The sequence below is a fragment of the Leptodesmis sp. genome (genome assembly GCF_052746595.1).
On record NZ_JBRAGO010000007.1, the window covers coordinates 1 to 57,671 of the forward strand.

Consider the following 57,671-nt stretch of genomic DNA (forward strand, 5'->3'; position numbering starts at 1 on the left):
ACTGCGACGGATTTAGGTAGATTGAGCCCTTTAAGACGAATGAGTCGAGTTTCTTTTTGAGAAGCTCCGGTAATGATCAAACCCGTCTGTGTAGTACCAAGTAATACACGAAAAGCTCCTTTCTACACGATTATGAACACTTCAAATAACCCCCTTGAGTTTCTACAAGCTGTTCTTGAGAGTTTTGTGGATGGCATTTTAGTATTAACAGAGCAAAAAGAGCAGAAGTATGCGAATCAGATGGCAGTTCAGCTTTGTCAACAGTTAACTGGAAAAAAACCGCACCATTCCCCAGGAAATCTGGCAAGTTTGTGAAGCCCTGATGGGTAGCCGCACGTTATACCCAGATCAATCGGTGGTGGTAGAGTCCGAAGTAGAGTGTGAGACTACTAAACTGCGAATCCGGGCGCAATGGCTAAGCTTCGAGGCTTTTCAGTGTCCCTGTCTGCTGGTGCGTCTGCAAGATCAAAATCAAGCGGTTCAGGGATTGGCGATCGCAGAAGCCCAATCCTGGGGACTGACGCAGCGGGAAACCCAGGTTTGGATCCGGCGGCGCGATGGGTGCAACCGGAAACAGATTGCCGAAGAACTCTATATCGCCCTGGATACGGTCAAAAAGCATCTCAAGAATATCCAGGCTAAGCGGCAGAATTACCTGCATGAGCATGAATGGCACTCCAATTCACAAAACCGGGAAGCACAGCAATTTTACTCTGCAGCGTTTTGAACGAAGGGTTTCAGTGATATGATGCCGCCTAGTTAGGCTCTTTGTTGTTCTCTGGATGCAAGGCATCAGCACACGGGATGGAACTGGCAACGACTCTCACGGGTCACACTGTACGGGCAGACATCCGGCAGATTGGAATTAACCCCAACCACTGGTATGCCGTAGGCTGGGTTAGGGATGTAAAGCCGAATCAGGTCATCTACGTTACCCTCTGGCAACAGGAGATCGCCCTTTATCGTGACACCAGTGGCCAACTTCATGCCCTCTGCGATCGCTGTCCCCATCGGGGTGTGGAACTGCATCGCGGCAAAGTGACTGGCAACCATCTGATGTGCCGCTATCATGGCTGGGAATTTAATGGCCAGGGTGAATGCGTTCGGATTCCCTACTGGCCCCCCCAGCAAAAGTTGCCCTGTGTTCAAGTTCGCACCTATCCTGTGCAGGAAAAATATGGGCTGATCTGGGTATTTCCGGGCGACCCATCATTGGCAGACGATCGCCAGCTTCCTGAGATTCCCGAATTTTCTGAACCGGGCTGGTTAATGGTGCCTGTCTCTGTCTGTTTCCAGGCCCATTTTACAATTTGCAATGAAAATACAATGGATGTCTTTCATGGCATTTTGCATCAGGGGTTACAGGGCTGGTTTAACCCGGTATTGATCAGCTTGCAAGAAACCGAAACCTCAGTCCGGGCGGAGTATCGAGTCTCCTATCAAGGTCGTCTGGCAAGCTGGTTGGGATTAAGCGATCGCTCTCACCAGCCCACGACCCGCTCCATCCGCATTGAATATCGCTATCCCCATTACCGCACTCACATGCCGGGAATTTCGGCACTTTATCTGATGCGGCTACCGATCGGCCTGACTGACAGTCGCTCCTATACCCTGTTTTTCTTCAAAGTCAGATTGCCTCCCTTCCTGCTGCGATGGCTCCAGCCAGGCTTGCAATGGCTCTTAAATCGATTTGTCCTGCTGCGGTTTATCAATCAAGACAAAGAAATGGTGGAGAGTGAACAACGCACTCACCTGACCCATCCAGGGCAACGCTATGTGGAAGTTAACCCAGCTATTATCGCTCTGCAGCGGTTAATGACGCGGCAATATAAACAGGTTGAGCAAGGCGGCAGTTCCCCAGCAACCAGGGAGCACAAAAGCCCCCCAAAGCCCGTTTCTGCTACTGAGAGAACCCCCTCTGATTAATCCTTCCCCTTTTAACCAATTACTTAAGAGCCAATTAATACAGGAAAACCACGGATGCACAATTAAAGCTGATAGATTGGTGAGATCCGATCGTCTGACTTCCTGCAGAATTTGGCCTTGCTGGCAGTCAATTCTGCCTAGTAAGGATTGACATGGCAATCTATACTGTTGAGCTAGAAGCGATAGGCTTTCTAGGAAGGTGAGAGGAGTTTAATTGTGCAAGTTGTTAAGGAATACGTTCAGCGCTGGTATCAAAGCGGGCTGGATCCCGATGAATACATCTGCCACCGCAAACATGGCAATGTGGTAGAAATTGAGGAAGCAGAAACGGGCAAACGTCGGGTGGTGCTAACGTTTTGCACCAACGATGTGCTGGGGTTGAGCCAGGAGGAGTCGGTGAAGCAGGCGGCGATCGACTCGATTCTGCAGTACGGTACCTCTAATAGTTCCACCTCAGTGCTCAGTGGCCGGATTGATTTGCATCGGCAACTGGAGGATGAAATCTCTCAATTCAAACATCTGCCCCACACGCAACTGTTCCTCAATGCCTGGATGGCGATGCAGGCGCTGATGGACGCCTTTTGTCATCTGGCCATTCCGGTACCGGGATTTCAGCATACTCGCGAAACCCTGATTATGACGGATGTGCTGAACCACGGCTGTATTGTGTCTGCCTTGACCAATGCCGGAACCCGCTCAGGCAAGATGTTTGGTCACAGTCCTCGCGTGCGGGTGAAAGCCTATCGGCACTGCAACATGGAAGATTTTGCCCGCAAGCTAAAGCGCTATGCCAAGCCGGACGATCGCATCATGGTGGTGTCTGATGCCGTATTTTCGATGGACGGCGACCTAGCTCCCCTGCCCGACATGATCGAAATTCTATCCAACTATCCAGACAGTGTGTTGCTAATGGATGAAGCCCATGCCACAGGCGCGATCGGGGCAACGGGGCGCGGTATTTATGAGTATTATGGTTTGACTCCCCAGGATGCGATCAATCGGGGAATTGCTCCCCTGATCATGACCACTTTCTCCAAATTTGGAGCCTCTGTGGGAGCGGCAATCAGCAGTCACGTCGCAGAACTGAAACCCCTGCTCAACGTTTCTCCCACCTCAATCGGCACCTGCTCGCTGGCTCCCCCCTTGACTGCCGCTGCTTTGCAAAGTATTCGCCTGGTGCAACAGAGGCCAGAAATCGTCACCCGTCTGCAAGAAAACACTCGTTACCTGCGATCGCGGTTGGCGGCCCATGACTTTACCGCGATTGGTGAAACCAATGTGGTGCCTGTCATCCTGCCTTCAGGACTGAATCCCAAAGCTTTTGCCAGGGAACTTTTGGATTACGGCATCTGGGTTTCTCCCATCTGGTTTATCGCCAAACCCCGCATCCGTATTACCGTCAATGCACTGCATACCTACGAAGAGATGGATCGGTTAGTGGCTACTATGGTGAAAGTGCGGGAATTGTCCTATAAACCGACGATCAGCGCATAAGAACAGGAACAGGAAATAGGAAGTGGGGAATAGGAAATGGAGCACAAATCATCTTTTTCATCCCACTTCCTATTCTCAGTTATTATCAAGACTTCTATGATTCAGCCATCCTCGATGCAGTGCTCAATAGTAGCCATAACGGCCTTAGGATTATTCGTCGTGTTTGAAGCCTCTGGCGGGCACTCTCTATTTGCTCAAATGACAAATTCACCCACTAGCATACATCCAACCTTACAATCTCCTTCTAAGTTTCAACAAAATCGCCTATTTCGCATCATACAGGATGGCAGGTTTGGGTTTATAGATCACACGGGGACGATCATCATTCTTCCTCAGTTTGAATTAGTTTGGAATTTTGTGGATGGACGTGCCCAGTTCAAAGAGAATGATAGGTATGGGTACATTGATGAAACTGGAAAAAAGGTAATTTCATCTCAATTCAGACTTGCCTTCGCGTTTTCTGATGGTTTGGCATTAGTTGTATTGGGAAATCAATATGGATATATCGATCGTACGGGTAAGTTAATTATTGCACCTCGGTTTGAAGATGCTCTTGCTTTCAAGGAGGGATTGGCTGCTGTTAAGATGAATAATAAATATGGGTACATCAACAAAAGTGGTCGATTCGCCATTCCTCCCCAATATGATTACGCCCTCTCCTTCTCAGAAGGGTTAGCACCAGTTCAGATCAACAAGCGATGGGGTTACATTGACAAAACTGGTCAATTCGTCATTCAACCCCAATTAACAGGCGATCGGCTGGCAGGTAATTGGGACTTCCGAAAAGGATTGGCCGGATTTCAGGTCAATCAACAGTGGGGATACATTGACAAGACAGGTAAAGTTGCGATCGCCCCCGAATTTGAGGAAATTCGAGAATTTTCTGAAGGACTGGCAGCCGTTAAAAAAGCGGAAAATGGGGCTACATTGACAAAACAGGTAAGCTGATCATTCCTGCCAGATTTGCAACCAGCGATCGCTTTTCTGAAGGACTGGCCGTAGTCAAGCTCGACGACAAATTTGGTTTTATTAATCAAACTGGTCAATTCATGATTGCGGCCCAACTCGATTACGCCCTCAACTTCACCAACGGGTTAGCTCTGGTTTACACCGGAGGCAACGCTGGGTACATCGGTAAAAGCGGGCGATATATCTGGCAACCCACCCGATAACCTGATAACACTACAAACTGAAGAAAAAGAGTAGCTTTAACTCCCAATCCTGTTCGTATCGTACAAGTTGAATTTGGCGAATGAATTCCCGAAAGTAGAAGCGACGTTCTGGCTCCGAAAGGTCGAACCAAAATTGGGGAATAGAAACGGTTTGGGCAGTCGCCTTTAAATCTACGGGTGGCAACTGAGCCAATTTGTCTTCCAGGTCTGCCATTTCTGTGCGCAGTTTGTAAGCTCGCAAATCAGCCGTGTCCTGATCCAGCACCTCGCTAGCCACCAGATCTGGAAGTTGATCCAGGGCTGCCTGTTTCGTTGCGATCGCTCCCACCATGCCCTGTTTTATCTGCGTCATATCGGGTAACTCCACCCCAGAGACCGCACGGGGCAGGTCTTCACAAATGCGTTCGATCGTAGCTTGCAGCACCTCATCGTAGGGAATGGCATTGCACTTTGGTTGCCTGGCACAATTTCTCGGACGCAGATACAGATATTCCTGTTGCCGATTGTGAGTCGTCACTCGAGTCACTGTCATTGAAGACTGACACTCCCCACAGACCACCAATCCTGCCAGAGAGCGAGGGGCGCTGGCCGCACGCGGGGCAATCCGACGGTTACGTTTCAGCAGGCGATCGACCTGAGCGGCTTCATCCCGTGAAATGATCGCTGGATGGGTATTCCGAATAATCTTGCCGTCCTGGTATTCCAGATCCCCGCGATAGACCGGATTTGTCAACCAGCGCAGTCCTGTAGAAGCAGACACCTTCTTGTTGTACCGCTTTGCCAGATAACGAACCGCTCCTCGAATCGAGCCATATAACAAAAACTGTTCAAAAAAATCTTTAACCACTGGAGCCGTACTGCGATCGACCACATATCCGGTCTTATTGCGACGGTATCCATAGGGTGCTTTCCCTGGTGGTGGCAACGCTTTCACCCGATTACGAGCATGACCCTGGCGAATCCGGCGACTGCGCTGACTTTGCTGCATCTCCTGCAATCGCTGTAACATTTCAGCCCGTGAGTCCTCTGCTACTAATGCTGATGGATCAAAGCCCGAACGTTCCAACTCCTCCAGCGTCATCAGAGGAATTCCCCGCGACTCCAGTTCCCTCAGGCGATCGCTCACCTCCTGCACCGAATCCCCCAGGTCTTCCAATTGTCGTACCAGCACAAAATCCGGTGCTGCTGCATCGCAGTCCTGCAACAATTGCTGCCACTGAGGTCGCTTTTCCAGAGGACGATTCTCCGGCAATCGCTTTTCCATTGCAGTCGCTTGTTTAGCAGACTTCCGCTTAGCCGGAGTCGGAGAGGCAGCCATCGCCAGATCCTGATACACCTGAGCCACCTTCACAGGCCAGTTCACTGGGGCAGCAACTGCTTCTAGCAATGGATCCTGATAGAGATAAGCTACAACCCTCATGCGGACTGACCATCTGGTGCAGTACACCAGATTGAAACTGGTTCAATCCGTGCCTTTTGGACTAATCCCTCGGCCTGTCCCTCAGCACAGCCGTAATGGTCTACCAATAAGGCAACCGCTGCCTTGACAGCTTCGGCCTCTGAAGTACCGAAAGCGATCGCTTCTTCATCAACATGACCTGTCACAGAATCTATAGGAACAACACAACTAAACATAAACACTATCGTAAAGAGGGGAAAGGTTGAGAGTTTGACGTGAAGAATTAAAAGTTGCAAGTGAAAAGTGATGATTAACAATTCACCATTTCAGATCAATCTTTTATACAGACTTGACGAAGGATCAGGGAATGTTAGAAATCAATTCTACTGCCAATTCTTCACTCCTCATTCTCAACTCTTCATTCTTAGCTCTTCACTTTCAATCCCCCTTCTCTTATCTTGCAGCAAGCGTTGAATGGTGAGGGCTGCCCCCGATCGCTTTGTCTGTTGGTTTAATTGATCCAGAATATCGGCCCAACGCATACCATCCAGACTTGGCAGTACTAGTTGCGCCTCTTGCATCCGTTCCGCTGGCCCCAGACCAATAGATTTCATGCCAGCCCGGATTGCCCCTTCAATCCCAGATGTTGCATCCTCGATCACCAAACACTGTTCTGGGGCAATCCCCAACTGGTGAGCCGCGTGTAGAAAGACATCAGGGGCGGGTTTAGACTGCGTGACACTGTTACCGTCGGCGATCGCATCCATCAGATGAGCAATTCCCAGGCGTTCCAGAACTTCGGGAGCATTTTTGCTGGAAGAGCCCAGGGCAATTTTAATTCCCGCTGCCTTTAAATCTGCCAATAGCTCTGCAACGCCCGGCAGTAAGTGGGCGGGGGTGATAGTGCGAATCAGCTCCAGGTAATAGCCATTTTTCCGATCCATCATCGCCCGAAACTTGGCCTCCGTCACAGTTCGCCCATTCAGCAAGCATAACAGGGACTCTCGACGAGAGATGCCCCGTAAAGAGTCATTCAAGGTGCGATCGAAGGGCAACCCTTCCTCATCTGCCAACCGCTGCCATGCCTGATAGTGAAATTCGGAAGTATCCGTAATTACGCCATCCAGATCAAAAATAACGGCCTGAACCGTGGGAGCTTTCCGGCGTTTGTCTGTCTTCTCTGCTGGTTGCAAATCAAAGTCGTAGGTTCGGCCCTGCCATTGCAACTGAAACTTCAGCCGTGTCCAACCTATGGGCAGATGAGGAGAGGAGATCGGGCCATTGGCTGTCAGGCGAATTCCCGCAAAGCCAAATACCACTGCCTGCCAGACTCCTCCTGCTGAAGCCGCATGGATGCCTTCCGCCGCATTACTGCGCACATCTGCCAGATCCACCAGTGCTGATCGCATAAAGTGCTCGTAAGCTTCATCCACCTTGCCTAGCTGACAGGCCAAAATCGCATGAATCGCAGGGCCGAGGAAAGAGCCATAGGCGTGATCCGTGCGCGGGTTGTAATAATCCCAGTTAAGTTGCAAGGCTTCCAGGTGAGATACCCCTGGAGCCGCAGGTGAATCCAGATTGAAAAACTCGATCGTCCTATCCAGGATAGGAGTATCCACAAACGCTCCCTGCCGCAGCAAATAGAACAGCATTAACGCATCTGCTTGCTTCAAAACCTGCCGCTGGTTTGCTCCTTCAATTCCTAGCAGCACCTGCATTGATCGCAGTCGGGGTTCATATTCCTCCAGATTGATATCCGGCAGGGCAAAAAATCCTTCAAACTACTCGATCAGTCCGCTTTTCGGATCTTGAGGCACCCAGAGTTTACCGATTACCTCCATCCAGTGTGTAAATCGGGAGTCAGTCAGTACCAACCGTTCTTGCAGATCCGCAGCTTTTTCTGTATCTACAGCCCCCAGCCAATCCCACACCCTGAGCGCCGTTTGTAGATGCCACTGCATCATCCGATTAGTAAACGCATTATTGTCTACCCGCTCGTGGTATTCATCTGATCCGATCACATGCCGGATTTCATAGCGATCGGCCAAGGGATTCCACTCCACTCGGCTCCCACAGAAGACCGCCGTATCCAGAATCATTTCCGCCCCGTAACAACGCATCCACTCATCATCCCCGGTTGCCTGCCAGTACTGATAAGCGACATAAGCCACATCAACACTGATATGTAACTCAATCTCGCCGCACCAGATCCGCACCAGTTCCTTCGGATCGTGAGCGTGGGGAACCCAACTGGGAGTTACCTCATCCCCCGTATCGGCACTTTCCCAGACGTACATTGCCCCTTCATACCCCTGGGTCTGGGCCTTCCGACGGGCACCCGCCAGGGTATGATAACGATACATCAACAAATTTCGGGCCAGAGCAGGCTGGGTATAAATCAGGAAAGGCAAGATAAAGATTTCCGTATCCCAGAAGATATGTCCGCGATAGGCAAAGCCAGACAGCGCCTTGGCTGGAATACTAACCCGATCGTCCTACCGGGGAGCCGCCGACAGCAACTGGAACAGGTTATACCAGAGTGCCAGTTGCGCTGTACAATCTCCCTCTACCACAATGTCACTGCTTTGCCAGAGCATAGCCCATTGAGCTTCATGGGCAGCCAGTAAAATCATATAATCAGGTAGAGACGCTAAATGTTGCTGTGCCCGTTGCAGGGGATTTCTGATTTCACGGGAGGTAAATACCGTTACCAGCTTTTCGATCGTCACCGTTTGTCCAAAGGTCATCTCAAAGTTGGCAATTAGAGCCGTATAGCCGTGGAATCCCATTGCCATTGTGCACGGGAGTTGCTGCTGCGATCGCCACTTTTGCCGCCATTCCCAAATCTAACTTCGATGTGCGACTCCGAATTGCCAACCAGATATCCTGGTCTGCCCCTGCTTCAACCTGCTCCCAGTGCATCAACCTCTGATTATCCGGGTAACCATTCAAACCAGCATGAACCTCTACCGGGCCAGTAAAATTTTCCGACTCAATCTGGCACCGCAGCGCCACTGTATGCTGATCTGCCAGGCTGACAAACCGCTCAAACCGGAGGGTTAATATCTGACCACCGGGACTCCGCCAACGCACGGAACAACTTAACAAACCCCGGTGTAGATTCAGCCATCGCTGGTAATGCAGCACATCCCCCTTATCCAGACGAAAGCGTTCCCACTTCAGCATCCCTGTAGACTCATAGCGACCAAACCGAAGCGTCAGCGATAACCAGTCTGGACAATTGGCTAACTCCGTCATCACAACAGGAGCGCTATCGTATACCCCATTAATCAATGTTGCTGGGCAACTTCCTGGATACCCTTCTTCAAACGTGCCACGAGTTCCCAAATATCCGTTACTAAGCGTAAAAACAGTCTCTTTATGGTGAAGTTGGGTTGGATTAAATTCACCTTCTGTTGTTTCTACAACAATCCAATCAGCCATGTTCATGCAGCCGTCCAGGGTTAGGAAAAAAACACATTACCTATCATTCCTTACCTGGGATAGATGCATCATTAGGGAAAATCGGTTTTTTGGAAATCTACTCTCTTGTATACGCAAGTTAATAATCATTTATATTTTTCGCAGACCTGCTGCAAATTCAAAATACTTTATATTATTTATATTAAAAATTGCGAAAAAATTAATGATTGCAAAAAATTCGTTGTTCATCCTGGATTCTAAGAGGGTGTTTAAAAAGTATCCGACGGTTAAAGCCGCAACTACACTCACCCAGTCTGCCGACGCAGACTCAATACAATCAAGGTTTTCAGTAACCTGCGTCGGCAGGTTTTCTGCGTATACCCACAACTTCAGCCGCCAAGGTAATAATACATCTTGAATTTTGCCTCTCTTTTCTTTTTCCCTTCTCTCCTCCGTCGTTCTCTATCTCTTCGTCTTCTCCCTTCTCTCCCTTCAAGCATTTTCCAACATGATTCGATACACTAGTCGGTATTGCTTAAGGCCCTAATGTCATACAAAGGACTTTCTGATGCTCAAAAACATTCTGGCTATTGGTTCCCTGGTTTTTGCGTTGGCAGTTGGCAACCTGCCAGCCCAGGCCCAAAATTCCGCACCTGCTCCATCAACTCCGGGAACTTCCCAAAAACCAGCCGCTCCAGGAGCTTCTCAACCATCTGTCAGCGACGAGGAACTACAAAAATTTGTCGGCATTGCCAGGAAATTGGATTCTATCTCGAAAGAGCGGAATACGCTGGTGGTTCAGGCTATTGAAAAGGAAGGCATGAAAGTTGACCGATTCAGGGAAATTTACGTTTCTAAGCAAGACCCGCAAGCAAAGCCTACTCAAATTTCTAACGACGAACAGCAGAAATACGATCGCGCCCTGGCCCAATTAGTGCAAATTCAGAAAGACACCCAGGCTAAAATGGGCAACGCGGTTCAATCCGAAGGATTAGAGGTACCTCGCTTCATCCAAATTCTGGAAGCCGTCCAGAAAACCCCTACTCTCCAGAAAAAAATTGAGCAAATGATGAAGCCAGCGGGCACGCAGAAATAAGGACAGGACAGCCTTAACCCGGTTCTTATGCCTTCTGTCTTGCTTAAAAAGAGTTGCTATAGTGGCAGAGCAGGTATCAAACGATGCTGGGATGAGGTGTTTTTCATCATCCTTGTTTGCTGATTTTTTTACATCATGACGGCCTTAAGCTCCTACGTCTCTAACATTTTTCCTCGTTGGCAAACCCACTTTCTGAGTTCCTTTGGCGATCGCTCCCGCTCCCTTGGACGGGGACTATTACTGGCTGGTTTGAGTAGTTTGGGGGCGATCGCGATTGCACCCACCAGTTATGCGGCCGAGCGCATTTATGTGGCCTATAACATTCTGGAGCGATCAATTTCAGTCAAGGCGTTGGAAGATTACGCCCAACGAGGAGTGATGGATGAGGATCTGGCCGTTTATGCTCAGTATGCTGATCCAAAAGTCCTGGAGAACTTGCGCACAGCACTGCAGGCCAAAGCAGACGTTAATCCTGTTACCGTTGCCCAGTTTCTCTATTCTCCGCAGGGAGAAGTGGCTTTAAAGCGGTTAGGCCAGGTGATTCGGCCGGAATCCCGCATCTCTGGGTATCAGGCGATTCGTGCCGCTTTAATTCTGGCAGCCAGGGATCCAGAAGGATTAACCTTACTGAATTTTTTGCGCCGATTTCCAGCCAGAGGAATTCGGATCGATGTAGAACGCAGCCTAAAAGTAGTGAGGGAGGCGGAACAGCTAATTAATAAAACGAAACAGGCCACACAAGTAATTATTCAGGTGGCATCAGAAGAACAGGTGACTACCCCTCCCCCAAGTTCCAACCTGATGGATCTAAGGAGAAGTGGCCCCTTCAGGTTTCAGAAACAGACGATTACCCTGAACGACCCCGATCGCGGCATTGCCACTCCCTCAACGCCAGCCCTACCCGCCTCTGCCAGAGATCTACTAAAAGGCCGGATTTACAAAGTTGATATCTATACTCCCCTCCTGGAAAAGGCTGCTGCGCCTCGTTCTCTTCCCGTCGTCGTTATCTCTCACGGGTTGGGGTCAGACCGCGATTCTTTTGCTTACCTGGCAAGCCATCTGGCTTCTCATGGCTTTGTGGTGTTGGTTCCGGAACATCCCGGCAGCGACAGTAAGTACATGGAAGCCCTGTTACAGGGAAATGCTAGTGAAGTATCAGAACCGGGTGAGTTTGCCAATCGCCCTCTGGATATTACCTACTTGTTGAATTATCTGGAAGAGCAATCTCGCACCAACCCGACCTATCAAAGTTTCAATCTCCAGCAAGTGGGGGTGATTGGCCAATCCTTTGGCGGCTACACAGCTCTGGCTTTGGCGGGTGCAGCGATTAATTTTCCAGAGTTACAGGCCAGTTGTACGAATTTGGAAAATACGTTCAATATTTCCCTGTTGCTACAATGTCGGGCATTGCAGTTACAGCATTCCGGCCAAACCCGGTCAGATTTTCGCGATCCTCGCATTCAAGCGGCGATCGCCCTTAATCCCATTACCAGTGCTGTCCTGGGAAAAACCAGCCTGAGTGCGATTCAAATCCCTACCATGATTGTGGCTGGCAGTTCTGATACTGTTACCCCCGCCCTGTTTGAACAAGTCCAACCCTTTACCTGGCTCACCACCCTGGATAAGTATCTGGTGCAAATCGATCCGGGAACCCACTTCTCAGTGATTGGCGATGTACCCGCCCCGAACAACAGCAGTAACAACAGCAAACCTGCCAGTAGCCCGAACTCCAGCACCACCAGTCTCAACATTCCTCCAGAAGTCATTGGGCCTGACCCCGCTGCTGCCCAGCGCTATACCAAAGCCCTTACCCTGGCCTTCTTCAAAACCTATATTGCTCAACACCCCTCATTCCGTGCCTATCTCTCTGCCAGCTATGCCCAATCCATTTCTCAGGCAGACCTGCGAGTCGATCTGGTACGAACCCTGCCTGCTGACCAACTGAGTCAGGGATCCATTCGGACAGTAGCCGCAGGCGGAGAGGTAAAGAGGTGATGGGGTAATGGAGGTCTGGGGAGGATGGACAGTCACCCTGACGACTGAAGTCGTGGGTATACGCAGAAAACCTGCCGACGCAGGTTACTGAAAATCTTGATTGTATTGAGTCTGCGTCAGCAGACTGGGGGAGTGTAGTCGCGGTTTTAACCGCCGGATACTTACCCATTCTTATCTGCCCTATCCTCCTCATCTCCCTCATTGTCTCTCTCCTCTCCCTTCACTTCTTCATCCGTTTCACCCATTTCACTCTCTCCTTTCCCCTGTTCACTGTCTACTGTTACTGCGATCGCGGGAACGGTCGCCTTCTCCACTTCTGGCAACTTTTCAGGGGTTAACCGGGTTTGAGTGGCACCCGACAGAAGTTTCAACAATTCCGGTCGGGGATCATGCAGCAGGTAGATTAAGCGATCGCCCACCTGCCAGGTTTCTTCGGCTGAGACGATTTGTAAGCGATCGCCCCGCTCTACCAACAGGGGGACTAACGAACCCTCCTCAATCAGTTTTTGCAGGTAAGTTTGTTGCATTTCCAGTCGTTCTTCTGTGAAATCGAGTTCGCCTAACTTCACAGAACCATCGGTAATGTACTGGCTCCAGGTTTTGATCGGAATTTGGGCCACAAACGCTTGCTTAATTTTAGGATTGGGACTGGTATTATTCACTTCAGGGTCGCGTGGGAAAATCGCCAGCACTTGGGGAGGGCCAAATTCCTCCTCGGCTCGTTGCGCCACCACTAAATTCACTTCCCCATTACTGGTCATCGCCAGAAACGTACCCTTGGCGGCCAGTCCAGCTCGCTCCAACACATCCGTATCTAAGGCACTACTGATAAAAATTGGGATCTTCTCCGCTGCCGCCTGCTCTTTTGCTTCGAGAGCCGTGTCCAGTAACACCACCGCTTCCCCTTTTTCAAGCAATAGCCGAGCAATCAGCAAACTAAGGGGATTACAGCCAACAATTACGGCACCCTTGGCCGCTTGAGACGTGATGTTTAACAAATTGGCGACCCCCTGAGCCGTCAGTGCCTGCACAAAAACCGTCAGGATAATCGTCAGAAAGACCAGCGCCTTAATCGAGTCACCGCCATTGACGCCGCGCTGAGTTAGGGAAATTGCAAACAAAGAAGCCACAGATGCTGACACAATTCCGCGCGGAGCCACCCAGGACAGAAATAGTTTCTGCCGCAAACTCAGGCCACTATTCCAGGTACAAATCCAAATGTTGATTGGACGCACCACAAACATCAGAGTCAAAACGGTCAGTACCCCGCCCCATCCCAACGCCATCACCCCTGGAATCGATAGATCGGCTGCCAGTAAAATAAACAAGACAGAAACCGCCAAGGTCGAGAGTTGGCCTTTAAAGCGTTTGAGCAATCGTTCTTCGGGCAGTGAGGAAGCTCTCAGGACAATGCCAGCAGCGACGGCAGCCATCAAACCCGACTCACTCTGCAAGGACTGCGCTAACCCAAACCAGCCCCATTGCCCAGCCAGCACTACCAGACTTTTGAGGTCATCAGAGATAAATTGGGCACGCTTCAAAATTTGACCAATCAGCCATCCCCCCACAATCCCAATAACACTCCCAATTCCCAAACGACTGACTAACCCGCCGGCAATCTCGATCGGCTCGGCATCCCCGTTAATCAAAATATTCAGAACGACGACAGCCAGAATGGCCCCAACGGGATCGATCAGCACCCCTTCCCCTTCCAGCAAAGTCGTCACCCGGCGATCGACCTTTACCTGTTTCAACAAAGGATTAATCACCGTTGGCCCCGTCACAACCACCAGGGAAGCATACAGAAAAGAAATTGACCAGGGAAACTCACTCAGCCAGTGAGCTGCCATTCCCCCACCCAGGAGCGTGATCAGTGTACCCACCGTCACTAAATTTCGCAGGCTCCCAGACACCTGCCCCAGATCCCGCAACTGGAGATTAAATCCGCCTTCAAACAGGATGATGGCGACTAGCAGCGGTACCAACACATCCAAGCCGACTCCCAACCGATCTGGGTGCAAGATACTCAGACCACTGGGGCCAAGCACAATCCCAAACAGCAGCAGCAGCGCGATCGCGGGTATATTGACATACTCGGCCAGTACCTGCGCCCCCACCCCAGCCACAACCGTCAGGATAATTTGCAGTGTCAGGCCAAGGGACGCATCCATGAGAGCGCTACTTCAATAACAAGTAGTAAAGCTGTCCAGGCGCATTGATTAAACCTGCTCGATCGCCCGCCAGAGTTCCCGTTCCCATAAAAACATCGACTCGTCCTGCGCCTTTAATCGCACCACCTGTATCCTGATCTAGCACGTAACGGGTAGCCAGTTGTGGCTCTAACTTTCCGGAAGCCGTCTGTACTGGAATTTGAGTTTGAATGACAGCCAGTGCCCCCGGTGGAAATAGGGATTTATCGGTTGCGATCGATCGTTCAGGCAAGACAGGCACTCCCAAACTGCCCGTGGCGGGACTCCCTCCGGTGGGCTTAAAAAAGACAAATCGCTGGTTTTTCGGTAAGTACACATCCAACTCATCAGGATGATCTTTGAAATATTGCACCACCGCAGGCAGGGTTAACTCTTCTGGTTTAATTTTGCCTGCTTTCACTAATTCCCGTCCAATCCCGACGTAGGGGTAATCCGTATTGCCCGCATAGCCAATCGTCTTCATGCTGCCATCGGTCAAATGCAGGCGGGCCGATCCCTGCACCTGAATCAAAAATGCTTCCAGGCGATCGCGCAACCACACCAATTCCAATCCCTTCAGTGGCCCTTTCGAGAACTGCAGGCCATCTGATCCTTCCAGTTGCTGTCGGGTGGGATGAGGTTTGCGCCATGCGGCAAAATCAGGTGGCATCCGAAAAATGGGATAGGAAAATTCCTTGGTGCGTACCCGACTGGCTTCGTGAATTGGCTCAAAATAGCCTGTAAAGTCGACCGTTCCCTGACCATCCTTCCCCGTGGATTGGTAGAACACAAATTCCCGTTCGATCGCCGCCTGTAACGCCTCTGCGGATTTACTTTGGACGACTAACTGGCGGAACCGTTCCAGACTGCGCCGCACACGATCGCGGGTAATGCCAGGAATGGCATAGCGACGATAATCCTCTGCTGCTCTTGCCGTTCTCAGGTAGCGCAAACTATGGTCGATCGCCGCCAATAGCACTTTGCGATCGCCCCGTTGACCAGAAGTACCCAGGATCTGGGTGTCGGAGGGCAGGGAGATGGGCGATCGCGCAGGCACCAGGGGCGGAACAGGAGCAGGTGCAGGCTTGGCAGGAGCCACCTGGGATACTCGTTCAGTCGTCCTCTCCAGCGCCCCCTTACTATTGCCCGTTGGTACATTGATCAGACCCGCTGCCAGCAGGGCAAGCGAGGAGGCGATCGTCACAATTCGACCCATCTCAACCGTTAAAACCGTTCAACACTGGAGCTAAAGACGGGTTCTACCCGAATGCCAATCACCTTTGAGGGGCGTAGCACCATATATTCTCCCTGGACGTTCTTAATTGGCACCGTAATGAAGTCGTGAGAGGTTGATTTAGGCATCAACTCACCGCTGTACCACTTCTGAAACTCTTGAATGGTGGGGAAGCGAACTTCTTCCCGATGCCCCCCTTCAATCAGCAGGTGAACTGCATACTCGGTCGGAGTGCGGGCATACTTGCTGCGCCGCTGTTCTCCAGTTGCTCTATCAGCCGCTTGAGTCATAGAACCTGTCTTCTTGCGTGTACGTTGTCATTATCTAGCACGAATGCCAGATAAAATCACTTTGCCCAGGGCCGGGGCAAAAGTATCAGTTAAACTATCTCAACTAAACAAATTAAACCGCTTCAGCTGAGTTTGTAGCAAAGGGAGTAAAGTCTTACGAAGTTGAGCTTTGTCCTTAAATAACACCCGATTTTGACCAGGCAGATCAAACGGAAACTGTCCGGGTAAGTCATCCCGCTCCATTTGAGTCAGCAAAATTTGCTCTTTGCGTTTGCACTGCAAGGCATACCCAACTTCCACACAGACAGTGGGACTGGGCAACACCTGAGTCGGTGAGCCAGAAATCTGGGCGATCGCCGTCGTATCCGCAATGAACAGTAAACTCTGCCGAATCGATCGCATCAGTGCACTATCCAGGCGGGTTGGGCCATCCGTCAAACGATGGGATTGTTTCAGAAAAATGGGAATGCGCGATTTAGCATTGATTTTTTCTAATGCTGCGGTCAACTCATCTTGCAAAATCTCACCAGATTCCGGAAATTCAGTTTGATAGCAGAAGAAAATCACTGGCTCTAAACCAGCCATAATTTCCTGTTTGGTGAAATAGATTTCGTGACTGCGAAGGTCAATATTAGCAATCACATAGCCACCACTTCCCTCAATATAAAATTCAACACTTTCCCCTTCTAAATAGCGCTGAAACCAAGCCGATTTAAGCACGTCTTCACTATCATCTAAAAAATCTGCGCGCAACCCGGATTTCAGCAAACTATTTCGGCTCAGACGCAAATCATGGGGACGTTTTTCTAATTCCTTAATTGGCTCGTACTCCTCCAGATACCAGGCTCTAAGCGCAATGATAGCCATTCTGCACTCTAGTTTTTAGGTTTAAAACTACAACAGCACCCAACGATTCTACTCTCTGAGTGACCCCCTCTCTTGCTTTTATTCTATCTGGAGGCGAACTGATCAGCTACCCGGATTAACTCCAGTACTTCAGTTGCAACACTCCCTACTTCATAGCTGAGGAAGTATCAAATTTTGCTTTGGGTGCTGCTGTAGTTTAGACGAGACAGATTTAGATGAAACAGCGCTTTTACCTCTTAACTAACTTTGAACATTGGCTGTTAATCTGCCAGGGAAGCTTGGTAGCTTCAATTAACACCATACCTATCACTGGAGTGGGAATCAAGCCTGTGTAATTAAAGTTCAATTTTGTTCGCTAAAATACAATATTTTCTTAACAAATCAAGATTAGAAGTTGGGAAGTGGGGATTTAGGGATTGGGTAATAGTCCCAAATCTAAGTTTTGCGATCCCATTCATCTGCTATCTAGTGGTCGTTTTTCTGGAAACTATAGTTAGCATTTGATACTAATTTCCTGGATAGTTAACATTTGATACTAATTTACTAATTTCCTGGTTTGAAAGGTTTGCGGATTTCAAAGGAAATGGGGCGTTCAGAATGAACTTTGGGAGTTACTGACAGAGTTACTTTGGGAGTCTGACCAGCAGGAATTTCGGGTGGGGAATCGGGTTCCTGGTAGTCCAGGTGGCAGGGGAGATCGGAGAGTTTGTCGTAGTTGGAGGCGATCGCCAGCAATGCCCCACCTAAGATGAAAATTGGCGTGGGCAGGGTAATCTCGCGTAGCCACTGAAACAATTCCGCCACCCCAAACAGCAAAATAAAACTGGTTAACCAAACTCGCATCACTAACCGAGAACCTTTACTCTATGGCAACTACCTGGCAGGATAGCTGATCTTTTCCGACTTGGGACAAAAACCTTTCGCTTCCAGCTTCCGACCTCGCTAAACTATGGGGAAAGTTTCATCAAACGTTGACCCAATGGATTCGGCAGAACAGCTTTCCTTTCTGAATCAGGATCAGGAACACTCAACCGCCACCCTACAGCGGCTTCAGGAATTGCGGCAATTGGTGCAAAAAGCCAGCCATGCCTACTATGTCCTGGACAAGCCAATTATGGAGGATGCTGTCTACGACCAGCTTTATCACGAACTGGTAGACCTGGAAGCCCGCTACCCGGAACTAATTACCCCTGACAGTCCTACTCAACGAGTCGGCGAACGTCCCGCCAGCCAATTTACCTCTGTTCGGCACAACATTCCCCTTTACAGCCTGGAGAACGCCTTTAGCAACGAAGACCTGATCAGGTGGGAAGAACGCTGGAAACGACAGCTAAAGAGTTCTGAGTTCTCATTTTTGAGTTCTCAGTTAGAAGACCCGCCTCAAGCGGGGAGTTTGGAGCTTTCAGGTTTCAGGTCCCAGGTAGAAGCATCTTCAACCCAAAACGCAGAACACAGAACACAAAACTCTCCTTTTTCCTACGTCTGTGAACTCAAAATTGATGGTTCTGCCCTGGCTCTGACCTATGAAAATGGTTTTCTGGTTCGAGGGGCGACTCGTGGAGATGGGGTGGAAGGAGAAGACATTACCCAGAACGTGAAAACTATTCGCTCCATTCCTCTGCGACTGAATGTGGAAAATCCACCAGCGATCGTGGAAGTGCGCGGCGAAGCCTTTCTGCCCCTGTCATCCTTTGAGCAAATTAATCAGGAACGGGAGCAGTCTGGGGAACCCCTGTTTGCGAATCCCCGCAATGCCGCAGCAGGAACCCTCCGACAACTGGATTCCAGGATTGTCGCCAAGCGGAAGTTGGATTTTTTTGCCTATGCCCTACACTTGGAGGAGCAGGCAGGTGGAGAAGATAGGGAAGGTCGGGGAGATGGGGCGGAAATTCAAAATTCAAAATTCAAAATTCAAAATTCCTCTGCCCAAATCCCAAATCCCACCACCCAATGGGAAGTACTCCAAACCTTGAAACAATTGGGCTTCCGTGTCAATCCAGAAGGGGCGCTGTGCCAGAATTTGCAGGAGGTGATTGCCTACTGCGATCGCTGGTCTACTGAACGGACTCGACTGCACTACATGACAGATGGCGTAGTGGTGAAGCTGAATTCCTTAAAGCTACAGGAACTGTTGGGCTTTACCCAGAAATTTCCCCGCTGGGCGATCGCGCTCAAGTATCCGGCAGAGGAAGCCCCCACAGTGGTGGAGCGAATCAGTGTGAATGTAGGGCGTACAGGAGCAGTAACACCGCTGGCGGAAATGCGTCCGGTACGGCTGGCAGGCACAACAGTATCACGAGCAACTTTGCACAATCGCGATCGGATTGCCGAACTGGATATCCGAGTGGGGGATACGGTGATTATTCGCAAAGCGGGAGAAATCATTCCCGAGGTAGTACGTGTGCTGTACGAGTTGCGTCCGGATGGCACTGAGCCGTATCAGATGCCCACCCACTGTCCGGAGTGTCATCAACCCCTGGTCAAGCCAGAGGATGAAGCCGTGACTCGCTGTATTAATGCCTCTTGTCCTGCGATCGTGCGGGCAGAGTTGGTGCATTGGGCTGCCCGGGATGCCATGGACATTAATGGATTGGGTGAAAAATTAGTGCAGCAACTTGTCGATACCGGATTAGTGAAATCGATCGCAGATCTGTACGACATTACAGTGGAACAATTAATGACTCTAGAACGCATGGGCAAAAAGTCTGCTGAAAAGTTGGTGAAAGCGATCGCCGACTCCAAACAGCAACCCTGGTCACGAGTTCTGTATGGTTTGGGAATTCGGCATGTTGGCAGCGTCAATGCTCAAGTCCTTACCGAAGCCTTTCCCAGTGTGGATGCCCTGATGCAGGCAACGGTGGAAAATATTGCTGCTGTGTATGGTATCGGCCATACCATCGCCGAGTCTATCTACCAATGGTTTCAAAATCCTGCCAATTACGAATTAATCGATCGCTTGAAAGCCGCTGGCCTCACCTTCCACTCTACCCCCACAGCCCACAGCTCGCGCCCCACCCCCCTCACTGGCAAAATCTTCGTCTTGACAGGCACCCTTCCTACCCTCAAGCGCGACGATGCCAAAGCCTTAATCCAAAAAGCAGGGGGCAAAGTAACTGACTCTGTGAGCAAAAAAACCAATTACGTTGTAGCGGGAGCAGAAGCAGGTTCCAAATTGGAAAAGGCGCAGACGCTAGGAATTCCGATTTTGTCAGAAGCAGAATTACTGAACCTTTTAGCTTCTCCGTAAAAGCCCCGCACTCTGCCGAAGGCGAGTGACGGGATGAAAGCGGGGCGGTTGCGAGTCCCCCTCAAAGTTATGCCCAGCAATTGCGTGGCGGCGGAGAGGGGAGACGAGGAACCGCCAATTTGGTAAAATTGAATTTCGTGCCGCGACAATAGAGACGGCATTACTACGGCATTCCCTGCCAAGCGACAGTGCAGACACCCACAGCCGGAACACGATTACTGGAAAACGCAGAATTGGGAATTTCAAAGGCAAACCTCCTTCGGGAGAACAATATCAACAGTGGGGCTGGGCGTCTTCCTCACTATAAAAAGCTCGAACCCGGTAACCAGTGGTAGAACACTTCCGGTGGAGAAGCCCGCACCGTATGCGTAGCGTCGGTGTCGGGAGTACGTCACCTATTCTTGGAGGGTGTTTTATAAAAGTATCTGGCGGTTAAAACTGCGACTACACTCATCAAGTCTGCCGACGCAGACTCAATACAATCAAGGTGTTCAGTAACCTGCGTCGGCAGGTCTTCTTGGTATAGCCAAGACTTCAGTCACCAGGATAACTGGCTTTTAAAACATCCTCTTAGGCCATTTGAAGCGGAAGGTGGTGCCTTGTTCGACCTGGGATTTTACCCAGATGGAGCCACCTTCTTTTTCAATGATCTTTTTCACGATCGACAATCCCACTCCGGTACTCCGGTATTTTCTTGCTCATCGCGGGATTGCCAGGTCTGGAAGATGGTAAAGATTTTTTCGTGATAGCGGGGATCGATAGCCAGAGTCAGGCGATCGGCATAATTCTGTAATTCGGCCTTAGCCACTTCCGTCTGGGTGTGGGCTTCCCGTTCTCGCACCAGTAAGTCTTCTGTCTAACGATTGGATGCTTCTAGCTAGGCAGTACGCTCAGCCACCAGATGTTCTAGCTGCGTCTGATACTGTTTCAGTTCTGCTTCAATTCGCAACCGTTCGGCAATTTGGGCCTGCAGTTCTTCATTAGCCTGTTGTAACTGCGCCGGACTGGGCAACGACAACGCTTTAGGTAAGATCAGAATCAGTTGCACTGCCGTAAACATGGATATACCCGCCGCCACTGCCTTGAGCGTACTGGATGTCCAGTAGGTGGGATACCAGAGTGTCCACACTTCCATCAGGTGAGTGGTGCCACAGGCCACAATAAAGGATCCAAACATGAGAAAGATCCAGTTAAAGGGCAGATCGGGCCGCCGCCGGACAAAGTAGAACAGGGTCAGCGGGATGGAGTAATAAGCTAAAGCAATAAATAAATCAGAGAGCAAATGTAACCAAACCAGACCCGTTTTCCAGAGGTAGCAATGTCCGTGGGGAATAAATGGGCCTGAACCGAGCAGGTAATTCCAAACATCCAACATGTGTTTAGGTGGGGTGAATCAGCTAATGTAAAGAAAATAAACCTTGTCCAAGTCCAGAACCGTAGTTTCTCTGATCGGAAAACGACCGCTCTCTAGCTGGACTTGGTTTAGACATAAGGCATGATGCATTCAGAAAACCAAAAAGGCTTTTATCTGTCTACTCCCCCTGGAGGTAGACTGAGGAGGTCTATCACGCGGAATACAAGAGGACATTCATGACTGAGGTTGCGATCGGTATTATTGGCGGCAGTGGTCTTTACAAGATGGAAGCCCTCAAGGATGTGGAAGAAATTCAGGTAGAGACTCCCTTCGGCCAACCTTCAGATGTGGTAATTGTCGGCACTTTGGACGGAGTACGGGTAGCTTTTTTAGCCCGTCATGGTCGTTATCACCACTTGCTGCCCTCCGAGCTACCGTTTAGAGCCAATATTTATGCGATGAAAAGTATTGGCGTGAAATACCTCATTTCAGCTTCAGCCGTCGGCTCCTTGAAAGCCGAAGCCAAGCCATTAGATATGGTCGTACCGGATCAATTTATCGATCGTACCAAAAATCGCATTTCTACCTTTTTTGGCGAAGGAGTTGTGGCTCATATTGCCTTTGGGGATCCGGTCTGTCCTCAGCTAGCCAAAATTCTGGCGGATGCAGTGGAGAGCCTGCAACTCACGGATGTCACGCTACATCGGGGCGGTACTTACGTCTGTATGGAAGGCCCAGCCTTTTCCACCAAGGCAGAATCTCACCTGTACCGCAGTTGGGGCGCAACAGTGATTGGCATGACGAATCTACCGGAAGCGAAACTGGCACGGGAAGCAGAGATCGCCTACGCCACTCTGGCCCTGGTGACCGATTACGATTGCTGGCATCCCGATCATGACAGTGTCACTGTTGATATGGTGATTGCCAACTTGCAACGCAATGCCGTGAATGCTCAAAAGGTAATTCAGGAAACGGTGCGTCGGTTGGCTGCCGCCCCCCCTGAGTCAGATGCTCACTCAGCACTGAAATATGCCATTTTGACTCCCCTGGATAAGATTTCGGCTGAGGCGAAAGAGCGACTGAGTTTATTGCTGCAGAAATATATGTGAGCTGAGGCGGATGGAGAATAGTGAATGGGGGATGAAAAAGAAGTAATACGATGATGGAATAACAGCGTGACGAGATGATGAATGGCAGAGACGTTTCGGTGAAACGTCTCTGTAGGTAGATAGATGCACGGAGGATAAGAGATAGTAGAGATAGCAAGGGAAGGACACCTTTGACCTATGCCGGATTGTCCGAAATGTCATCAAGCTGTTGAGACTCAGGCACTGGAGTGCCCTTATTGCCGCACTCCATTGAAGGCGCACGGGCATCCGGGGATGACGTTATATCAGGCAACCGGAAAAGAACCTCTCTGCTTAACCTGTCTCTACCATGAGGATGACACCTGTACATTTCCCAAGCGTCCGTTTGCCATGGATTGCACCCTGTATTGCGATCGCACCCGTCCCTCTACCCTTACCAAACCTGGGTACAGTCCCGGTTTTCAAATTCAAGTCTGGCTTAAGCGCAACCTCACCTGGATCATTCTGGCAGCATTAGTGTTGATCAGTTTGATCATTGCTTTGCTGCAGTAGGAATTGTCCTTGGTCATTATTGGGCTGAAACTGGAGCTTCTAAACCCATCGCTGCCATCAATGCTTCAAAGTCAAAGCTTTCAGCCATGATCTGGTAAAGAAATTGCAGCTTGCGGGGTTCGTGAATACGCACCTGTCCGATCGCACGATCGACAATTTCCACAGTCGTCAACGTATCGAGATCGACTGAGAGGATGGGAATTTCCAGATCTTCAGCACGACTGATGACATCCGGATGGGGACGCACCTGTCCGCTTAGAATCAGGCATTGAGTCGATGTTTCCAGGGCGGCAAGCTGAATGTCGGTGCGATCGCCCCCCGTCACAACGGCCATGTTGTGTCCCTTCCGGAAGTATTTGAGGGCAGAGTTCACGTTCATCGCTCCAATGGAGAGATTCTCGACCATTAGATCCAGGCGATCAGCTCGACACAGTACTTCTGCATTCAACTGCTCCACCAGATCCTCAACAGTGGCGCTGCGGAGGAGCGCGCTCCGGGGCATGAGGCCCAGAATCGGTACGTCATGCTGCTCCAGATAGGGCTTAACGGTTGTTTTCACTTCCTCCAGCCGATCCTGGGGAATGTCATTAATGAAGGCTCCAATCAGGCGATCGCCCAATCGACGCTTGGCCGAGAGCAATGCACCCACAATCAGGAGGGAGTGGAAGCGGGCAACTAACAACACCTTGGCATCCACAATCTCCGCTATTTGCATTAGCGACAGGTTAAACAGACTGCCCTCCTCCAAATTGGATGGCCCTTCTAATAACACCAGATCTGGGCCTTGCAATTGTAAATACTGGGACAAGAGTTGGCAGTAATCCGTCTGATCTTCTCCACGAATCCGTTTCTGAATCGTGATATCCGTCATGGGTAAAATGGTGGGCTGCAAACGGTTAGACGGGAGTTTCAGCGTTTCAGTAACAAATTGAACATCTTCTTCAACGATTTCACCGGGAGGACGGCTCCAAATGGTTCCCAGTGGCTTGCCATAAGCAATATCCAACCCTTTGGCCTTGAGATGATGGGCCAATCCCAAAAGGGTTGCTGATTTGCCACTGTACGCTTCAGTTGATCCAACAAGCAAATATTTAGCAGACTCAGGCACGCCTCTACTCCCGATGTTGATTCTGAACGCAAATGTGAGAAACACATTTCAACTCATTGTAAGTCAGGTTGAGAGTAGGGAGTGGAGAATAGAGGAGTGCAGGGTAGATGGCTTTTGCTGACAGCAAAAGCCATCTACCCTGCCAACTAATTCCAACTAATTCACTGAAGACAGTTCCCGATCGCTGCCATTCAACTGAGCAACTTGCACATCTTCCAAATCCTTGAACAGAACAGTGCTGAGGTAGCGTTCGCCGAAGCTGGGTTGGATAAAGACAACCAGCTTGCCAGCATTTTCAGGGCGCTTGGCAACCTGGATAGCGGCGGCAAGCGCAGCTCCGGAGGAGATGCCAGATAGCAGCCCTTCTTCACGGGCCATGCGACGACTGAAGGAGACAGCCTCTTCACTGCTAATTTGCACCACTTCATCTACTAGGTCGAGCTTCAGCACTTTGGGAACGAAGCCAGCGCCAATTCCCTGGATTTTGTGAGGGCCAGGTTGCCCACCGGAGAGAACCGGGCTTTCTACAGGTTCCACAGCGATCGCTTTGAATTCAGGTTTGCGCTGTTTCAGGACTTCGGCCACCCCCGTAATGGTGCCACCTGTACCCACTCCAGCAATCAGGATATCAATCTGACCATCGGTATCGGCCCATAGTTCTTCAGCCGTAGTTTCCCGGTGAATCTTGGGGTTGGCAGGGTTAGCAAACTGTTGCGGCATAAAAGCATTCGGCAGACTGGCAGCAATTTCTTCTGCCCGTTGCACCGCCCCTTTCATTCCCTGAGCACCGGGAGTCAGTTCCAGTTGGGCACCGTAAGCCTTCAACATGGCTCGCCGTTCTAAACTCATGGTTTCCGGCATGGTGAGAATCAGTTGATAGCCTTTGGCTGCAGCGACCATCGCCAGCGCAATCCCCGTATTTCCGGAGGTTGGCTCCACTAAGATAGTTTTCCCTGGTTGGATCAATCCAGCTTCCTCTGCAGCATTAATCATGCTCGCCCCAATCCGGTCTTTCACTGATGCGGCAGGGTTCATTCCTTCTAGCTTGGCCACAACCTGAGCCACGCATCCTTCAGCCTGGGGAATGCGGTTAAGGCGCACTAAGGGAGTTTTTCCAATCAAATCCGTTACGTCATTGGCAATTCGCATAAAATGGCTCCATATAAGGGAGATGAGTGGCCTCTCAATCTGCAGGCCATGACAAAACCTGAATCAAAAGAAGCGTTTAAGTTCAGTTTAATACGGTAAGTCGATAGAAATTAAGGGCTTCATAAGGATTTAAGAAAGGGGATCAGGGCTTAGGGATTGACTCTACTGCCTTTGCGTAGGATGTGTGGGTGCAGCGCGATGCATCAATTTATGCAGATCTGAAGGTGCTAGAGGTATGGCGCTATGATGACCGAGCGCTAGCGATCTACGCCTTACAGGACGGTGTATATGAGGTCAGCGATCGCCATATTGCCCTATGTCTGACTGCTAAGCCCTTATTCGTCTTGGTTAGATAAGGGATTGATCAACTCGCTCAATCCCTCTCCCAACAACGATAATCCAGTCACCATCAAAGTCATGGCTAGACCAGGAAACAGCGTCGTCCACCAGATGCCCCCTGTGGAAAGGCCATCTAATGCCTGCTTCAAGTCATAGCCCCATTCCGGTGTTTCTTCTGGCAACCCCAATCCTAAAAAGCCCAGCCCTGCCAACACCAGAATTGCATCGGCAGCATTTAGGGTAAAGAGTACAGGTACACTTTGCACCACATTCAGAAACAAGTAACGGGTTAGCACACGCCAGGTAGAAGCTCCCATTGCCTGAGCTGCTTCCACAAATAATTCCGTCTTCACACTCACCGTCTGGTTGCGCACCACCCGGTAGTACTGAGGAATATAAGCAATGCTGATGGCGATCGCAGCATTCAATACCCCTCTTCCCACCACAAAGGCCAGCGTTACCGATAGCAATAATCCCGGCAACGTATAGATCGTATCCATCACGAATAGCAGGGCGCGATCGAGCCATCCCCCCAGATAGCCGCTCACCATCCCTAATGGCACTCCGACCAGCAATCCCAGCGTCACCGCCAGGAGCAACACCTGCCACGCGGCCTGACTGCCAAAGATTGTGCGGGAAAATACGTCATACCCCAACTGGGTGGTGCCAAACCAATGTTGCCAGGAGGGAGGGTGTTGCGGGGGATTGTCCAAAAACTCAGTAGGATTCTGCAACCAGCCGATCGCCTGCAACAGCGGTGCGAACACGGCCAGCAGGATAAAAAATACGGTGATCACCAGGCCAATTTGTGTCAGCCGTAGGGAAAGACTGGCACGTTTAGCTGGATTAAAGAAACGGGCGATCGGGAGGCGGAGGGTCATGGAGTGGGGAGGGATGTGGGAGGTGGGGAGAGAATGGGGGTAGATGAGGAAGTAGAGGAAGATGGGGGAGGGGAGACAGGAGTACAAGTATCGGTCATTGGGGGCTGGGTGTCTACGATGACGGCTTTGTAGCCTGCGGAGGTGAGAAGTTGGACGACAACGAGTTTGGCACGATCGCTGGCCCGTTGCAGCACTCCCTGTTCACAGGCAGTAGTAACAATTTTCTGAAGGGCTTCCTGCTGAGCCAGGGATTGGAGTTGGGGGCCAGCATCGGGGCCAAGTCCTAAGAAACCCCGGCTGTAGTCGTAGACCTGGGATTTATTGACATCTATTTTGCTGTTGAGAATTCGGGCGGGTGGGAGTTTGACAACAATACCGTCTTCTGTTGCCTGCATCTGATCGGATGTAAGTTGGCTGAGGTCAACCCCAGCCTGGACTTCTCCTTGAGCGATATAGAGCAGTTTTGTGGTGCCAATCGTAAAGCCGCTAAAGGTGGCATCCTGCTCAGTGGGAACAACAGCCTGCATGGTGAATTCTGCCGTTGTCAGTTCACTGGCATCGCGAATCTTTTGCAGCGTCAGGGATTGCGCTTCGGCTTTTGTTTGCGGTTGCGGTGGATTGAGCAAAGCATTCAAGGCAGCAAACAGGCGAGCGCTGATTTGATGATTCAATCCAATCAGCAGAGCAGCCGCGATCGTCGCTCCCGTTAACATCCACATTAAGCCACTGAAAAAGGCTTTACCGCGTCGATCGTAACGGTCTTGTTGCATATCCCTACTCTTGTATTACCCAAACCATTAAAATCAAATCTTGCCAAGCCTGAACACCAAAATGATAAGTTCTCGTTATGCGACTGAGTGCGATCGCCCACTATGTCATCAGATCGCCTGTTACGTAGTTTGTTTTGCAGTACGGAACCTGGCACACCTGACTAATGACTAGTTTTTTAATAAAGTGATTGCAAATCCAGCCTTTGGGGTGGATGGTGCCACCGTTCAACGAATACACTCGTTAAGTGAACTCTTTTCATTCCTATAAGGCGGCCTGCATGACTCATCCCACTCTCGTTTCGGCACTGGTAGACGGCATTAAATTTGGCACCGATGGCTGGCGGGGTGTGATTGCAGCAGACTTTACCTTCGATCGCGTCAGGCTAGTGGCGGCGATCGCAGCTCAGGTACTGGCAGACAACTACAGTCAGGTTACCAATGGCAGTCGCACGGTCATTGTAGGGTACGATCGTCGCTTTTTGTCCGAAGACTTTGCCCGGGCAGCGGCGGAAGCGGTGCAATCTGTGGGTTTTGATGTGCTGTTGTCGGAAGGGTTTGCGCCCACTCCAGCCTTCAGTTGGGCCGCCAAACAACAAAATGCTCTGGGTGCGCTGGTGATCACGGCCAGCCACAATCCTGGAAAATACTCCGGCTTGAAGGTGAAAGGAGCCTTTGGTGGTTCAGTGGCTCCGGCAATTACGCAGCAAATTGAAGCCCGGTTGTCGGCAGGCATTGTGCCCTCTGCAACGCCCGGAACCTGGCAAACTTTTGATCCCTGGCAGAGTTACTGTGAAGGGTTGCGAACCAAGGTGAATATCGGTCAGATTCGAGATGCGATTCTTCAGGGAAAACTGACCGTGTTTGCCGATGTGATGCATGGGGCGGCTGCCGGAGGATTGGCGAAATTACTGGATGCTCCAATCCGGGAAATTAACAGCGATCGCGATCCGCTCTTTGGAGGTGGTGCGCCTGAACCTTTACCCAAGTACCTGTCAGAACTGTTTCACCAGATTCACAGTTATCGTCAAACCCACCCCACTGGACTGGCCGTTGGATTGGTGTTTGATGGGGATAGCGATCGCATTGCGGCAGTCGATGGTCAGGGAAATTTTCTCAGTTCGCAAATTTTGATCCCCATTCTGACTCAGCATCTGGCGGCCAATCGTGGCTACACCGGGGAATTCATCAAAACCATTAGCGGCTCTGACCTGATGCCCAAGGTTGCCGCCCTGTATAACTTACCTGTGTATGAAACTCCAATCGGCTACAAGTACATCGCCGATCGCATGGTAGAAACTCAAGTCTTGCTGGGTGGCGAAGAATCCGGTGGCATCGGCTATGGCCATCACATTCCCGAACGGGATGCCCTGCTCTCGGCGCTGTATGTGCTAGAGGCGATTGTCCAATCCAACACCGATCTGAGCGATCTCTACAAAGACTTGCAGCAACGCACGAACTTTGTCTCCAGTTACGATCGTATCGACCTGCCCCTGTCCAGTATGGAAGCCCGCGCCCGCTTACTCAACCAGCTAGAAACCCAACCCCTGACCGAAGTTGCAGGCCAGAAAGTAGTCGATTGCCTGACTGTAGATGGCTATAAGCTGCGTCTGGAAGATGGCCGCTGGCTTCTGATTCGATTTAGCGGGACGGAACCCGTGCTGCGCCTCTACTGTGAAGCCAAAAATCTCGATCAGGTACATGAGACATTGGCATGGGCGAGAGATTGGGCGAGTAAGGCTTAATTGCACCTGCTTGGCAATCTCTCAGCCAGCGGCGGATCGCTCGTCCGGTTACCTCCTGACTGGTTTCTCGCAGGGCAGAAGGAGCCTGGTTATCCATTGGGTGAGAACCGTAGCGAGAATACAGGGTGGCCAGCTGCCAGCCTGTGCTGGAGCTATAAGCCAGAATCAGCCAGTGAAACTGTTGGATATCTTGTCGGCGCTGGGTTTCGTATTGCCGTTCTAGTACGGTGAAAAAACTCTGGTGCAGTTGGCTGTTGGGAGAATAGGGAGAACCACTGTAGGTGATTGGCAAAGGAGTGAGGTCAGCTTGACTGGCAGCGATCGCATATCGCTTGGCCTGACTTCCTCCCTGCTGATGACTGATCCGGTTGATATATTCCGGTAAGTCCCGCAATAAAGCACTGATCAGTGGCTCTATCTCTGTGGGACAAGTCGTTAAAGGACGGATGGGTGGCTTGATCTTGGAGTCTGCTCGAGACTCAGATGGACGCGTCGTGGGAGCAGCCTGACTAATAATGGCAACTGGTGTTCCCAGATGCATCAATGTCAGGGCGATCGCCACCCGCCCCTTCCCCATTCCATCCCAGCAACTCACAAGTCCTCCTCAAAAACGCCGCTCAGCATACTATTCCTTGCCTACCCTTCCACTTAACTTACCCATCTGCCGATCTAGCCACCTACTCACTTGTCTACCACCTCCAACACCGTCGAAGCCGATCGCCCAAACTCCTCCGGAGCATATTGCAACCTGGCTTCGGCACCGGGATAGAGGAAAGTACCGGGAGTTACAGAACGCACCAGATAATGCAGAGAATATACACCAGGATTTAATTTGTCTCCAAAGGCAACAATCCGATCCTTGTAGATGGTTTGGTAGCCGAGTTGCCAGCTATCTCCTCTGGCCTGAAAGTAGGGGCTGGAGGTCTGGAAGCTGCTATCGACGGCTTCTAAGCCCGCAGGTAAGGAATCGGTAATGATTACATGATCTACGGGACGATCGGTAATGATTTCCAGACCAATGTCATAAACCTGACCCACAGGAAGTTTCAGGGCATCTACGGCGTAGAGGCCAGTGGCATAAAGAACTTTTTCTTCATTGGCGGGACGAATTGTGCGAGTCACTCGCAGACCATTCAGCCGTCCGGGTTGGTTGCCCTGTAGTCGATAGCGGTAGGCTACGAGGTAATGCAGCAGACCGTTCCCAGATTTCTTCAAGATCAGATTGTGCGTGCCGCGAGGTAAGTTTGCCATGGGCACGCTGACCGTTTCACTGGCTTTCTGGTAGCCTTGAAACTGAGCCGTCGCCAGGGACTTATCTCCCAGTTGCGCACTGGCCGTGAAGCTAGGAGGAGTGGGTTGCAGCTTACTGTACTCTACCAGAGCTGTCAATGCAGCGGCATTGTCATAGGTGCTGGGCCAGGTGCCGTTCCGCCGCTGCTCCAGCAGTCCCTGAACCAGTTTGTCAATGGTTTCAGGACGGGCTTTTTGCGCGATCGCCAGCCGTACGGCTGCCGCCTGAGTTGCCGTTGCCGAACTCAACCAGCGCCAGTTTTGTGGCAAATTCACCCTCGCCGTGCGACCTGTTTCCGACACGGTTTCTTGTAATTTGGTGGCCATCCCTTTCGCTTCTGCCTGCCAAGCGGGAAATTGAGATAAGTAGCGAGCCAGATTCATCTGGTCGATCGGGTCAAGCTGCTGCCGTTGAGCATAAATATCCGGCAAAAACTCCGTCCGCTTATCCCCCAGGGCTGCCAGTGCGATTAAGGTATGCAACCGTACCTGATTTTTGCACAGCGCTTCTTTGCAGAAGTCATACTGAGCCGGATTGGCAAGCAATTTGCTGAGGTAATTCTTTAAGGGCGGGAGAAAGGAGTCGGGGGTCGGGAATCGGGAGTCGGCTGATGAACGAACCCCGATTCCTGATTCCTGATCCCTGATCTCTGCCATTGCCTCTGCCGCATAAGGAGTCAAGAACGGATCCGACTTTTTCGCTTCTGGGTAAGCAGCGAATCCGCCATCCGGTTTCTGCAGTTTTTGCAGGCGATCGAGGGCCTGGGTGGCTTGTTGAGCTGGGTTGAAGCTGGAGAAGGCTTGACCGTAGGTTTGGGATAGGATTTGGAGATTAGCCACAATGCTGAGTTGGCTGGCGGCGGGTTCCAGGAAGGGCAGATCCTGTTCATCTAGCACCTGTTGGGCAGGGGCGGCAAGTTGAGGAATCAGGCTGCTGGCCAGGGAAAGATCCAAGCCCCCGGTATCGTTAGCGACGTTGGGATCCACGTTTAAGGGGATTGTCGCCTGGTCGGAAGTAGTGCCAGATTCGACAACCTGTTCTGTAACCGTGAGCGGCTTCACTTCCAGCGGCACTTCCAGCGCATCTGTAACTCCATTCAACTCCGTTTTGAACTGCACTTTGGCGGCTCCCGGATTGTTGACTTTGACCGGAAAGCGATAAGCGCTGGTGCCTGCTCCCATGTAGGCTTGTTGATTGCCGGAGGAGTTGTCGAACTGAAGCGAGCCAGTGACAGAGCCGGAAATGGAGAGATTACCGTTCGGCACAGTGTTGTTGGTAACGGCAACCCCAACCTGGAAGCGATCGCCCGGTCGAGCAAACTGAGGCAACAGGGGATTGGTGACCAGAGGCTGACTGGTGACAAAGGTGGTATCGCCATTACCGAAGTTGAAATTGCCATCGGTGGCGACAGCCATGACTCGCCAGGTGGTCAGGTCATCCGGAAGCTTAAAGCGGACTGTCGCAGTGCCTTTGTTGTCCGTGGCAACAGCACCGTTGTAGTAGGCGATCGGCTTGAAGTTGGTACGGATACGGGTGCTGGCGGCTCCACTGGACAGGCCTCCACCATAGCCCCAGCCTTTTTGCAAAGGAGAGCCGATCGGCTGTAACACGACATCCGGACGGTTATCACTCAAGCGGGTAGAAATCGGTTGTTCCGCAAACACCAGGTTCACCAGATCGGGGGGACGGTAGCCGGTCAGTTGCAACACCGCTTCATTCACCACCATGATCGTGAACTGGCCTTTCACGGGATTATCCTGCTGGTCTTTCAGGATCAGATTAACGGTTTGTTCACTTCCGGGTGTTGCTGGAGTAGACTCCGGAGAGCCAGTAGCAGGAGTGAGTTCCACTTTCAGGTAGTGTTCATTCACGTCGGTCGAAAAGGGAGCCAGCCCAATCCGTACCAAACCATCCAGACTGCCTGGGGTTTCCTGCTCCAGAGGTTTGCCCTGGCGGACGAGAATTGCTTCCACTGCGGCATTTGGCATCATCTCGGCAGTCACCTGAAACTGAACCTGGGGCGCACTACCTGTAACTTTCGTAACCGTCTGATACAGCGTGTCATGACGCACGACCGCAAAGTAGAGTTCTGCTTCCGGGAACGGTGATTGCAGCAGCACAGTGGCGATTTCACCGGGACGATAGTGGGATTTGTCCAACTTCAGTTCCAGGCGGTTATTGCGATAGCGGTTGCCCCAGAAGGTGGGAGTATCTCCGGTGGCCCAAATTTGCAGATCGGTAGCCGTGGTTTCCTTACCAGCCAATGTGGCTCGAATCCGGTAGGCACCAGAGGTGGGCGGCGTTAATGGTACTGATTTCGCCTCCGTCCCAGATTCCGTCTCCTGAGTGGCCACAGTTTTGTATTCCACCTGATGCTGCAGCATGCGGCTTCCTTCCACCACACGGGTGATCTGGCTATAGTTCATCTGCTGCAATTCCAGGCGAATTGATTGATCTGGGATAGGGTGGCCACTGGGATCGGTAACAATCACCTGAACGGGAAATTCCTTACCGGCATCCGCCACAAAGTTCGTTTTCAAACCAATCAGGCGATCGCTGGGCAACGCCAGGAACGTCTTGGAATCCGATACGGCCAGATTCGACACATCCGACACCTGAGCATCCACCTGATAGGCCATCGTGTAGGGCAGGTTTTGATCCACTTTGATACTTTGCGTGGCCTGCCCCTCTGCACTCAACATCTGAGTAGCTTCAAGGACATCACTGCCTACCTCCGGTGCTTCCTCCGGCCAGAACCAGCGACGACCAAAAGTATATCCCTCCCAGCCCTGCGGCGTGAACTCAACCCGTTGTCGAGTCACCCCATAATTCACCTTGCCCCCTTGCACCGGCGAGCCAAACAGATAACGACTTTGCACCGTGCTTTTTACCGTTTGATCCGGTAACGCCACTGGCAGCGTCTCCACAACACCCTGCCCTGCTTTTCCATCTCTATCTGTTAATTCCTGATTTCTAATTCCTAATCCCTCAGCCGTTCCCTTCAACGTCAGTTCCACTTTAAAGTTCGGCGGCTTAAATTCAGCCACCCGCACTTCTCCCGTAAGTTCTTTGCCATCCGCCCCTTTGGCCCGCACCGTGTAATAGCCCAGGGGTTGGTTTTTGGCGAAGGGAACCTCCAGCGAAAAGGTGCCAAAAGCGTTGGTTGTCTGACTGCCCAGATCCTTTTTCTGACCATTCGGCCCTTCTAAGGTGAGGCTATACTTGGCGTTTTTGTCCTGCTTCAGGGTTCCGGCCTGCAGGTAATAGGCGGCTCCGGTCAGGTAAGCGGTTTCTCCCGGTTGGTAAAGTTGGCGATCGCTAAAAATTGTCCCCCGTGAGATGGGTTTGCCACTTTCCCAACCAGCATCAATCCCGTACTCATAGGTACCGCTATATTCCAGGGTGCGGGTAAAGGCCCAATCTTTCCCTTCCTGAGCAATTACCAGCAGGGGTGGGGGATTCTCTGATCCGGGTGCCCGACAGCCTTGAAATTGCGATCCCGTCAGGGTGAGCAATCCCGCTTGATTAGTCTTCCCAGTAGCGCAGGGGGTTGGGGCGGGTCGATCTTTGGCATCCAATCGCGATTTGTAAACTTGAATTGAGGCATTGGCGACAGGGGAGCCATCGGCCAGGTGATGCACTCGCACCAGCCCCGATTCGGGAAACCATTGAGCAAATACTCCCAGATTGGTCAACTGCACCAGTCCGTAGTAGGTGGGTTCTCGCCACTGTTGCTTGCCATTTTCCTGATAGGAATTGGTTCGGGCCTGTACGCCATACGCCAGCATTCCGGTTGGACCCTTCAATAATTGGGCTAAAGGAATGGCCGTTTCCACGGTCTGATTCTGCTGCTTCGCCACCTGAGTCGTTTTCCATTGAGATGGGTTGGGCAGCAAGTCATTGCCATTGCCCTGGGGATAGGCAGAACTGGTATAGACCAGATCGGTGGGTTGGACGCTGGCGAACGCAGATTTGTAACTCGGTAGATTGACCGTAGAGATATTCAATTGCAGTACCGAAGTGCGATCGCCCCCAATGCTAGATGGAAAGATATGCAGATCAGAGGGTGCCCAGAGATCAGGAGCCACATCTCCGGTTTGACACTCCACCGTGGTCGGTTTACCCAGAGTTTGACCAAACTTGTCTTTTAAGTCGGCTCCTATGGTAATCGTGTATTTCGTGGCGGGTTCCAAAGCCCAGGGATTCAGGTTGACGACACGATCGCCTTCATAGGCCTGTACCAGTGGCACATCTTTATTCTTTGGCTCCGGACTGATGGAAATGTTAGCGGTAGCAGAATCAACCTGAATCGGATTGTTGAACTCCAGTTGGGGTGAGCCATTTACGAACCGTCCCACATTTCCTCCCGCATCTGGCTGTCCCACCCATTTCAAATTCTGGTAGGCCAGAGGAGAGTAGGTTTCTACCCGACTGGCGAATGCTTCCTCACTGGGCAAATTTCCCTGCAAAGGTCGTAATCCCGGTGTGAATTCCAGATTGTATTTCGTTGCTTTGTCCAGTCCTCGCTGCGGTTCCAGGGTATAAATCCAACTGCGTTGCGAGGGATCAAACCGTTCTTCCGGGCTGGGGGTTTGTGGCTCTAGGGACTCCGGCTGTTTCTCCAGAGCCACTGCCAGACCGATCGTAGTCTGTTTGCCCACTGGCGTTAAGCGAGCATGATCCCGCAGGGAAGCTTGATCCAGTTCGACGTTGGAATAAACTTTTAAGACGGGCTTCGTCTCAATGGGATCTGTAGCCGTTTGGGGACTATCAGCAGAATAAGAGGTGGGCAGGTTGGTGAGTTTGAGGCGATCGGTCTGAAAGGTCCAGGCCAGATCCTGATCCAATTGATGATTTTTCAGGTCAGCCAGTCCCTTTTTCAAGGTGACTTGGACTCGCGTGGCCAGGGGAGTTGCTGCATCCGCCTGAAATCCCACCATGCGGGGGGTTAAAAACCGGAACTGCCCTTTCAACGGCGGTACAATTTCAAACTTTTGCAACACTTGCTGGCGATTCGGATCCTCCAGACTCTCCACTGGAATCAGGGGTTCTTTGAAGCGGATCCGAACTTGCGCCTGGGGTTTGGTATCCCCGATCGGACTGATTTCCTCGATCCAATCGGGCAGTTTGGGTGCGGGTAAAGCCGCCACTTCTGCAAACTGTTCTGGCCCTGGCGTAATTCTGGCGATGCTACAACCGGAAAAACTCACGGCAATCAGAATTCCCAACAGAAACAAAATGGGCAGAATGCAGCGATCGCCCCTTCTCATACCTTCTTTCCCTACAGCAACAGGAACAGGATGGATAGACCACCTGATACTCTATTGCTACCCCCTGTTCCCGTGAAATCCCTTAAGGTTCAATAATTCTTTACCTCTCTGGCCTAACGTCGCCAGTGTTCTTCCAGTAAAGCCTTCGCACGGGGACGGTAGAGCAGATAGAACAGGGCTTCGATATAGCGCATCATATCGGCCCGGTTTTCTTTGGAGGTGTAATTCCAGAAGCCGTAGATTTTTGCTAGGGAGAGCAGGCGGGTAGTGTGAATTTTCCAGGTATAGGTGCTGTAGACGCGATCGATACTGCGTTGGGAAATTTCCTGCCAGTAGCGGGGATTTTCGTTGCATTTGGTTACGAAATCCAGAATGATTTGGGCCATTTCTTCGTGATCGGTAGGATTGATGTAAAAGCCGTTCACCTTGTCCTGAATGATTTCCAGGGGACCACCAAATCGGGTTGCAAAGGTAGGCAGGCCGCTGATCATGGCTTCCAGAATCGTCAGACCGAAGGCTTCAAACAGGGCGGGTTGCACGAAGATGCCCTGGCGATCAGCAATCACGCGATATACTTCGCCCGAATCGCCTTTTGCCAACCGGACACCCAGCCAGCGCACTTTCCCATGCAAGTTGTACTCATGAATGATCTGATACAGCTTTTCGATTTCGCTAATTTCTTCATGATCTGTGGATTCCTCCGTTCGGAGTTTCCCAGCAATCAGGATCAAATTGCACTGTTCCTGAAGTTCCCTACTTTTGCCAAAGCATTCTGCCAGGCCTGTCAGGTTTTTAATGCGATCGAGCCGCGCCATGGAAAACAGAGGCCGCTTGTTGGGATCATCTAGAGTGCCATAGACCTGAGCCGGATCGTCGAGAGTGAATAGCAGGTTTTCCAGGCGATCGCGCTCTGTCAACAGTCGGTCTTCCTTGCGGGAATAGGGGAAGTACACACTTTCATTCACTCCTGGCGGCACCACATTGAATTTGGGACTGAATAAATCAATGCCACTCACCACATGGTAAAGATCGGGCATGGTGAACGATTTGTAGGATTCATACTGACCCACGCTGTCGGGAGTGCCGACAATTTCCTGATAGGTACTGCTAATCACGAAGTTGGCAGCATTCATGGCAATCAGATCTGCCGTGAACTGTAACGAGAAGTGATACTTGTTTTCCAGATCCTGCCAGTAAAGGTTACTGAACAGGTATTTCGACTTCTCCAAAGCATGGGCGATGTTGCACTGGGTTACTTCTAACCGTCGTGCCAGCAAAAAGGCCACCAGATTCCCGTCAGAATAATTCCCCACAATCAAATCCGGTTTGCCCTGGAATTCAGCTCGCAGTTCTCGTTCGGCATCGATCGCAAAGGTTTCCAGATAGGGCCAGATTTCAAACCGGGAAATCCAGTTCTGGGTCATGTGGGGATTAAATTCGCGGAAAGGTACACGCAAAATCCAGGCGTCTTCCGTTCCGTAGATTTTTTCCAACCGTTGATTACAGGTGGTGCCGTCGTTGTTGGGAATCAGGCGGGTCAACACAATCACTTTCGGATGCACATTCAGCACATCCAGCCCCGCCAGTTCAATGTCTTCCTGGAGTTGCTGCTCCAACCCCTTCACCTGATCCAGAATATATACCACTTGGCCTCCGGTATCGGGACGACCCAGTACGCCTTCCTGCCCAAACCAACCATGGGGTGAGATCAGGGCAATCCGGAAAATCATCGGAATCCGCGATACGAAGGCTTCTAACACCTGATGATCCGGTGAGTCAATTAATTGGTCGAGCATTTCTAGGGTTTCCTGCACTCGCCGCGCCGTATTCCCCCACCCTGGTTCAAACCCCAGTTCCTGCAGATCGAATCGGAATTGTTCGTAGGGCTGATCAGGGGGCAAAGCACCGACCAGACCGATCGCCTGTTTAACTCGATCGGAGAGGCGTTGCTGGGTTTGAATGCGATCGTTAATCAGCAACTGATACTGACTGTAACGGTGCAGCCGCAGGAAGTTAAACAAGGCATCCTGCCACTGTCGTGGATCTTGGAATAACTTGCTGGACAGATAGCGGTTCAGGTAAGCCACCCCTCGACCGATATTTTTGGGATCGCGAATGGCGGGCGAGTAGTCGTAAAAAGGCTGAAAGTCAATTTCCAGAACATCGCCATCCTGCGGGTGGAATCGGCCCACGAGGCGATCGCGCAAATCCAGCAATTCCTGAATACTCATCGGCTCATAAGTCAAATCCTCCAGCAGACGATAGGCTTCCTGGCTGGCAATCCGGGGACGAATGATCAGACACAGACTTTCATTATCAATGATAATTTCCTGGATATAGTAAATTAGCTTACTGAGATGGGAGAAATGGTAGAACCGCTCGGACTTCTCATAATTCTGGCAATAGTCCGCAAACAGGGACAGAATTTCGTTGCGGAGCAAGTACCGCTTTTCTTGAGTCCGAAGAATGCTGGCAAACTGACGCAGGTTGGTCTTTTCGTCGCTATGAAGTACAGCCTGGATCAAGTCGGACATTCGCAATTTCCCCTACTGTTGACACGTTGAATCCAAAATTATGATCAGGTGAAGATTGAGCAAATTGCCCTCATTCAGGTTGGTTAGTGGAGGTACATAAGTTGTTCCTCTCTGGCAAAAGACACTTGACCAAGACCCAAAGATCTAAAGATCTAATGAGAAGAATTGGGTAGCAGACGATAAAGAATTCGCACCCTGGGGCCAAGCACAATGTCATCCCCCCCTTGTAGAATGGCGCTCTGGCACTTGTGTCCATTCACAAGCAACCCATTCCGACTCGGTGTTTGATCTAATCCTCCATCTGTAATTTGATAGGTGGGATAACCATCAGAACGGTTAACTTTCGTCAATACCGCATGGTTCCGGGAGACGTATTGGGAATGCAAACAAATGTCACTGTTAGAATCTCGACCGAGGGTATATTGGTCGCGCTCTAACATTATTTCTCGCTTGCCCCAGTCATCTTCCAGGATCAAGGTAGGAGTGATCTGATTGGAACTGTGGGAACTGCTGTCTGCATCAATCGCGGTGGACAAGGAGGCAAACACAATTTCCGAGTCTGTTTCTCCCTCCACGAAGGTCTGCTCTCCAAAGCCAGCCCCATACCAGGCTGCATGGGTGGTGGGTTGATGGTCCCCCAGACCCATCTTTTCAGCCGCTAAACTGCGGGCATGCCAGGACACCTGATCGTCTGGCCAGATGGAGAGGGCCTGATCGTAGCTGGCGATCGCTTCATCATAGCGCCGCAGTTCGGCCAGTGCATTCCCCCGATTCCGCCACGCCAGGTTATTCTCCCGGTTGATCAGCAATGCCCGATCGTAAGCGTCTAAGGCTTCCTCCGGCAGACTCAAACCATAGAGCAAGGCATTGCCCAGATTCTGCAGGACAGCCTCATGCCGGGAATCAAGCCGCAGGGCCTGGTCGTAGCAAGCCATTGCCTGGGAGTAATCTCCTAGCCCATATTGAAAGGCATTGCCTCGCTCATGCCAGATTTCGCAGGCTGCACTGTCACTCGGACTGAGCCGCAGTGCCCGATCAAAGCTAGCGATCGCTGCTATGTAATCTCCCCGGCTCTCTAAAGCCAATCCTCGCTCATACCAGACCTCATAGCAATCATCCTGAATGTCCAGAACCCGGTTGAAAGCTGCGATCGCTCGTTCGAAATCATTGGCACTGGCGGCTGCCAACCCTCGCCGAAACCACATTAGAGCTTCGCTATTGAGTGCTATTTGGCTTGTATCGAGCATACCGAACTATCCTGTAGCTCCCCTGCGCACAGCACAGCCGCACGAAACCAACCGTACTGCTTCGTAAATTTTATCGGCTAATACGAAGAGAGTATGAAATTTGCCCTGATCCTCACACTTTCTTTAAAGTGAGGATGGCAAGCAAAAGAATCTCTACACAGGCAGAAGACAAACATCCCCTATGTTCCAGAAACCGCTAAATTTACTTTTTCTATCCACATCAGTTGGGCCACTGGGTTCGGGATTGGGAGGAGGGGTGGAACTGACCTTAAGAAACATGGTTCAGGGGATGCAGCAACGAGGCCATGAGGTAACGGTGGTTGCTCCGGCTGGTTCAATTTTGCCAGATGCTTCCTTAGTTGAGGTTTTCGGAGATCTGCATCCTACTGCTCAAAACGAAGGTCGGGATGCGTGGATTGCAATGCCTCCTAACTCGGTGTTGGCTGAAATGTGGAACTATGCCTCTCAAGTGCAGGACAATTACGATTTGATTTTAAATTTTGCCTATGACTGGTTGCCCTTCTACTTAACTGCTGCTTTGGCCACTCCTGTTGCACATCTGGTTAGCATGGGTTCCCTTACCCATGCCATGGATCGGATTATTAATCAGGTAGCAGAGCAATTTCCTCATACCATTGCGGTTCATAGTCGCGCTCAGGCTGAAACGTTTCCTGGTAGCGATCGCTTCTGGGTAGTAGGCAATGGCTTTGACATGGAACAGTACAACTTTTGTGCCGAGCCAGAAAATACTCTGGGCTGGGTGGGACGGTTGGCTCCCGAAAAAGGATTGGAAGATGCCGTCGTGGCCGCTCAAATGACCAACACTCCCCTCAAAGTTTGGGGGGTGTTACAGGATGCGGCCTACTGGCATGACATTTGCGATCAGTATCCGGATGCTCCAGTAAGTTATGAAGGATTTTTACCCACCGCAGAATTGCAGCAGGTTCTAGGCCAGTGTCGAGCGTTGCTGATGACTCCCAAATGGGTAGAGGCATTTGGTAATGTGGCGATCGAAGCTTTAGCCTGTGGCGTACCCGTAGTTGCCTATGCGCGAGGTGGTCCTGCAGAAATTGTGCAGCACGGAAAAACCGGCTGGTTAGTGGAACCAGATCACGTTCAGGGGTTAGTCGATGCGATCTCTCAATTAGACCAGATCGATCGCCTGACCTGCCGCCGTTATGTAGAAGCGGAATATTCTCTGCAGGCGATGAGCGATCAGGTAGAGCGCTGGTTTGCGGCGATTTTGAACCAAAGGATGATGGGATGATAGGAGGGGGTGATGATGGGACGTACTCATCATCCTGTCATCTCATCATCTTGTTATCCCATTAGACTATGGCTACTGACGCAGATTTACGGCGCTTTCTTAACCGGATTGATCAACAAAACTACAAGGCATACAAAGACCTAGAACGGCATTATCAGTTCCCAACTTTTACGTTGCTGGTCGATCGCGTTCAGGGGGATCCCTTTGCTTCTCCCAGCCAATTTCGGGTACAGGTTCCCCAAAAGCAAGCCAAATTTCCCCAAGCGCTCTACCATAATCACAGTCGGGAAGTGGCATTGCGCGATTACCTGACTCGCCAGTTCGATCGCGTTGCCCAATCGACTCGCCAGCGACGGGGTAGTGGTAGTAGCGGCCTAATTGCGATCGCCCAACCCCGGCAAACGATTCTGGAGCGTACGTCGGTATTGATCAATGACGACTGGGTAGAAGCCCGGTTTGTCGTTGGTTTACCCGCATTTGGACGACGGGTGGCAGGACGGCAGGCAGCGGAAATGCTATGTGAGGACTTGTCGGAAATTGTGGAGCAGGCATTGCACTATGCTTCTCTGAAGGCGAATGAGGTGCAGCGACATGGAGAAACGGCTGAGGATGCGGACTGGTTGCGATCGCAGTTACAGCAGCGGGGACTGGTGGCCTTTATTGCCGATGGGGCTGTGTTACCGAGAGCCAGTGGGGTAGACGATCGCCCCCTCAAAACAGGACTTTCGTTTCAAGCTCCGGAGTCTTTACGAGTGGAATTCACCTGTCCAAATCGGGGTAAGGTGACGGGGATGGGCATTCCTGCCGGAGTGACGCTAATTGTCGGCGGCGGCTATCACGGGAAATCGACTTTGCTGCGGGCGATCGAGTTAGGAGTCTACAATCACATTCCGGGAGATGGCCGGGAACTGGTGGTGACGGATTCCACAGCCGTGAAAATTCGGGCGGAAGATGGTCGCAGTGTGGCGGGTGTGGATATTTCGCCGTTTATTAATCAGTTACCTCTAGGGCAATCGACCACCCACTTCATTACAGAAAATGCCAGTGGCAGTACCTCTCAAGCGGCAAACATTATGGAAGCCCTAGAGGCAGGTTCCCGCTTGCTGTTAGTCGATGAAGATACGGCAGCCACCAACTTTATGATCCGCGATCGCCGGATGCAAGCCCTGATTGCCAAAGAGAAGGAACCGATCACCCCTTTCATTGATAAAGTGGGCCAGTTGTTTACGGATCATGGAATTTCTACGATTCTGGTCATGGGGGGCAGTGGTGACTATTTTGATGTGGCGAATACGGTGATTGCTATGCAGGATTTCCAACCCCAGGAAGTCACTGATCGGGCACGGGAGATCGCGGCTGAATATGCCACTCATCGCACTCCCGAAGGAGGTTCCAAATTTGGCCCTCTGCCCTGCCGCACCCTGCCCCGCCCCCAACCTCGCCATTCAGGCCGGGATTTCGTGAAGTGGAAAATTCGGGAACTGCATACGATCGTGATTGACCGGGAAGACATTGATCTTTCAGCCGTTGAACAACTGGACGATCCAGCGCAACTGAGAGCGATCGCGGCCACCTTAGTCTATCTGGAACCGCATTATCTGACAGGTAAATACACCATTTCAGAAATTCTGGATCAGGTCATGGCAGAAATTGCCAGCAATGGCTTTGATTCCCTGACCTATTGCCCTCCCGGTGATTTTGCCCTGTTCCGTCGCTTCGAGTTAGCCGCCGCCTTGAATCGCTGGCGATCGTTAGTACCGACCGGTACAAGCTCACAACGATCGCCTACATGCTGACTGGATAGATTGCCAACCCCACCTCGACTGGTATACGGCAATCTGCTCTAAAGACAGACACAAAATGGCACTGAGGTATCGGAGAAAAAACTTTGGATAGAATGCCTGCAAGTATTTCCATTACGAATATTAAGGCGATATCTCATCGATCACTTTATTGTTGACTTTGATTGTGCAGCATTAAAGTATCCAGCGGTTAAACTCGCAACTACACTCACCCAGCCTGCCGATGCAGACTCAATACAATCAAGATTTAAAGAACAATCATTGGGACAGAAAGTTGTTGGCATGAATTCGAGTAAAAAGCCATCTTGCTGCTAAAACTCCCATGACCCTTTTTCCAATTGGTGCTAAAACCTTTATCCTCGAAGTGATACCCATTTAGAGTGCAAATACAAACATGACTGAACCTCGCATCGCTCCCTATGGTTCCTGGAAATCTCCCATCACCTCTGACCTGATTGTGGCTGGCACGATCGGGCTGGGAGGAGTGCGCCTAGATGGGGACGCGGTGTACTGGAGCGAACTGCGACCGACGGAGGGAGGGCGCAATGTGGTGGTGCGTCGCACGGCAGATGGACAGATCAGTGATGTCACCCCACCACCGTTTAATGTGCGATCGCGGGTGCATGAGTATGGCGGCGGAGCCTTTCTGGTGCATCAGGGAACGCTTTATTTCTCCAACTTTGCCGATCAGCGCTTGTATCGTCAGGATGTAGGTCAGGAACCTGTGGCAATTACTCCGGAGCAGGCATGGCGGTACGCTGATGGCGTGGTTGATGCTCAACGTCACCGGATAATTTGCGTGCGCGAGGATCATACGGGCGAGGGAGAACCTGTGAATACTCTGGTAAGTCTGGGTTTGGACGGTCAGGATGCCACTCAGACCGTGCTGGTATCTGGCAATGATTTTTATGCGGCCCCCCGTCTCAGTCCAGATGGTTCTAGATTGGCCTGGATTTGCTGGAATCATCCCAATATGCCCTGGGACAGCACCGAGTTATGGGTGGGGGAAGTGAGTGCCGACGGCTCGATCGCCCAGGCTCAACGGATTGCCGGAGGAGGAGCAGAGTCGATTGTGCAGCCGCTCTGGTCACCGGATGGAACACTGTATTTTGTCAGTGATCGTTCTAACTGGTGGAATCTGTACCGCTGGATTCCTACTACTCAGGGGGGAGAAGTTGAAGCACTGTGTCCAATGGCAGCAGAATTTGCTTTTCCTCAGTGGGTATTTGGCTACTCCAGCTATGATTTTGAGTCCGCAGAACAGCTCATTTGCACCTATACCCAGAATGGTATTTCCTACCTAGCGAGTCTGAACCCGACTACGAAACAATTGACTGCCATCGAAACCCCTTACACCGAGATTAGTGGGGTTCACTGTACTCAGGGCAAAGTGGTGTTCAATGCGGGATCAGCCACGCAACCGGGAGCGATCGTCCAACTGGATTTAGTCACGCATCAACTGCAGGTTCTGCGTCGTTCTAGTGAGTTAGAGATTGACCCAGGCTATCTATCTGTGCCGGAGGCGATCGCCTTTCCCACAGAAAACAATCTGACGGCTTATGGCTTTTACTATCCGCCCAAAAACAAAGACTTTCAGGCAACTGCAGGGGAACGTCCGCCTCTGCTGGTGAAAAGTCATGGTGGCCCAACGGGTGCAACCTCTGCCGCCTTTAACTTAAAAATTCAATACTGGACAAGTCGGGGATTTGCCGTACTGGATGTAAATTATGGTGGCAGTACAGGCTATGGGCGCGAATACCGGGAACGACTGAAGGGGCAATGGGGCATTGTGGATGTGGATGATTGTGCCAATGGTGCCAGATATCTGGCAGAACAGGGGAAGGTAGATGGCGATCGGCTGGTGATTGACGGTGGCAGTGCTGGCGGTTATACAACCCTGTGTGCGCTGACCTTCCGGGATGTTTTCAAGGCCGGAGCTAGCTACTACGGGGTGAGCGATCTGGAAGCGTTGGCTACCGACACCCACAAATTTGAGTCCCGCTATCTGGATAGTCTGATTGGGCCATACCCAGAACGCAAGGATTTATATATTGAGCGATCGCCCATTCACGCCACACAATCCCTCAACTGTCCCGTCATCTTCTTTCAGGGAGATGAGGATAAGATTGTGCCCCCGAATCAGGCGGAAATGATGGTAGATGCATTGCGAAAAAAAGGCTTACCCGTGGCTTATGTGTTGTATGAAGGAGAACAGCATGGTTTCCGCAAAGCCGAGAATATTAAACGCACCTTAGATGGAGAATTTTATTTCTATGCCAAAGTGTTTGGCTTTGCGATGGCAGATGAGGTCGAACCTGTGGCGATCGAGAATCTGACTATTCCCAGGTTGCAACAGGTTTAAGGATGGCGGGGATATCGTATTCTGCCGGAAATTCCAGTTGGGTTTCTCGCAGGTTCAGGTAGCTGGATTCCGTAAAGGCCAGTAACATTCGCTGTAAGGCTAACCATACTTCCGAATCATACTCCCAGTCTCGAAAGCGGTTCGTCTGTGCCGCGATCGCTTTTAACGCCCAAAAGTAGCTGTTCCTCACCACAGAGCCATTTTTCTTGTACTGTGGTACATCGTCCTGATGAATCAACAGAATTTGCTGTTCAATCCTTGCTCGCATAAATCCATTGAATAGTTCACTTGAACTATTGTGGGTCAATCTTTAGCGTTTCAAAACGGACGTGATAATAACTGTTAATGTCGCCGATGCAATTAACGTGAACGCCAACTGTATCAACCATTGAGTCGCTTGCTGGTAGTTGCTGAGTCGCTCATGAAACCGTTCCTGTTTCTGAGAAAACTGTTCTTGCTGTTGAATCAATTTTTCCTGCTCCTGAGCCAGCCTTTCCTGATTCTGAGTCAGTCTTTCCTGGTTTTGAGCCAGTTTGTCTAACCTTTCAATTACATCAGACAGGGTTGGTTCATTTCTATCCTGGGCAGTCGTTATGGCTTTCACTAATATGATATTTGTCAGTTATCAACCACTAGACCATCTTTCACATGAATGATGCGGCGGGTTTGAGCAGCGATGTCATGTTCGTGGGTGACAATCACGATCGTAATGCCCTGACGATTCAGGTCTGCCATTAAATTCATGACTTCCTGAGAGGTTTGCGTATCCAGTGCGCCGGTAGGTTCGTCTGCCAGTACCAGAGCCGGACGATTGACTAAGGCACGGGCGATCGCAACCCGTTGTTGTTGCCCTCCCGAAAGCTGATTCGGACGGTTGCCCATGCGATCGGCTAAACCCACTCTTGTTAGGGCTTCTTCCGCTCGTCGTCGCCGTTGAGCTTTAGGGACATTGGCATACACCATTGGCAACATGACATTATCTAGGGCCGTCGATCGACTCAATAAATTGAACTGCTGGAACACAAAGCCAATGCGTTGATTGCGAATATAAGCTAATTCATCATCCGTTAGAGTCGTCAGGTTTCTTCCCTCCAGCACATAATGACCACTGGTGGGGCGATCGAGGCAACCAATGATATTCATCAACGTAGATTTCCCAGACCCAGACACGCCCATAATGGCAACATACTCCCCCGCTTCAATCGAGAGGTCAATGCCTTTCAACACAGGGATATCCACTTCTCCTAAGCGGTAGGTCTTCGTGATATTTTCCATCCAGATCATGGTCGCCATAGGGTCTTAACTATTCACTCCTAAGGGCAATGATTGGATCCAGGCGAGCCGCATTCCGGGCGGGAATGACTCCGGCGATCAGGCCAATGGCGGTAGACAGGCCGAAGCCTGCGCTGACTGACCAGAGGGAGATGACAAAGGGAAATTTAAAGGTGGCGGCGGCAGCAAAGGCAATCCCAACTCCCAGGGCAGTGCCGATCGCGCCGCCAGCCAAGGAAACTAGAACGGCTTCAGTCAAAAACTGGTTTAAGACAGCACTGTTGGTCGCGCCAACGGCTTTGCGAATGCCAATTTCACGAGTGCGCTCGACGACCGAAACCAGCATGATGTTGGCAATGCCAATACCGCCGACGATTAAGGAAATCCCAGCGATCGCGCTCACCATCACCGTAAATAAACCGACAACATTGGTAAAGGCATTAATAATGTCAATCTGGTTGCTGATCCGAAAATCATCCGGTTGAGGAGGGTAGATATTGTGGCGAATCCGCAACAGGTTAGTGACTTGAAACTGGGCCGCTTCTAACTGAGCATCGTCTGCCGCCTGTACCCAGATGCCGCTGATCGCCACGCCGTTGATGGCATTATTGCCCACAATGCGGGAAGACATATTGGTCAGGGGAATATAGATGCGATCGTCCTGATCCATGCCACCCACAGAGCCTTTGGGTTCCATTACGCCAATCACGGTGTAATTATTGCCCTGAACGCGAATATTTTCCCCTACTGCCCTGCCATCCGAGCCAAACAGGTCATCCCGGACTTTCGTGCCCAGAATCGCTACAGGTCGGGCACTATCCAGATCCGCCTGGGTGAAATACTGGCCTTCTTTGGGATGAATGTTTTTCACCTCCGGGTAGGCCAGATCCACTCCCAACAAACTGGTAGAGGTGTTTTGTCCGGCATAAACAGCTTGCGCAGGTCGTTGCAGAAAAGCAGTTACGCCTTTGGCTGCAGGAACTTGCGTGGCGATCGCCTTGGCATCTTCCCAGGTCAGGGTTGAAGCAGATCCCGTTCCCTGACTGATGCCGCCCGATCGCGCCACACCGGACAATATCAGCATGACATTGGATCCCAAAGCTTGAATCTGCTGCTCTGTGGCTCGTTGTACGCCCTGTCCTACCGAGGTCACGGTAATCACAGATGCAATGCCAATAATCACTCCCAACATTGTCAGTCCAGTTCGCAGGCGGTTACTCCACAAGGCATCTGCCGCCATTTGCAGAACTTCACCCAGCGAAACATTCGTTAGTCGAATCCGTTTTAACCCTGCCATTCCTACACTCCTTACCGCCTCCGACCACCACCGCCTCCTGGACCCATTCCTGGAAAGACAGACGGTGTTCTCGATTGAGGTCGTTCACCTTGAGGGAAGCTAATCAGCACCCGTTCCCCTGCCTTAAGGCCAGATAAAACGACCGTTTTGTCATTGACCGTAGCTCCGGTAGTAATGGGCCGGAATTCAGGACGACGGCTTTCTTGTTCCCCGGTCATCACCAGTACACCGCTGGCTCCTTCCTGTCGAGTGATAGCGACCGTCGGGATCACCAGGACATTCTTTAGGGTGCCAACGTTGAAATCAACATTAACGCTCATCCCCGCTTTCAACAAATTTTTCGGATCTGTCACCGAGGACTTCACTTCAAAACTGGTGACGTTTTGCACTGTGGTGGACTGAGCCGCAATCTGAATTACCTGTCCGTTAAAGCTCTGCCCTGGATAGGCATCGGCTTTAATCGTCGCAGGAACGCCTAATTTAATTTGAGCAATATTGGACTCGGCTACGTTGGCTACGACTTGATTATTGGATGCAAGAGCCAGGATGGAGGAAGAAGTGGCCGACGTGACTGAACTGCCAGACGTGGTTGGCGTGACGAAGGCTCCAGGATCCGCAAATTTTTTAGTGATGATGCCGCTGAAAGGAGCGCGGATAATCGTATCCTCAAGTTGGGCCCGAATGGTTTGTAGTTGGCCTTCGGCGGTTTTGACCTGAGCGCGAGCCTGCGCCACATCTTCAGGCCGAGATCCAGCTCGTTGCAAGGCCAGCGCTTGTTGAGAGCGCGTCAGTTGGGCTGCTGCTTGATCACGAGTCGCCAGAGAAGTATTAAAGTCTCGCTGGGTAATCGCCCCCGATTCATACAGTTGCTTATTCTGTTGAAAGGTTTGATCAGCCTGCCACAAAGCGGCGCGATCGCTTTCTACCTGAGCCTGAGCCTGAGCGATATCCTGAGCGCGGTTACCCGCCAATGTGCGTTGCAGGTTTGCTCTCGCTTGGGCCAGTTGTCCCTGTGCTTGGGTATATTGGCCTTGCAGATTAGAGTCATCCATGTAAGCCAGAACCTGACCTTCCTGAACCCGATCGCCCTCTTTTACCAGCAGTTGTTTCAGTTTCCCAGAGGTCTTAGGACTGACATTCACAGAACGCTCTGGCTGCACCGTCCCGTTGGCGGAAATGGTAACGGGCAGATTTACCTGTTCTACCGTAGCGGTTTGAATCCGTCGCCGTGCTTCCTGCCGTTGAGCTGTTGTGATTTGGCTGTATGCTACATAGCCGCCACCTGCTACTAGCCCAAGTACCAGCAGAGCCAGCAACCATTTGGGTGGCCTCAGTTTAATCAGGTCTTTCACCAATTTGGCACTCCTTGCCACATCCTCAGTTCTTTCTCAGCCAGCGCATGATTCATTATCCTTAGACTCTAGCGTTTCAGGAAAAGTTCAAACCAACTTTACGGTTTTAGGACGGCAGAGAGCGATGGAATAGAGTTTGAAGTTTTCAGCTAGGACTAATCACCCTGGCGACTGAAGTTGCGGCTATATCGAGAAAACCTGTCGACGCAGGTTACTGAAAATCTTGATTGTATTGAGTCTGCGTCGGCAGGCTTGGTGAGTGTAGTCGCAGTTTTAACCGCCGGATACTTTTCTAGACTTTGAACTTCTCTATAATCCGCTTCATCGCCGCTTCCACATTTTCCCGACTATTAAAGGCGGAAATTCGGAAATAGCCTTCCCCGGCAGCACCGAAACCGGAGCCAGGTGTACCAACGACATGGCAGGTGTGCAGCAGCTTATCGAAAAAGTCCCAACTGGAAAGGTCATGAGGAGTTTTCACCCATACATAGGGAGCATTCACCCCTCCATAGACGGCAATTCCAGCGACGGTCAGTTGTTCCCGAATAATCCGGGCATTTTCCATATAGAAGCTGACCAGCGCTCTAATTTGCGTCTGTCCTTCCGGGGAGTAGACCGCTTCTGCACCTCGTTGCACAATGTAAGACACCCCATTGAACTTGGTGGACTGACGGCGATTCCAGAGCTTCCACAGTTCTACATCAGAGCCATCGGCCGCTTTGGCTGTGAGGGTTTTGGGGACGACCGTGAAGGCACAGCGGGTGCCTGTAAATCCAGCGTTTTTAGAGAAAGAGCGAAACTCGATCGCACACTCCCTGGCTCCTGCAATCTCATAAATCGAGTGAGGAATCGTGGGATCGGTGATGAACGCTTCATAGGCTGCGTCAAAGAAAATGATCGAGCCATTCGCACGGGCGTAGTCTACCCAGGCTTGCAGGTGCTCCCTGGTAGCAGTAGCCCCCGTGGGGTTGTTGGGGAAACAGAGGTAAATTAAATCCACTTTTTGGGAGGGAATCGTGGCTGTGAAGTGATTCTCTGCTGTAATCGGAAGGTAAATTAAACCGCCATACTCCCCTTTCTCATTGGCTTCTCCCGTATGTCCGGCCATGACATTAGTATCCACATAAACGGGATAGACCGGATCGGTGACGGCGATCGTATTGTCATGCCCAAAAATGTCCAAAATGTTGCCACAGTCACATTTAGAGCCATCAGAGACAAAGATCTCAGAGGCATCTACATCACAGCCTCGTGCCTGAAAGTCCTGAGCCGCAATCTTTTCTCGCAGCCAGCCATAGCCTTGCTCTGGGCCATAGCCTTTGAAGCTTGCCCGATCTCCCATTTCTTCCACGGCTTTAATCATGGCGGTGCGACAGGCTTCAGGCAGTGGTTCTGTGACATCGCCAATCCCCAGCCGGATGATCTGAGCCGTGGGATGAGCGTCTGCAAATGCATTCACCCTGCGAGCAATTTCGGGAAACAGATAGCCTGCTTTCAGCTTGAGATAGTGGTTGTTGATAGTTGCCATGATGATTTCTGAAAATCCTGGTCGCGATCGTCTAAACCACCATTATTCCTTAGAGCGGACTCCTTCAGATAGAGAGCACTGGTGGGCTAAAGAATGACTGCTCAACCAAGTCCAGCTAGAGAGCGGCCGTTTTCCAATCAGAGAAACTCTGGTTCTGGACTTGGACAAGGTTTAAAATCTCAGCAGCGTCGAAGGTAAGCTGCTCAATGAGACCCTTGTCTCAGATTCAGGCTGCCCAGCTAGGCAACCAGACCTTAGAAACTTTGTGAGGAGGCAGTCTTGGGGTATCTAAGGACTTTTGCCCTAGTGGCTGTTTTATTTCTGCTAACGTGTGGTTTATGCTGGGTTGGAGCCTGGTTGCTAGACGACAATCCCCTACTTGGTATAGTTTTTTTGCTGCTGGGTACCTTAGGAGTAGTGGTTGCCATTGATCTGTTGCAGACTCGGCTGTTCCCGTAGCGCAGCGGAATGTCTGTGTTAAGATTGGCGAGTCTAAATTTGATATTACTGTAGGCTATGGATTTTGAAGCTGGAATAGAGGCAGGGGGGCTGATGGATATTGAGGCTGTGCAAAAGACTCTCAATCGATCCAGAGCATCAGTATATCGATATGCCAACACTGATCCGAATACTCTCAACCCTCCCTATGACCCAACACGCCTGAATCCAGAAATGCGCCTGAATAAAGACGATGTATTGATGTTTCACCCCAATGAGGTGGCTCGCTTTGCTAGAGATGTTCTAAAGATTAAGAATGTGACGATCGAAGTGCGAGAAACGCCCAAGACGGAAATTCAGGAATTGCTGGAAGAGATTTTGGCAGAGCTGCGGAGTATTCATCAACTTTTGAAGACGCGATCGTAAAAGAAAACCGGATAGGGCGAACACTACCCGGATGCGTCAAGTTCTCAATACTCAGGATGTAAACCTTGGCTAGAAGCAGTCCTGTGTTTATGAGAAAGGTTACAGTGACTGCATCTAATCCTGCGATCGCTATACAGTAGCTGTTGCTTTAGCCGCTACTTGGTTTAGTTCGCCTTTCTTGTACTTGATAGCGTAAACTTCAACAGGTTCTTGCTTGATCTTGCTAGCGTTTCCGGCAGTCCAGAATTCCTTGTACCGATCAGCACACACTTTTTGCATGTACTTGATGGAAGGCTTCAGGAAGTAGCGGGGGTCAAACTCAGAAGGCTTTGCTGCCAGAGCTTCCCGAACGGCTGCTGTGATTGCTAGACGGCAATCGGTGTCGATGTTGATCTTCCGTACACCGCTCTTGATGCCCTTTTGGATTTCTTCTACAGGTACACCATAGGTTTCCCGGATTTGACCACCATATTGGTTGATCAGGGCTAGGAGATCTTCGGGGACGGAGGAGGATCCGTGCATTACCAGGTGGGTGTTGGGCAGACGCTTGTGAATTTCTTCAATCCGGCTGATAGCCAGAATTTCTCCAGTAGGTTTTCGGGTGAACTTGTAGGCCCCGTGGCTGGTACCGATCGCAACGGCCAGCGCGTCCACCTGGGTTTGCATGACAAAATCAACAGCCTGATCCGGATCGGTTAGCAGTTGAGAGTGATCCAGTTTCCCTTCAAATCCATGGCCGTCTTCGGCTTCACCCATGCCAGTTTCCAGAGAACCTAAGCAACCTAGTTCACCTTCCACACTGACTCCGATCGCATGAGCGACCTTCACCACTTCCTTGGTGACAGCCACATTGTACTCGTAGCTGGCGGGGGTTTTTGCATCGGCTTCCAGAGATCCGTCCATCATCACGCTGGTAAAGCCATTTTTGATTGCAGAGTAGCAAGTTGCAGGCTCGTTGCCATGATCCTGGTGCATTGCTACTGGGATATGGGGATAGGTTTCTACCGCAGCCAGAATCAGGTGGCGCAGAAAATTCTCACCAGCATAAGAACGGGCACCGCGAGAAGCTTGCAGGATCACCGGGCTATCGGTTTCGTTCGCTGCCTGCATGATCGCCTGGATCTGCTCCATGTTGTTAACGTTAAACGCGGGAATGCCATAACCATTCTCTGCCGCATGATCGAGCAGCAGTCGCATAGGGACAAGCGCCATAGAGAGTCCTCCTGGTTGATTGTGATCAGCTTATAGACACGAGTAATGCTTAGGATAATCTTAAGATACTTTGCGTTCCACAGGGGGTGCGTTTACCTAAACAAGACACAATAGTAGGCAAAAATCACTATTTAATTTTCTTATATATTTTTATTCTTGTACTATTCATGCTGGCAAGGAGCTACATCATAAGCACGTTAGGACAAGCTATTGCAGTCGGTTTGCAGAAACTGTCCTAACGTGCATCCGTAGAGTTATACCATCGCTATCCAGTAATATCCAGAGAAAAGGCGGTTTTGGACTTGGACAAGGTTTAATTCGGTGCAAGAAGCTGGGCAGGGCTGGCAGACTCCTCTTCAGTTGTTCACTGCTGAATGGACTCTATGGTTCCCTCACTGGGGATATCCCACTTTGTTACGACGGCTGAACCAGCGCAGGAGCAGTTTTTCCGCCTCAATCCAGATAAAGATGAGGGTGCTGAAGCCAATACAAATCAGCAATTCTTGCCAGGATAGTATATGGGTGCCAAAGAACTTCTGCAGTGGGGGGATGTAAATCAACAACAGTTGCAGAATTGAGGTGAGTACCACGGAAACCATCAGGTATGGATTCGTCAATGGATTGATTTCAGCAAACAGGCGAGTGTTCGATCGAATGGCCAGCGCATGCCCCATTTGAGCTAAACATAGGGTAGTGAATACCATTGTCTTCCAGCGATCGGGATCCAGCGTACCGCCGAAGGTGTTTTGTTGTGTGAAGTTGTAAGCCCAGGCCATCATAGCGATCGTCACGATCGCGAGAATGACCCCAATCCGAATTATATAAGCCCCCAGACCTCTGGCAAAAATGTTTTCTTTGGGATTCTTGGGTGGTTGTTGCATGACGATTGGGCGACCGGGTTCAACGGCCAGGGCCAGCGCCGGAATCCCATCTGTCACCAGGTTCATCCAGAGAATTTGCAGGGGAGACAACGGTACGCTACCTAGTCCGAGCAGAGGAGCAGCGGCGATCGTCAGTACTTCCCCGATGTTGCTCCCCAGGATGTACCGAATGAAGCGGCGAATGTTGGTATAAACCACTCGACCTTCTTCCACCGCTGACACGATCGTGGCAAAGTTATCATCCAGCAGCACCATATCGCTGGCTTCCTTACTCACATCCGTGCCCGTAATCCCCATCGCCACACCGATATCCGCCTGCTTCAGGGCAGGAGCATCGTTGACACCATCTCCCGTCATGGCAACAATTTCACCTTTATGTTGCAACGCCTGAACAATCCGCAGTTTGTGTTCCGGAGACACTCGCGCATAAACGCTGACATGCTCCACTTGCGATTGCAGTTCAGATTGACTGAGTTTCTCTAATTGTTGTCCGGTCAGCGTACCATCGCCCGGTTTGGCAATTCCTAAATCTTCCGCAATCGCCTGGGCCGTCAACTGGTGGTCACCCGTAATCATCACCGGACGAATGCCCGCCGCACGACACTTGGCCACTGCATTTCGCACTTCTGGTCGGGGAGCATCCAGCATTCCCACCAGTCCCAGCCAGATTAGATCCGCTTCAGACACATCTTCGGAGGCTTCTGGGGGTAATTCCCTCAGCGATTTCATGGCAAATCCCAGAACTCGCAATCCGTGACTGGCTAGTTGATTATTTTGCTCTAAGATCTGCGATCGCATCGCCTCTGTAAGCTCAACTTGCTGAGTCCCGATTTGGATATATTGACACCGTTCCAGCGTCGACTCCGGCGACCCTTTGGTGAACATCAGGAAGGGAAAGAGTTCACTTCTATTGTCCGGTGTATTTTTCACCATCACGCTCATGCGTTTGCGTTCTGATGAGAAGGGAAACTCTGCCACACGGGCAAACTGGTAATCCAGATCATCTTTGCGTAATCCTGCCTTGCCTGCCACGGCCAGTAGAGCACCTTCCGTTGGATCGCCCAAAATGACCCACTCCCCGTACTCCTTCTGCAGCACGGCATCATTACACAACACACAGGCTTGCATGAGTAGTTGTAGTTCAGCCAGATCCTTGATGGGAACACTGCTTGCCATCTCACCAGCGGCCACAAATTCCCCTTCCGGGCTGTAGCCTTCCCCAGTCACCCGTGCCGAGCAACTGGCGGTATGCACGGCTTGCACGACCATTTTGTTTTGGGTGAGTGTCCCGGTTTTATCCGAACAAATTGTTGTCACAGAACCAAGGGTTTCCACCGCAGGCAATTTTCGGATCAGCGCCTGCCGCTTCACCATGCGTTGTGTTCCCAGGGCCAGGGTAACCGTAATCACAGCTGGCAACCCTTCAGGAACCACCGCCACCGCCATACTGAGAGACACTTTCACCAATTCCTGGAACAGGGACGGATTGAACAGTGTTCCTCCGATAATGACGATCGCCACCAGAATCAACGCTCCGGTCACCAGAACATTTCCCAACTGGCTCATGCGTTTCTGCAAGGGAGTGGGCTCTGTTTCAACAGATTGCAAGGCACTGGCAATTTCACCCAGTTCGGTTTGCATTCCCGTTTCCGTGACCAGCACCGTCGCCCGTCCCTGCACAACCTCTGTGCCGGAGTAAACCAGATTGGTGCGATCGCCCAGGGGAGCATCCGCAGGTAACAGTTGATTGGCCTGCTTACTGACGGCATGGGCTTCTCCCGTGAGCGCTGCTTCCCGCACTTGCAGGTTGGCCTCCTCCAGAATCCGACCATCTGCCGAGATCTTCACCCCAGCTTCCAGCAGCATGATATCTCCCGGCACCAGTTCTTTAGCATCCACCTCCAGCGGACAACCATCTCGAATCACGCGCACTTTTGAGGAAGCCAGATTTTTTAAAGCAGCCAGGGCTTTTTCGGCTCCACTTTCCTGCACATAGCCTAAAATGCCGTTGAGCAAAACCACCAAAAAGATTGCCGCCGCATCCTTGGGAAAGACAAACTGGCCGGAAGCCAGAGACTCGTGGACATCCAGAACAGCAGAGATAATCGCCACCGCGATCAGCATCAACAACATGATGTTCTTGAACTGATCCCACAGTATTTCTAGCGAACTGCGGCCCTTGGTTTCGATCAACTCGTTGGGGCCATACTGCTGCAACCGCTCTGCTGCTTGAGCCGGAGTGAGGCCCTTAGCGCGATCGCTGTTTAACAAAATAACGGCCTTCTCTGCATCCAGGACATGCCAGGAAGTGGGATGTCCTGGATCAGAAGCGGGATGGGACAAATGACTGGAAGACATAGATGAATGAGTCCAGAATTCTGCGGGTTAGGGACAAGCAATACTTGTTGCAAATATAGTACTACTTTTTAGTGCCAAGCCTGGTGGCTATTGATGCTTAGAGTGAACCACATCCCATCCAAACTGATCGCCCGCTTGTCATCTTCCGGCCACCTATGTCACCACCGACACCACTCTTGTGTCCAGGTCATAACGACCACCCACAATCTTGACCTTTCCTTCATTAACCAGTTGAGCCAGGACAGAAGACCGCTGTTGCATCTGCTCAGTCTGGTAATGTACGTTTTCAACAACTGCCAGTTCAATTAAGTCATCTGCACTATCTTTGACCCGGTTAACGGCAGGTTTAATCGCCTTGACCAAAGAGCCAATGCTACCCAAGAGGGATTCATTCTGCACAGCAGCAGTCACGGCTCCACAACGTTCATGCCCCAATACCATAATTAGACTGGTGCCCAAAAGTACTGCGGCATACTCCAGACTGCCCAATACTTCCGCTGTGACAATATTTCCAGCAACACGAATATCAAACAAATCACCAATGCCTGCATCAAACACAATCTCAGCCGGAACTCGCGAATCGGCACAACTGAGAATAGGACTGGTGGATTCAGGATGTTGGAGAGAATCAAACTAACATCCATGTGCATGTCCTGCCTTTGAATAACAGTAATTCAGAGCCTTTGATATCATTTCAAAGTGCTTAATTTGGTAGGGTTGAATGGTGTAATTACGTCTTTAGAAAACACTCTATGGCAATTAGGGATAGGGAAACCAAGGACAGCTTTCGTAAAGCAGAGACGGCTTGAGCACACTAAAAAGCTTTCAGCGTCAAGCTTGCAATGCTTTTCAGGATAAACCGGGTCTACTAAAACTTAATATCTAGCAACAAATTCTTTATAAATCCCAGTAAATAAAAAATGCACTGGACTTGTTCTGGTAACTGCTCCACCGTATCGGCTGCTCTGGATCACTATCGGTCTAAATTTGCTCAATTAGAAGGCGTTTGAAAAGTATCCGACAATTACAACCGCGACTACGCTAACAAAGTCTGCGTTGGCAGACTTAATAAAATCAAGGTTTTCAGTAACCTGCATCGGCAGGTTTTCTCCCTATAGCTGAGACTTCAGTCACTAGGGTGACTTAGATGGATTAGTATGCAAACGATCGATTTCTTGAATTGCTAGGCCTGCTTGGGTGGGCGAGGAAGATCTGATCGCATCGGGAACAAAATCTGATTCAGGTGACGAATTTGATTAGCGGTACCCATGCAAATCAGATGATCGCCCTGCATTAAAACCGTATCGGCAGTAGGACCGACAATGGGAGTGCCATCTACCCGGCGAATGGCCAAAACCAGAACACCGCACTGCGATCGCAATCGGGCTTCTCCCAGCGTTTGCCCCAGGTAAGGACAGTTCTCCGGATCCAGTTCAAATTCTTCGATATAAAAGGTACGACTACCGCCCGATAGAATACCATCCACGAAATCCATTACCTGTGGCCTGAGTGCCGCCGCTGCCATCCGTTTGCCCCCTGTGATGTAAGGCGACACGACCGTATCCGCTCCGGCCCGTTGCAGTTTGACGAGGGCTTCTTCCGTACTGGCACGAGCGATCGCTCGAATTTTGGGATTCAAAGTCTTGGCAGAGAGAACCGTGTAGAGATTTTCTGCATCGGAGGGGAGGGCGGTGATTAAACAGGTAGCCCGCTGAATCCCAAGTCGAGTTAACGTTTCGTCACGAGTGGCATCCCCCTGCAAGGCGGTATAACCTAACTGGGTGGCAATTTGTAGTGGTTCAGTTTCGGAATCGGCCAC

48 protein-coding genes and 1 pseudogene (1 of these 49 running past the window's edge) are annotated in these 57,671 nt (G+C 50.9%); 17 read left to right on the forward strand and 32 right to left on the reverse strand.

Going from position 1 to position 57,671, the window contains the following annotated elements; all coding sequences use genetic code 11:
• Positions 1-72 precede the first annotated feature (72 nt).
• The 6 genes from ACUVQO_RS02650 (at position 73) to ACUVQO_RS02675 (ending at position 4,592) form a co-directional block, all read left to right on the forward strand.
• Positions 73-315, forward strand: coding sequence for a PAS domain-containing protein (locus tag ACUVQO_RS02650; protein WP_445924347.1), 243 nt, complete (start codon positions 73-75; stop codon positions 313-315).
• A 7-nt stretch (positions 316-322) separates the two neighbouring features.
• Complete coding sequence (locus ACUVQO_RS02655; protein ID WP_445924348.1) at positions 323-727, forward strand: response regulator transcription factor; 405 nt, start codon at positions 323-325, stop codon at positions 725-727.
• A 77-nt stretch (positions 728-804) separates the two neighbouring features.
• Positions 805-1,926 carry an aromatic ring-hydroxylating dioxygenase subunit alpha gene (locus ACUVQO_RS02660; RefSeq protein WP_445924349.1) on the forward strand — a complete coding sequence of 374 codons (1,122 nt, stop codon included), beginning with the start codon at positions 805-807 and terminating at the stop codon, positions 1,924-1,926.
• Positions 1,927-2,142: 216 nt separating this feature from the next.
• The gene (locus tag ACUVQO_RS02665; protein ID WP_445924350.1) at positions 2,143-3,420 is read left to right on the forward strand and encodes an aminotransferase class I/II-fold pyridoxal phosphate-dependent enzyme; all 1,278 of its coding nucleotides are present in this window, start codon (positions 2,143-2,145) and stop codon (positions 3,418-3,420) included.
• 159 nt (positions 3,421-3,579) lie between these two features.
• On the forward strand, positions 3,580-4,368 hold the full coding sequence (locus ACUVQO_RS02670) for a WG repeat-containing protein (protein ID WP_445924351.1): 789 nt from the start codon (positions 3,580-3,582) through the stop codon (positions 4,366-4,368).
• Positions 4,369-4,469: 101 nt separating this feature from the next.
• Positions 4,470-4,592: a hypothetical protein gene (locus ACUVQO_RS02675; protein ID WP_445924352.1), complete on the forward strand. Its 123-nt coding sequence runs from the start codon at positions 4,470-4,472 to the stop codon at positions 4,590-4,592.
• Positions 4,593-4,602: 10 nt separating this feature from the next.
• Here the strand turns inward: ACUVQO_RS02675 and ACUVQO_RS02680 are convergent, their stop codons facing one another.
• From ACUVQO_RS02680 to ACUVQO_RS02705, 6 genes and pseudogenes are all read right to left on the reverse strand, one after another.
• Positions 4,603-6,012, reverse strand: coding sequence for a recombinase family protein (locus ACUVQO_RS02680; RefSeq protein ID WP_445924353.1), 1,410 nt, complete (start codon positions 6,010-6,012; stop codon positions 4,603-4,605).
• Positions 6,009-6,197, reverse strand: a complete 189-nt coding sequence (locus tag ACUVQO_RS02685; RefSeq protein ID WP_445924354.1) for a hypothetical protein — start codon at positions 6,195-6,197, stop codon at positions 6,009-6,011. The genes ACUVQO_RS02680 and ACUVQO_RS02685 overlap by 4 nt, the downstream gene beginning before the upstream one ends.
• 204 nt (positions 6,198-6,401) lie before the next feature.
• The gene (pgmB, locus tag ACUVQO_RS02690; RefSeq protein ID WP_445924404.1) at positions 6,402-7,400 is read right to left on the reverse strand and encodes a beta-phosphoglucomutase; all 999 of its coding nucleotides are present in this window, start codon (positions 7,398-7,400) and stop codon (positions 6,402-6,404) included.
• A pseudogene (locus tag ACUVQO_RS02695) lies at positions 7,374-8,471 on the reverse strand (beta-phosphoglucomutase); the annotation flags it as partial. The gene pgmB and the pseudogene ACUVQO_RS02695, both read right to left, overlap by 27 nt.
• A gap of 15 nt (positions 8,472-8,486) precedes the next feature.
• Positions 8,487-8,786 carry a hypothetical protein gene (locus ACUVQO_RS02700; protein ID WP_445924355.1) on the reverse strand — a complete coding sequence of 100 codons (300 nt, stop codon included), beginning with the start codon at positions 8,784-8,786 and terminating at the stop codon, positions 8,487-8,489.
• Positions 8,740-9,441: a hypothetical protein gene (locus ACUVQO_RS02705; protein WP_445924356.1), complete on the reverse strand. Its 702-nt coding sequence runs from the start codon at positions 9,439-9,441 to the stop codon at positions 8,740-8,742. The genes ACUVQO_RS02700 and ACUVQO_RS02705 overlap by 47 nt, the downstream gene beginning before the upstream one ends.
• Positions 9,442-9,982: 541 nt before the next feature.
• Between ACUVQO_RS02705 and ACUVQO_RS02710 the strand changes: the two genes are divergently transcribed.
• Positions 9,983-10,510, forward strand: coding sequence for a DUF4168 domain-containing protein (locus ACUVQO_RS02710; RefSeq protein WP_445924357.1), 528 nt, complete (start codon positions 9,983-9,985; stop codon positions 10,508-10,510).
• Between the two features lie 135 nt (positions 10,511-10,645).
• Entirely contained in the window at positions 10,646-12,505 is a 1,860-nt protein-coding gene (locus ACUVQO_RS02715) for an alpha/beta hydrolase (protein ID WP_445924358.1), read from the forward strand.
• 161 nt (positions 12,506-12,666) lie between these two features.
• On the opposite strand, the gene ACUVQO_RS02720 is transcribed toward ACUVQO_RS02715, so the two are convergent.
• From ACUVQO_RS02720 to ACUVQO_RS02740, 5 genes are all read right to left on the reverse strand, one after another.
• A complete protein-coding gene (locus ACUVQO_RS02720; protein ID WP_445924359.1) occupies positions 12,667-14,676 on the reverse strand; it encodes a cation:proton antiporter in 2,010 nt (669 codons plus the stop codon).
• Between the two features lie 7 nt (positions 14,677-14,683).
• Complete coding sequence (gene mltA / locus ACUVQO_RS02725) at positions 14,684-15,910, reverse strand: murein transglycosylase A (RefSeq protein WP_445924360.1); 1,227 nt, start codon at positions 15,908-15,910, stop codon at positions 14,684-14,686.
• 8 nt (positions 15,911-15,918) lie between these two features.
• On the reverse strand, positions 15,919-16,218 hold the full coding sequence (locus ACUVQO_RS02730; RefSeq protein WP_445924361.1) for a hypothetical protein: 300 nt from the start codon (positions 16,216-16,218) through the stop codon (positions 15,919-15,921).
• A 99-nt stretch (positions 16,219-16,317) separates the two neighbouring features.
• The gene (locus ACUVQO_RS02735) at positions 16,318-17,085 is read right to left on the reverse strand and encodes a hypothetical protein (protein ID WP_445924362.1); all 768 of its coding nucleotides are present in this window, start codon (positions 17,083-17,085) and stop codon (positions 16,318-16,320) included.
• A gap of 543 nt (positions 17,086-17,628) precedes the next feature.
• A complete protein-coding gene (locus tag ACUVQO_RS02740) occupies positions 17,629-17,928 on the reverse strand; it encodes a hypothetical protein (protein WP_445924363.1) in 300 nt (99 codons plus the stop codon).
• 136 nt (positions 17,929-18,064) lie between these two features.
• On the opposite strand from ACUVQO_RS02740, the gene ligA reads away from it, so the two are divergent.
• A complete protein-coding gene (gene ligA / locus ACUVQO_RS02745) occupies positions 18,065-20,332 on the forward strand; it encodes an NAD-dependent DNA ligase LigA (RefSeq protein WP_445924364.1) in 2,268 nt (755 codons plus the stop codon).
• 557 nt (positions 20,333-20,889) lie between these two features.
• Here ligA and ACUVQO_RS02750 read toward each other — a convergent pair.
• Genes ACUVQO_RS02750 through ACUVQO_RS02760 form a run of 3 tightly spaced genes read right to left on the reverse strand, consistent with a single transcriptional unit; the run spans position 20,890 to position 21,707 of the window.
• Entirely contained in the window at positions 20,890-21,006 is a 117-nt protein-coding gene (locus ACUVQO_RS02750; protein WP_445924365.1) for an ATP-binding protein, read from the reverse strand.
• Positions 20,988-21,173, reverse strand: coding sequence for a hypothetical protein (locus ACUVQO_RS02755; protein WP_445924366.1), 186 nt, complete (start codon positions 21,171-21,173; stop codon positions 20,988-20,990). Before ACUVQO_RS02755 ends, ACUVQO_RS02750 begins: the two co-directional genes overlap by 19 nt.
• A gap of 36 nt (positions 21,174-21,209) precedes the next feature.
• On the reverse strand, positions 21,210-21,707 hold the full coding sequence (locus ACUVQO_RS02760) for a hypothetical protein (protein ID WP_445924367.1): 498 nt from the start codon (positions 21,705-21,707) through the stop codon (positions 21,210-21,212).
• A gap of 215 nt (positions 21,708-21,922) precedes the next feature.
• On the opposite strand from ACUVQO_RS02760, the gene ACUVQO_RS02765 reads away from it, so the two are divergent.
• Together ACUVQO_RS02765 and ACUVQO_RS02770 are read left to right on the forward strand one after the other, a co-directional pair.
• On the forward strand, positions 21,923-22,795 hold the full coding sequence (locus ACUVQO_RS02765) for an S-methyl-5'-thioadenosine phosphorylase (RefSeq protein WP_445924368.1): 873 nt from the start codon (positions 21,923-21,925) through the stop codon (positions 22,793-22,795).
• A gap of 177 nt (positions 22,796-22,972) precedes the next feature.
• Positions 22,973-23,326, forward strand: coding sequence for a zinc ribbon domain-containing protein (locus ACUVQO_RS02770; RefSeq protein ID WP_445924369.1), 354 nt, complete (start codon positions 22,973-22,975; stop codon positions 23,324-23,326).
• Between the two features lie 16 nt (positions 23,327-23,342).
• Here the strand turns inward: ACUVQO_RS02770 and ACUVQO_RS02775 are convergent, their stop codons facing one another.
• Together ACUVQO_RS02775 and cysK are read right to left on the reverse strand one after the other, a co-directional pair.
• Positions 23,343-24,434, reverse strand: a complete 1,092-nt coding sequence (locus tag ACUVQO_RS02775) for a phosphotransacetylase family protein (RefSeq protein ID WP_445924370.1) — start codon at positions 24,432-24,434, stop codon at positions 23,343-23,345.
• A 156-nt stretch (positions 24,435-24,590) separates the two neighbouring features.
• Positions 24,591-25,583: a cysteine synthase A gene (gene cysK, locus ACUVQO_RS02780; protein ID WP_445924371.1), complete on the reverse strand. Its 993-nt coding sequence runs from the start codon at positions 25,581-25,583 to the stop codon at positions 24,591-24,593.
• Between the two features lie 188 nt (positions 25,584-25,771).
• On the opposite strand from cysK, the gene ACUVQO_RS02785 reads away from it, so the two are divergent.
• Positions 25,772-25,939, forward strand: a complete 168-nt coding sequence (locus ACUVQO_RS02785) for a hypothetical protein (RefSeq protein WP_445924372.1) — start codon at positions 25,772-25,774, stop codon at positions 25,937-25,939.
• On the opposite strand, the gene ACUVQO_RS02790 is transcribed toward ACUVQO_RS02785, so the two are convergent.
• Both ACUVQO_RS02790 and ACUVQO_RS02795 read right to left on the reverse strand, forming a co-directional pair.
• Complete coding sequence (locus ACUVQO_RS02790) at positions 25,919-26,803, reverse strand: ABC transporter permease (protein WP_445924373.1); 885 nt, start codon at positions 26,801-26,803, stop codon at positions 25,919-25,921. The two genes, ACUVQO_RS02785 and ACUVQO_RS02790, sit on opposite strands and share 21 nt — an antisense overlap.
• Positions 26,800-27,573: a DUF4230 domain-containing protein gene (locus ACUVQO_RS02795; protein ID WP_445924374.1), complete on the reverse strand. Its 774-nt coding sequence runs from the start codon at positions 27,571-27,573 to the stop codon at positions 26,800-26,802. Before ACUVQO_RS02795 ends, ACUVQO_RS02790 begins: the two co-directional genes overlap by 4 nt.
• A gap of 278 nt (positions 27,574-27,851) precedes the next feature.
• Between ACUVQO_RS02795 and ACUVQO_RS02800 the strand changes: the two genes are divergently transcribed.
• Positions 27,852-29,315 (forward strand): phosphoglucomutase/phosphomannomutase family protein, encoded by a 1,464-nt coding sequence (locus ACUVQO_RS02800; RefSeq protein ID WP_445924375.1) that lies wholly within the window; start codon positions 27,852-27,854, stop codon positions 29,313-29,315.
• Here the strand turns inward: ACUVQO_RS02800 and ACUVQO_RS02805 are convergent.
• From ACUVQO_RS02805 to ACUVQO_RS02820, 4 genes are all read right to left on the reverse strand, one after another.
• Positions 29,212-29,910, reverse strand: a complete 699-nt coding sequence (locus ACUVQO_RS02805; RefSeq protein WP_445924376.1) for a hypothetical protein — start codon at positions 29,908-29,910, stop codon at positions 29,212-29,214. The genes ACUVQO_RS02800 and ACUVQO_RS02805 overlap by 104 nt on opposite strands.
• Before the next feature lie 86 nt (positions 29,911-29,996).
• A complete protein-coding gene (locus tag ACUVQO_RS02810; RefSeq protein WP_445924377.1) occupies positions 29,997-35,876 on the reverse strand; it encodes an alpha-2-macroglobulin family protein in 5,880 nt (1,959 codons plus the stop codon).
• Positions 35,877-35,989: 113 nt separating this feature from the next.
• Positions 35,990-38,410, reverse strand: coding sequence for a sucrose synthase (locus ACUVQO_RS02815; protein ID WP_445924378.1), 2,421 nt, complete (start codon positions 38,408-38,410; stop codon positions 35,990-35,992).
• Between the two features lie 152 nt (positions 38,411-38,562).
• The gene (locus ACUVQO_RS02820; protein WP_445924379.1) at positions 38,563-39,657 is read right to left on the reverse strand and encodes a tetratricopeptide repeat protein; all 1,095 of its coding nucleotides are present in this window, start codon (positions 39,655-39,657) and stop codon (positions 38,563-38,565) included.
• A 181-nt stretch (positions 39,658-39,838) separates the two neighbouring features.
• On the opposite strand from ACUVQO_RS02820, the gene ACUVQO_RS02825 reads away from it, so the two are divergent.
• The 3 genes from ACUVQO_RS02825 (at position 39,839) to ACUVQO_RS02835 (ending at position 45,088) form a co-directional block, all read left to right on the forward strand.
• A complete protein-coding gene (locus ACUVQO_RS02825) occupies positions 39,839-40,924 on the forward strand; it encodes a glycosyltransferase family 4 protein (RefSeq protein WP_445924380.1) in 1,086 nt (361 codons plus the stop codon).
• Between the two features lie 68 nt (positions 40,925-40,992).
• Positions 40,993-42,720: an ABC-ATPase domain-containing protein gene (locus ACUVQO_RS02830; protein ID WP_445924381.1), complete on the forward strand. Its 1,728-nt coding sequence runs from the start codon at positions 40,993-40,995 to the stop codon at positions 42,718-42,720.
• A gap of 400 nt (positions 42,721-43,120) precedes the next feature.
• Entirely contained in the window at positions 43,121-45,088 is a 1,968-nt protein-coding gene (locus tag ACUVQO_RS02835; RefSeq protein WP_445924382.1) for a S9 family peptidase, read from the forward strand.
• On the opposite strand, the gene ACUVQO_RS02840 is transcribed toward ACUVQO_RS02835, so the two are convergent.
• The 6 genes from ACUVQO_RS02840 to ACUVQO_RS02865 form a co-directional block, all read right to left on the reverse strand.
• Positions 45,063-45,356, reverse strand: a complete 294-nt coding sequence (locus tag ACUVQO_RS02840; protein WP_445924383.1) for a hypothetical protein — start codon at positions 45,354-45,356, stop codon at positions 45,063-45,065. The genes ACUVQO_RS02835 and ACUVQO_RS02840 overlap by 26 nt on opposite strands.
• 42 nt (positions 45,357-45,398) lie before the next feature.
• Complete coding sequence (locus tag ACUVQO_RS02845) at positions 45,399-45,692, reverse strand: hypothetical protein (RefSeq protein ID WP_445924384.1); 294 nt, start codon at positions 45,690-45,692, stop codon at positions 45,399-45,401.
• A gap of 14 nt (positions 45,693-45,706) precedes the next feature.
• Entirely contained in the window at positions 45,707-46,381 is a 675-nt protein-coding gene (locus ACUVQO_RS02850; protein WP_445924385.1) for an ABC transporter ATP-binding protein, read from the reverse strand.
• Between the two features lie 10 nt (positions 46,382-46,391).
• A complete protein-coding gene (locus ACUVQO_RS02855) occupies positions 46,392-47,657 on the reverse strand; it encodes an ABC transporter permease (protein ID WP_445924386.1) in 1,266 nt (421 codons plus the stop codon).
• Positions 47,658-47,668: 11 nt separating this feature from the next.
• Positions 47,669-49,009 (reverse strand): efflux RND transporter periplasmic adaptor subunit, encoded by a 1,341-nt coding sequence (locus ACUVQO_RS02860; protein ID WP_445924387.1) that lies wholly within the window; start codon positions 49,007-49,009, stop codon positions 47,669-47,671.
• A 292-nt stretch (positions 49,010-49,301) separates the two neighbouring features.
• Positions 49,302-50,537 carry an LL-diaminopimelate aminotransferase gene (locus ACUVQO_RS02865; protein ID WP_445924388.1) on the reverse strand — a complete coding sequence of 412 codons (1,236 nt, stop codon included), beginning with the start codon at positions 50,535-50,537 and terminating at the stop codon, positions 49,302-49,304.
• Between the two features lie 516 nt (positions 50,538-51,053).
• Here ACUVQO_RS02865 and ACUVQO_RS02870 point away from each other — a divergent pair.
• Positions 51,054-51,401, forward strand: a complete 348-nt coding sequence (locus ACUVQO_RS02870; RefSeq protein ID WP_445924389.1) for a resolvase — start codon at positions 51,054-51,056, stop codon at positions 51,399-51,401.
• 129 nt (positions 51,402-51,530) lie between these two features.
• Here the strand turns inward: ACUVQO_RS02870 and fba are convergent, their stop codons facing one another.
• The 4 genes from fba to ACUVQO_RS02890 form a co-directional block, all read right to left on the reverse strand.
• A complete protein-coding gene (gene fba / locus ACUVQO_RS02875; RefSeq protein ID WP_445924390.1) occupies positions 51,531-52,613 on the reverse strand; it encodes a class II fructose-bisphosphate aldolase in 1,083 nt (360 codons plus the stop codon).
• A gap of 392 nt (positions 52,614-53,005) precedes the next feature.
• Entirely contained in the window at positions 53,006-55,852 is a 2,847-nt protein-coding gene (locus tag ACUVQO_RS02880; protein ID WP_445924391.1) for a cation-translocating P-type ATPase, read from the reverse strand.
• Between the two features lie 153 nt (positions 55,853-56,005).
• Positions 56,006-56,449: a carbonic anhydrase gene (locus ACUVQO_RS02885; protein WP_445924405.1), complete on the reverse strand. Its 444-nt coding sequence runs from the start codon at positions 56,447-56,449 to the stop codon at positions 56,006-56,008.
• A gap of 586 nt (positions 56,450-57,035) precedes the next feature.
• Positions 57,036-57,671, reverse strand: partial view of a potassium channel family protein gene (locus tag ACUVQO_RS02890; protein WP_445924392.1) — the 3' portion only. It continues 480 nt past the right edge of the window; 636 of the gene's 1,116 nt are visible here — the last part of the coding sequence; its start codon lies off the right edge, out of view — the gene reads right to left on this strand; its stop codon occupies positions 57,036-57,038.

What these genes read in the sequence shown, in the direction of transcription:
- ACUVQO_RS02735 (WP_445924362.1), bottom strand. Translation starts at nt 17,085, where the DNA reads ATGGCTATCATTGCGCTTAGAGCCTGGTATCTGGAGGAGTACGAGCCA.
- ACUVQO_RS02825 (WP_445924380.1), top strand. Translation starts at nt 39,839, where the DNA reads ATGTTCCAGAAACCGCTAAATTTACTTTTTCTATCCACATCAGTTGGG.
- ACUVQO_RS02680 (WP_445924353.1), bottom strand. Translation starts at nt 6,012, where the DNA reads ATGAGGGTTGTAGCTTATCTCTATCAGGATCCATTGCTAGAAGCAGTT.
- ACUVQO_RS02855 (WP_445924386.1), bottom strand. Translation starts at nt 47,657, where the DNA reads ATGGCAGGGTTAAAACGGATTCGACTAACGAATGTTTCGCTGGGTGAA.
- ACUVQO_RS02710 (WP_445924357.1), top strand. Translation starts at nt 9,983, where the DNA reads ATGCTCAAAAACATTCTGGCTATTGGTTCCCTGGTTTTTGCGTTGGCA.
- ACUVQO_RS02850 (WP_445924385.1), bottom strand. Translation starts at nt 46,381, where the DNA reads ATGGCGACCATGATCTGGATGGAAAATATCACGAAGACCTACCGCTTA.
- ACUVQO_RS02655 (WP_445924348.1), top strand. Translation starts at nt 323, where the DNA reads ATGGGTAGCCGCACGTTATACCCAGATCAATCGGTGGTGGTAGAGTCC.
- pgmB (WP_445924404.1), bottom strand. Translation starts at nt 7,400, where the DNA reads ATGCGATCAGCACTGGTGGATCTGGCAGATGTGCGCAGTAATGCGGCG.
- ACUVQO_RS02765 (WP_445924368.1), top strand. Translation starts at nt 21,923, where the DNA reads ATGACTGAGGTTGCGATCGGTATTATTGGCGGCAGTGGTCTTTACAAG.
- ACUVQO_RS02840 (WP_445924383.1), bottom strand. Translation starts at nt 45,356, where the DNA reads ATGCGAGCAAGGATTGAACAGCAAATTCTGTTGATTCATCAGGACGAT.
- ACUVQO_RS02660 (WP_445924349.1), top strand. Translation starts at nt 805, where the DNA reads ATGGAACTGGCAACGACTCTCACGGGTCACACTGTACGGGCAGACATC.
- ligA (WP_445924364.1), top strand. Translation starts at nt 18,065, where the DNA reads ATGGATTCGGCAGAACAGCTTTCCTTTCTGAATCAGGATCAGGAACAC.
- mltA (WP_445924360.1), bottom strand. Translation starts at nt 15,910, where the DNA reads ATGGGTCGAATTGTGACGATCGCCTCCTCGCTTGCCCTGCTGGCAGCG.
- ACUVQO_RS02880 (WP_445924391.1), bottom strand. Translation starts at nt 55,852, where the DNA reads ATGTCTTCCAGTCATTTGTCCCATCCCGCTTCTGATCCAGGACATCCC.
- ACUVQO_RS02760 (WP_445924367.1), bottom strand. Translation starts at nt 21,707, where the DNA reads ATGTTGGATGTTTGGAATTACCTGCTCGGTTCAGGCCCATTTATTCCC.
- ACUVQO_RS02810 (WP_445924377.1), bottom strand. Translation starts at nt 35,876, where the DNA reads ATGAGAAGGGGCGATCGCTGCATTCTGCCCATTTTGTTTCTGTTGGGA.
- fba (WP_445924390.1), bottom strand. Translation starts at nt 52,613, where the DNA reads ATGGCGCTTGTCCCTATGCGACTGCTGCTCGATCATGCGGCAGAGAAT.
- ACUVQO_RS02795 (WP_445924374.1), bottom strand. Translation starts at nt 27,573, where the DNA reads ATGCAACAAGACCGTTACGATCGACGCGGTAAAGCCTTTTTCAGTGGC.
- ACUVQO_RS02700 (WP_445924355.1), bottom strand. Translation starts at nt 8,786, where the DNA reads ATGGCAATGGGATTCCACGGCTATACGGCTCTAATTGCCAACTTTGAG.
- ACUVQO_RS02705 (WP_445924356.1), bottom strand. Translation starts at nt 9,441, where the DNA reads ATGAACATGGCTGATTGGATTGTTGTAGAAACAACAGAAGGTGAATTT.
- ACUVQO_RS02675 (WP_445924352.1), top strand. Translation starts at nt 4,470, where the DNA reads ATGATTGCGGCCCAACTCGATTACGCCCTCAACTTCACCAACGGGTTA.
- cysK (WP_445924371.1), bottom strand. Translation starts at nt 25,583, where the DNA reads ATGCGAATTGCCAATGACGTAACGGATTTGATTGGAAAAACTCCCTTA.
- ACUVQO_RS02820 (WP_445924379.1), bottom strand. Translation starts at nt 39,657, where the DNA reads ATGCTCGATACAAGCCAAATAGCACTCAATAGCGAAGCTCTAATGTGG.
- ACUVQO_RS02830 (WP_445924381.1), top strand. Translation starts at nt 40,993, where the DNA reads ATGGCTACTGACGCAGATTTACGGCGCTTTCTTAACCGGATTGATCAA.
- ACUVQO_RS02715 (WP_445924358.1), top strand. Translation starts at nt 10,646, where the DNA reads ATGACGGCCTTAAGCTCCTACGTCTCTAACATTTTTCCTCGTTGGCAA.
- ACUVQO_RS02815 (WP_445924378.1), bottom strand. Translation starts at nt 38,410, where the DNA reads ATGTCCGACTTGATCCAGGCTGTACTTCATAGCGACGAAAAGACCAAC.
- ACUVQO_RS02865 (WP_445924388.1), bottom strand. Translation starts at nt 50,537, where the DNA reads ATGGCAACTATCAACAACCACTATCTCAAGCTGAAAGCAGGCTATCTG.
- ACUVQO_RS02720 (WP_445924359.1), bottom strand. Translation starts at nt 14,676, where the DNA reads ATGGATGCGTCCCTTGGCCTGACACTGCAAATTATCCTGACGGTTGTG.
- ACUVQO_RS02730 (WP_445924361.1), bottom strand. Translation starts at nt 16,218, where the DNA reads ATGACTCAAGCGGCTGATAGAGCAACTGGAGAACAGCGGCGCAGCAAG.
- ACUVQO_RS02650 (WP_445924347.1), top strand. Translation starts at nt 73, where the DNA reads ATGATCAAACCCGTCTGTGTAGTACCAAGTAATACACGAAAAGCTCCT.
- ACUVQO_RS02870 (WP_445924389.1), top strand. Translation starts at nt 51,054, where the DNA reads ATGGATTTTGAAGCTGGAATAGAGGCAGGGGGGCTGATGGATATTGAG.
- ACUVQO_RS02790 (WP_445924373.1), bottom strand. Translation starts at nt 26,803, where the DNA reads ATGACCCTCCGCCTCCCGATCGCCCGTTTCTTTAATCCAGCTAAACGT.
- ACUVQO_RS02740 (WP_445924363.1), bottom strand. Translation starts at nt 17,928, where the DNA reads ATGCGAGTTTGGTTAACCAGTTTTATTTTGCTGTTTGGGGTGGCGGAA.
- ACUVQO_RS02770 (WP_445924369.1), top strand. Translation starts at nt 22,973, where the DNA reads ATGCCGGATTGTCCGAAATGTCATCAAGCTGTTGAGACTCAGGCACTG.
- ACUVQO_RS02800 (WP_445924375.1), top strand. Translation starts at nt 27,852, where the DNA reads ATGACTCATCCCACTCTCGTTTCGGCACTGGTAGACGGCATTAAATTT.
- ACUVQO_RS02835 (WP_445924382.1), top strand. Translation starts at nt 43,121, where the DNA reads ATGACTGAACCTCGCATCGCTCCCTATGGTTCCTGGAAATCTCCCATC.